The organism is Chelatococcus daeguensis (assembly GCF_001887265.1).
GTDB lineage: Bacteria > Pseudomonadota > Alphaproteobacteria > Rhizobiales > Beijerinckiaceae > Chelatococcus_A > Chelatococcus_A sambhunathii.
Genome location: NZ_CP018095.1, coordinates 338,112 through 393,849, shown reverse-complemented (window position 1 = coordinate 393,849; position 55,738 = coordinate 338,112). Strand labels below are relative to the sequence as shown.

The window sequence follows — 55,738 nt, the reverse complement described above, 5'->3', positions numbered from 1 at the left end:
CTCCGTCGCCGCTAGCGCGTCGACCTGATGGCCGTGGTAGCTCTCCGCCTCCGCGGGCGACATGCTGGTATCGGCGATATAGCCGTCGCCGCGCGGGCCGATGGCCCCGTTGATGACGATGGAGGTGCCGGCGGCCTCGAAACGCCGGCGCAGCTCCTCCGCAAGCGTGACGGAGGCCCGCTGCACCCGGGCGAGGTCGGCCATGGTATAGCCGAGGCGCGCACCCCAGTCAGGGCTGGCCCGCCACGTCGCCGTGTCGAGCACGAAGCCGACGCCGCGGGCGCGGGCGAGCTCGAGATAGGGCACGAAATAACGGCTCAGGCGCTCGCGGCCCTCCTCGTCGAGCACGAGAGGAAAGGCAGCAAAACAGGGCAGGTCGAGATTGTCGTGAAAGACGAGGGTGGTCTCCAGCCCGCCATCCGCCAGGAAGGGCTGACCGTCGAGCTGCGGCAGTCGCTGTCGGTAGAGTGCCATCGTCCGCTCCTTTCGGCGTGGAACGACCCATGAGGCGCGCTCGCGGCGCGCGCCGTCTGTGCCGCGGCGCACACGGCGCCCCGCAGGGAGCGGCTTTCTACCGGAGCGCAGGTCGCTACGCTTCCTCGATAGGCGTCTCGCCCACCTCGACGATCTCCACGCCGTGGTCGGCGCACAATTCGCGCAATGGGGCGGAGGTCAGCCGGTCGGTCACGAAGACATCGACCTCGCGCAGATCGGCAATGCGCACCGGTGCCGTGCGGTCGAGCTTGTGCGCATCGGCGACGAGGACAACGCGGCGCGCATTCTCGATGATGGCGCGCGCGACCCGCACTTCCCGGTAGTCGAAATCGAGCAGCGCCCCGTCCTCGTCGATGGCCGATGCGCCGATGACGGCATAATCCACCTTGAACTGGCGCACGAACTCGACCGCCGCCGAGCCGATGATGGCCCCGTCGGCCCGGCGCACCGGCCCGCCCGCAAGGATGACGTCGATGGCCGGATGGCGATAGAGCAGCGTCGCCACGTTGAGATTGTTCGTGATGACGAGCAAACCCTCGTGGTCGACGAGCGCGCGCGCCACCTCCTCCGTCGTCGTGCCAATGTTGATGAAGAGCGAGGCATTGTTCGGAACCAGCCGCGCCGCCGCCTCGCCGATGGCCCGCTTGCTGGTATGAGCGATGAGGCGGCGGGCCTCGTAGGACAGGTTCTCGACGCCCGAGACGACGATGGCGCCGCCGTGCACCCGTGTCATCAGCCGCCGGTCGCAGAGCTCGTTGAGATCCTTGCGGATGGTCTGCGGCGTCACCTCGAAGCGCCCGGCGAGGTCCTCGACATTGACCCGGCCCTGGACGCGCGCGATGGCCAGGATCTCCTGCTGGCGCGGTGTGATACTGTCGCTCATGGGGCCGCCCCTGCCGCTCGGGCCGATTCGGATCAGCGCGATTGTGGGGGCAGCCTGAGGCCGGAGGCAACGAGCTTGTCCCAGATTTCCTCGGCGCTCTCGGCGAACTCGAACAGGTCGAGGTCGTGCGGGGAAATGGTGCCCTCCTCCACCAGCGCATTGAAATTAATGATCGAGCGCCAGTAGCTCTCGTCATAGAGCACCACCGGCAGGCGCGGCGCCTTCTGCGTCTGCTGCAGGGTGAGGAGCTCGAACAGCTCGTCGAGTGTGCCGAAACCGCCGGGGAAGACAACGAGGGCATTGGCGCGCATGGCAAGATGCATCTTGCGCATCGCGAAATAATGGAAGCGGAAAGTGAGCTCGGGCGTCGAATAGGCGTTCGGCTCCTGCTCGTGCTGCAAGGTGATGTTGAAGCCGATGGAGGGCGCGCCGGCCTCGAAGGCGCCACGGTTTGCCGCCTCCATGATGCCAGGCCCACCGCCGGTGGCGATGACATTGTCACGCTGGCCATGGTCGTGCTCCATGGCCCCGCCGCGCTCGGAGGCGATGCGGCCGAAACGGCGCGCCTCCTCATACCAGCGGGCCCGGCGGGCGAGTTGCTTGCGCTCGCGGTCGCCAACCGTCTCGTCCGCGGTCATATCGTCGAGAGGCCGGGCCCGCGCGGTACCGAAGACAACGATTGTCGAGCGCACGCCCCAGTTTCGCAACGCTTCCTCGGCCTTGGCATATTCGAGCAGGAAGCGCACGCCGCGCATCGAATCCCCGAGCAGGAAGTCCTGGTCCAGCGCCGGCAGGCGGTAGGAGGGGGATTGCATCTGCTGTCGGTTGTCTTGGGTCGCCACCGCCTGCCTCGTTTGTTCAGAGTTATTTCAAACCCTTCCCGATTAGCAGGCCCGGTGGCTTTGTCGAGCCTGCGAGGTCAGCGCTGACGCAGCAACGCCTGCTCGCGCAGGAAGATGAAGAGGCCCGCCGCGATGATGATGGCCGCGCCGGCGAGCATGGCTGCGTCCGGGATGTCGCCGAAGACGAGATAGCCGAGGATGACTGCCCAGACGATCAGCATGTACTGGTAGGGAGCGAGCACCGAGGCGCTCGCGTGCTTGAGCGCGCGCGTCACGCAGATGTGCGCCGCGAGCGCCACGACGCCGAGGAGCGACAGCAGCGCGAAATCGCCCGTCGCCGGCGGCACCCAGCCGAACGGCGCAAGCGCGATGCCGAAGACAAGGGCGCCCAGTGTCTGCCAGAAGACGAGGGACGTGTCGCTCGTGCCGCGCAGGTGACGAGTCGTGATCATCAGGAGGGCGAAGAAGATGCTGCCGAGCAGCGCCACGAGCGCATAGACGTCCAGCGTCGCTGCCGAGGGGCGCAGCGCGATGAGAACGCCGACGAAGCCGACGAGCACAGCCGTCCAGCGCCGCCAGCCGACCTTCTCGCGCAGGAAAAGCGCCGACAGCGCTGTCACATAGATGGGGCCGGCCAGATAATAGGTGACCACATCGGCGAGCGGCAGGCCGATGACGGCCCAGTAGAAGAACACGACCTCGAAGGTGGCGAAGACGACGCGGGCGAGCTGCAGCCCGGGCTTCGGCAGCGTGAGGATGTTGCCGAGACCTTCGCGCCACACGAATGGCGCAAGGACGAGGAGCGCTGCGAAGCTGCGGATCAGCAGCACCTGCGCCACCGTGAAGGTGGCGACCAGCCACTTGCCGAGCACGTCGTTGACGGAAAACATGAAGATGCCGAGCATCATCAGGCTGATGCCCAGGACAGCGTTGCCCGGCGGCGACGCCTTGGCGGCGGCCGCGTCATCCTCGCGCGCCGGTGTTGCCGACATGCTGCACCTCCCCCGGCCGGATAAATGCCGACCTGCTCAACGTCTGTGCATCGCCCGGCACAGCGGGAAAGGCAAGCGCACCCAACGCATGGCTAGCCGGCAGCATTGCAGGACGCGCCCGGCGCCAGCGCGAGGCGCATCCCTTGATCGTCGGACGATCGGATGGGTGCGTACAAGCGTCGTGAGCCTCCATCCGGGCGGCAATCGGCCGACTCCGGCACGAACCGGAGCCGGCACGCGGCAGGTGAGCTTCAGAATTTCCAGCTCACGTTGCCATGAACGCCATGCGTCTCGGTCGACTTGCCGAACTGGCCCGAATAGGCGACGCCGACGGTCAGGTCCTTCGTAAAGGCGGCGTCGAGGCCCGTCTCCACGACGCCCACGTTCTTCGCCACCGGCACGCCATAGACCGTGAAGGGGCCGCTGCCGGCAAAGGCATGGACGGCGCTGAGCGTCGACTTGCCGAAGGCATGGCGCCAGCCGAGCATGCCGCGGGCGGTCAGCGCCATGTCGCCGAGGTCGAACTGGCGCTCGAGGCGCAGGCCCAGGGTGCCATAGAGCTTGTCCGAGGAATGGCCGGTGCCGGTCAGGGCGGCGACACCAACCTTTTCGCGATAGCCGTCCTCCTCGAGCCTGACATAGGCGAGGCCGCCGAAAGGCTCCAGCTTGAGCGCGTTCCAGTGAATCGCGTAGCCGAGATCGCCGTAGGCCTGCAGCGTGCTGGCGTCATAGCTCGAGGCCAGGCTCTCCGAGAAGCCGGGGAAGCGCACGTCGCGCGTGGTCGAGATGTCGTGCCAGGTGTAGCTGGCGCCGAGCTGCAGGCCGAGCCGGTTCCATTGCGCCCCCCCATAGAGGCCGATGTGGTAGTTGTCGCTCGATGCCTGCGAATGGCGCTCGTCGACACTGAACCGGGACTTGCTGTAGCCGCCGACGAGGCCGACGCGGAACCTCTCCACGACCGGCACATCCGCGCCGATGAGGAAGCCGCCCGTGCTGTGATCGAGCGAGGCGGCATTGCCATCGCCGTTGGTGCTGCTCCATGTGCCGAAGCCCTGCCCCCACAGGACGAGACCGTCCCCGATCCTGGGCGAGACCTGCCGCGGCATCGGGTCCTTGATGTTGCGGCTCGGCTCGTGCGTGGGCACCTCGCGGCCGAGACCGCCCAGGGCACTGCGCAGGCGGTTGCCCGTCGCCTCGCGGATGAAGCGGCTCTCCTCCAGCAGCGCGGCCTTGGTCGAGGCGTAGATCTCGCCCGAGATCTGGTCGAAGGCGTAGCGCGCCTCCTCATCGGTCTGCAGATAGGCGATGGCGCGGAAGAGCGCGTTGGTCGGGTAGTTGGTGGCGGGATCGCGCTGCCACTTGAGCTCCTGCGCCGCCGTCGCCGCGTTGATCTGGTTGACCGTGCGCCCGGCCTCCTGGAACAGACGATATTGCGCCACGTCGAGATAGACGTTGTTGGCGTCGTAATGGTCCTCCACCCGGTAGAAGGTCGACACCCACGTATCGCCGGTCAGCGTGTAGGTGCCGGTGCGGCCCCCGTCCGCCGTCAGCACCGTGTAGCGGTGCTCGAGCTCGTAGCGGGCCGGATCGATCTTGGTCACGTTGAGGACAGCGCCCGGATCGATCGTCGCCGTGCCGGTAACGTGGATCAGGTCGCTCTCGCCGGTCGAGCGCACCTCGGTCTGGTAGAAGGAGCCGGCCTCCTGGGTGACATTGCCGGCAATCGTGAGCGTGCCGATGGGTGTCCTGCCCGGATCGGTCGCGTTGCCCGGGGCGATGGTGCCGCCGGCATGCACGACGGTGGTACCTACCTGCCCGAGGCCTTCGAGCGTGCCGCCGGTTTTGACGTCGACCGTGCCGCCGAGGATGCCGTTGACGGAGAGCGTGCCGGCATCGACAAAGCTGCGGCCGGTGAAACCGGAGCTGTTGGCGGTGAGACGTGCCACGCCGGAGCCGATCTGCCTGATCGTGCCGGTACCGGTAATCTGACGGTCGAAGACCTTCACGTCGGAGCGGTTGAACGCGAGGGTGCCGTCGGCGCGGACGTCGACGCCGGAGGTGGCGTCGATGGAGCCGGTGGTGCCGCCGTCGCCCAGCTGCAGCGTGCCGCGGAAGATGGTGGTGGGGCCGGTATAGGTATTGGCGCCGGTCAGAATCGTCGTCCCGGTGCCGATCTGCTCGACGGCGCCCGTCCCGCTGATGACCTGGCCGTAGGTATAGGCGTTGGACCGGTTGAACTGCACGACGCCGTCATTGACGATGTCGTTGACGACGTGGCCGGTCTCGCCGGTGTCGTTCGGCCCCTCGTGGCCGATGCGCAGCGTGCCGCCCGAATGCACCGTGACGTTGCCGGCGAGCACGTTGTTGACGACCATGGTGCCGCCGTGGACGTGGGCCGGGCCGATGAAGCCGGACGAATCCCCGTCCAGCACCGTAAAGCCCTCGAAATGGTTGACGGTGCCGAGGCCGACGAAGCCGGCCTTGAAGCGGTAGTCGAGGGCCTCGTCGCCCGTATGCTTGAAATTGACCGTGCCGGCGCCCTCTCCGAAGCGGACGAAGGCGGCGTCGAGCGTGCCCGGCGCACGCGCATTCGCATCCGTGTCGGTGCCGCCGAGATAGGTCTTCACATCCGTGTGCAAGCCGTAGTCGACGCCCTGCGGCGACATGGCACCGATGTTGAGGATTCCGGTGGAGCCGGCTTTCTCGCCGATGACCAGCGTGCCCTCGCCGTCGGCGATGCGCACCGTGCCGCCGTCGTTGATGACGAGGACACCGGCGGTGTTGCTCTCCGAGGCGAGGGTGAGGGACTGGCGATTGTCCCACAGGCTGTCGGTGCCGGTCACGAGCGCATAGCCGCGCGCCCCCGGCTCCTTGGCGATGACGCCGATCCCATTGTTGACCTCGCCGCCCTGGTCGACGATCAGGTATCCTTCGCCACGCACGCCGACGTCGAGGCGTCCGCCGCCGCTCATGGTGCCCTGGCTCGTGATCGCGATGCCGACGCCGGTCGCGGTGGCTCCGAGTGCGATGTCTCCCGCCGTGGCCGTCGTCGCCGTCGCCCCGATGGTCCGGATATGGCCGTAGCCCGCCTCGCCGACGATGAGCCGGTCGCCGGTCGTCATCTGGCCCTCATTGACAATCAGGCCCGCGCCCGACGAATTCGTGCCGAGCGTCACCCGGCCGTTGGTGACGGCAGAGCTGCCGGATGCGATGAAAAGCGAGCCGGAGCCAGCTTCGCCGACGGTGAGGTTGCCGCCAGTGACGAGGCTGCCGCCACCGAGCAGGGTGATCGCCCCCGCGACCCCGCCGAGTTGGCCGATGACCGTGCTGCCGCCGACGGCGATCATGCCGCTGTTGCTGACGGAGCCCTGGCCCGCACTGCCGACGATCAGGCTGCCGCCCACCGTGGCGGTGCCGGAATTGTTGAAATGCCCGACGCCTGTCGAGCCGACGACCATCGAACTGGTGACCGAGAGCGTGCCCAGATTGGCGAGATTGCCCGCGCCGAAGCTGCCGCTGTTCGCTCTGCCGCCAGAAAAGCCGATGAAGAGGTTGCCGGCCGCCGCCGCACCCGAATTCTGAACCGTGTCGTGCTGAACCGGGCGCGGGCTGGCGCCGCTCTGATAGGTCGACAAGCCGATGTTCACGTCCTGCGTCGCCGTTGGCAGGCCTGCCGCCCAGTTGCCGGGCGTGCCCCACTGATTGTCGCCGGCCGTCGCACAAGTCGTGATCCCGCACGTGTAGTAGAATGAGCTCCCCCCTGTCCAGGAATTGGTCTGCGCCATGGCCGACGACGCGGTTACCATGAGCGCTGCCAAGGAACTGGTCAGCTCTAAGTATGTAGCCGGCTTCATAATATCCTCTACTCGGTTCTGAGCGCGGATTGATCGAGGGCAGGACGCGTTTTTTGGGCTGCCGGATCGTCTCGGCGCGATGCGGCGGATCTGGGTCGGACGCGATGCCGATGAGGCCGGCCGTCAAATTCCGGCACCGGGAAAGCGCCCCCGAAAAGCGCCCGCTCTACAAAAGCCGCCGTGACGCTCGGCGCCATGGCGCCTTACGGCTTACGAAACGCAATCTGTGCAAATTCACAGAATTACAAATACTTCAACTGTATACATCATTATCCGAAAAACATTCCTGCACTGGGAACGATCGCACTTGGCCTAAGCATCAACAATAATTGCGATCGGCAGCATTGATAAGATTTTATATTTCCATGCCGCCGCAGCGAGCCGTAGCGCCAGCCGCTCCCATGGCCGGCGACCGTCGAGCAGTGTAGCGCCGATTAACGGTGGCAAAACTCATCCGTCACGCAAAACGATTGCAAACGGCGCAGGGAGAAGGCGACGTGCCGCATCGGTCAGGCGCTGAGCAGGACCTGAGCGGCGGGCCGATCGAGTGGCGATCACGGCGCCTGCGCAGGCATCATCAGCGCCTTTGCGAAGCCGTTCTCCACGAAGCGGATGCTCCCGTCAGGCAGGCCGAGGATGCGGTCGAGGGCGATGCCGTGCATGCGCAGCCGCTCGTCGAGCGCCGCGGCCGCCGCCTCCCCCTCCAGCGTGTCGGCCGCATTGACGGCGCGGGCGACGGCATCGTGCGTGCTTGCACCCAGGGTGAGGATGATCTCGGCGACAGCCTGTACATCCGGCACGTCAAAGATGCCCTCCTCCTGCCCCTGCGCGATGATGCGGGCGAGCGCCGGCAGCGTCACGGCGCCGACGGCGGCGTTCAGCCGGTGGTAGAGCACCAGGTTGCCGGGCCGGAAGATGACGTAGAACATGGCCCGGATGGCCGGCGCCTGCTCCACCTTGAGACGGCGGGCGCGACCGAGGAAGGCGTTGAGCCGCGTGAGCGCATCGAGCCCCGGCTCGTCGAGAATCGCCTGCAGCTGGGCGAGGCTTTCACGCGCCATCGCCTCGGCGAGCGCCTCCAGCACATCCTCCTTCGATGCGAAGTGATGATAGAAGCCACCCTTGGACATGCCGGCCCGGGCGATGATGTCATTGACCGTGGTCGCTTCGTAGCCGCGCTCGAAGAACAGGTCCCGGGCGGCGTCGAGGAGCTCCTTGCGGCGCTCCTGCGGATGCTTGACGATGCGGGGCATGCCTCTTGCCTTAGCGCACTGCTTCTTGACGACCGACCGACGGTCTGTAATATGACCGACCGTCGGTCTGAAACATAGCGCCGGCACCGCCTCGGCCGCAACCTGCATTTTCCGCCGGCTGACGCAGCGCAAGGCGGAACGCGCCCCGCGCAGGTCATGATGAAGCACCGCGCGGGCAAAGGCCTCCCGCACCGGAGGCGTTCGGAGAAACGTCGTGAAGACTTCGCGCATCCTCGTCGTCATGGGGCTCGTCGCCGCCGGCGCAGCTGGCGTCTGGTCCTTCATGCGCCCGACGAGCGTCGAACTCGTCGCCCCGCGGCGCGGGGACGCCGCCGAGATCGTCTATGCGACTGGCGTCGTCGAGCCGCGCACCTGGGCCAAGGTCACACCGCTCATCCGCGAGCACATCGTGGAGCTGTGCAACTGCGAGGGTCAGGATGTCGAGGAAGGCGCCGTGCTCGCCCGCCTCGACAGTCGCCAGGCCGATGCGACCCTGGCCGAATTGCGGGCCCGCGAGCGCTTGGCTGCAACAGAGTACGAACGCCTGTCGGTGCTCATCGAGCGCAATGCGGCCAGCCAGCAGGCGCTCGATCGGGCACGCAGCGAGATCAACCAGGCGGAAGCGCTCATTTCCGGTCACAAGGCGCGGCTCGAGAACTACGTGCTGCGCGCACCGATGTCCGGGGTGGTGTTGCGGCAGGACGGCGAGGTGGGGGAGATCGCCGAGCCCGGCACCGTGCTGTTCTGGGTGGGCAAGCCCAAGCCCCTGCAGGTCGTCGCGGACGTGAACGAAGAGGATATCCCGCGCATCGCGGCGGGCCAACGCGTCCTTCTCCAGGCCGACGCCTTCCCCGGCCGACAGCTCGAGGCGAGCGTCGACCGGATCACGCCCAAGGGCGACCCGGTCGCCAAAACCTATCGGGTCTACCTCGCCCTGCCGGACGATACGCCGCTGATGATCGGCATGACAGTCGAAATCAACATCGTCATTCGGGTGGCGGACAACGCCCTGCTGGTGCCGGCCGAGGCGATCCGCGAGAATGCGGTCTTCACCGTCGCGGACGGTGTGGCGCGCCGCCACCCGGTCACGATCGGCATTCGCGGCCCGCGCGAGGTGGAGGTCCTGTCCGGCCTCGACGACGATCAGCGCATCATCTCGCCGGTGCCTGAGACGCTCGTCGACGGCGCGAAGGTCAGGCCCGCGGAGCAGTGAAGAAGTGAACCATGCGCCTCCTCCTCGAATTGGCCGTCACGCACATCCTCGGGCGGGGACGGCAGACGGTCGTCGCCATCGCCGGCGTCGCGCTCGGCGTCGGTTTCTCCATCGCCATGGCCTCGCTGATGCAGGGCGGCGAGGACGACTTCATGGCGCAGCTGGTCGACACCATGCCGCACGTGCAGATCACCGACGAGCGCCGCACCGCGCGCCGCCAGCCGGCCGAGGACGTCTTCGCGCTCGCCGCCATCGCCGGCCTGAGGCCGAAGGAAGACCGGCGCGGCATCCTCAACCCGGCCGAGGTCGGCGCCATGCTGCGCGCCTTCGTGCCCGGCCGCATCTCGATGAGCCTCAGGACGCAGGGCGTCGTGCGCTATGCCGGGCGCGATGTCGGCATCAGCATCATCGGCATCGACCCCGAGGAGGAGGCGGCCGTCTCCTCCGTCGCGGGTGACTTCCTCGAAGGCAGCTTCGCCTCGCTCGCCGGCGGCGGCAACAACATCATCGTCGGCGACCGGCTGGCAGAGCGGCTCGGCGCCCGGCTCGGCACCACCGTCACGGTCGTCTCATCGACGGGCCAGTCGCGGGGCTTCAAGATCGTCGGCCTGTTCCACACTGGCACCACCGCCCGCGACGAGGGCGAGGGCTACGTGCTGCTCAAGAATGCACAGATCCTGAGCGAGCGGCCCAACGCCATCAACGACATCCGCATCAAGCTGGATGACCCGTCCGCCGCACCGGCGGTCGCCCGGCGCGCGGAGGCGCAGACCGGCTACAAGACCGTGCCCTGGCAGGAGGCGAACGAATCCCTGCTCGAGGCGCTCGTGATCCGCAACGTCATCATGTACACGGTGGTCGGCGCCATCATGCTCGTCGCCGGCTTCGGCATCTTCAACATCATCTCGACCATCACCCACGAGAAGGCGCGCGACATCGCCATCCTGAAGTCGCTCGGCTTCACGCAAGGGGACATGCGCCGCCTGTTCCTCGTCGAGGGTCTCGCGCTCGGGCTCGGCGGCTCCGCCCTCGGCTGGGTCATGGGCTTTTCCCTGTGCTATGCCATGTCGCTCGTCCACTTCGAATTGTCGGGCGCGGCGGTGGGGCGCGAGATGACCCGCCTGCCGCTCGCCTGGAGCATCTGGCACTATGTCATCGCCGCGGGCTTCGCCCTCGCCTCGGCGGCCGTCGCAGGCTACCTGCCGGCGCGCCAGGCGGCGCGGCTCAACCCGGTCGACATCATCCGGGGGGCGTCATGAGCCCGCTCATCGAAGCCCGCGGGCTGACCCGCATCCTGCCCGCCACCGTGCCGGTCACCCTCGTGCGCGACGTGTCGCTGACCATCGGCGAGCGCGAGTTCATCGCCATCACCGGCCCCTCGGGCTCCGGCAAGTCCTCGCTGCTCTACCTGCTCGGACTGCTCGACGAGCCGACGAAGGGCACGCTCAGCCTCGCCGGGCACGCCACGTTGGGCCTCCACGACGAGGCACGGGCGAAGCTGCGGCTCGCCACCATCGGCTTCGTCTTCCAGTTCCATTTCCTGCTGCCGGAATTCACGGCGCGCGAGAATGTCGAGATCCCCATGCGCAAGCTCGGCCGGCTCTCGCCCGGCGAGATGAGTCGGCGCGCAACCGAGCTCCTCGCGGCCATCGGCCTCGCGGACCATCTCGACAAGCGGCCGGACCAGCTCTCCGGCGGGCAGCGCCAGCGCGTCGCGGTGGCGCGGGCGCTCGCCAACGACCCGCCACTCGTGCTTGCCGACGAGCCGACGGGCAGCCTCGATTCGACGAGTTCCGAGCAGGTCTTCCTCATCCTCGCCGACCTCGTGCGCCAGCGCGGCAAGACCGTCGTCGCCGTCACCCACGACCTCGACATTGCCAGTCGCGTCGACCGACGCATCCACCTCGTCGACGGCAAGGTGGTGAGCGACGACTGCAACAAAGACAAGAAGGCGGAGCCCGCTACGTCAGACGCTCGATGAGCGCCATCGCGGCCGCCGGATTGGCCACCTTGTGGCCGCTGATGACATAGAGGAAGACGTCCCGCCCCTGCGGCGCCGCGACATGGCGGGTGACAGTCTCGAGGTCCTCCGGCGCCCCGCCCGCCGCCCAGGCGCGGGCGCGCTCTGCCCAGGCGTCGAGCGCGGCGGGCGCGTAGCCGAGGTTCTCCCCCTCACTGGTGCCCATGATGCGGGCGTAGACAAAGGGCGCCGTCACGTCGGCGATCTGCGGATATTTGCTATCTCCGGCAACGACGAGCGCCACCTCGTGCTCGCGCAGGAGGGCGATGAAATCCGGCGAGCGGAAGCTGTCATGGCGCACTTCCACCCCATGGCGCAGGGCGCGCCCGTCGACGGATTTGGGCAACAGCGCCAGAAAGGCGGCGAAGTCGTCCGGGTCAAACTTCTTCGTCGGGGCGAACTGCCAGTTGATGGGGCCGAGCTTCTCCCTGAGCTCGATAAGGCCACCCGTGACGAAGCGTTCGATCGATTCGCCAGCCTCGGCCAGCACGCGCCGGTTGGTGGCGAAGCGCGGCCCCTTGAGGGCGAAGACGAAGCCCTCCGGCGTCTCCTCGCGCCATTTGGCGAAGCTCTCGGGCTTCTGCGAGCCGTAGAACGTGCCATTGATCTCGATGGAGGTGAGTTTGCGGCTCGCATATTCGAGCTCGCGCTTCTGGGCGAGGCCTTCGGGATAGAAGGTTCCCCGCCAGGGCTCGTAGGTCCAGCCGCCGATGCCGATGCGGATGCCGGGCGCTGCGTCTTGCGGCACGTTTCATCTCCCTGCTCGTTGCAGACGGGGCGGCTCCTGCCACGGCCGCAGGCCCTCGGCCACCCGTTTTGCGCGCGACGATAGCACCGCCGGCACTTCCCTGCAGCCGCGCGCATCCCCCGCGTCTCGCACGACGCCTTCGAGCGGCCGTGCATGTGCAGATCAAGAGCGCGGTGCTATCGCTGCGCCGAGCGCAGCGGCGGTCGCCTCGTCGGCGGGGAAAAAGGCCTCGATCGCGAGTTCCGCGAGGGTAATGTCGACCGGCGTGCCAAACACGGTGGTGGTGGAGAAGAAGGACAATGGGCCGCCCGGCATCGCCAGGCGCAGCGGCACGAGGACGCCGCCGAAATCCTCGATGCCCGCAAGGTGCTTGACCTCCTCGCCTTCCTCGGGCGCCGGAAAAGCCTTCAGTTCTTCCATCAACGCCATGAGGGCGGGATCGGCCGTCACCTCGATCTGATGACGCAGCCGGTCGAGGAGATGGGCCCGCCATTCGGCGAGGTTGAGGATGTGTGGCGCGAGCCCCGCCGGATGCAGGCTGAGGCGCAGCACGTTGACGGGTGGCTGCTTCAACGCCTCGTCTGCGACGAGGGCCATGAGCGGCGGCACAGCCGCATTGGCGGCCACCATGGTCCAATGCCGGTCGAGCGCCAGCGCAGGAAAGGGCGCATGGCCCTCGAGCACGAGGTCGATGGCCCGACGGGCCGGCGCAAGCGCCGGATCGTCGAGGCGCCGCTCGGGATAGACGGGCGCGTAGCCGGCGGCCAGGAGCATCAGGTTCCGCGCGCGCAGGGGCACGTCAAGGCGCTCGGCAAGCCGCAGGATCATCGCCCGACTCGGCACCGAGCGGCCGCTCTCGATGAAGCTCAGGTGCTTCTGGGAGATTTCGACGTCGAGAGCGAAGGCGAGCTGGCTGAGCCGGCGGTGCTGCCGCCATTCGCGGATGTGGTCGCCGACCGTGCGGGCGGTGGTGATGAAGGGCCTGGTCATGGCCCGACGATAATGCCCCGGCGCTGCTTGCCAATTACCTGCCGCTTAATTGGCACGCCGCCGAGCAAGCGAAATCCTCCTCAGCGTTCGACAACACGACGCCACGGAGAAACCCCATGACCACCAAGCGCCCCCTGTTCTTCCTGCGCCTTGCGCTTCTCGGCGATGCGGCGGCGAGCGCCGCGACCGGCCTTGCGATGGCCGCCGGAGCCGGACTCCTCGACGGGCTTCTCGGCCTGCCAGAGCCGCTGCTGCGCTATGCCGGGCTGTTCCTCGTGCCCTACGGGCTCTGCGTCGCCTTCGTCGGCACGCGCGAGCGCATCGCCCGCGGCGCCGTGCTCGCCATCGTCGCCATCAACGTCCTGTGGGTCATCGAGAGCCTTGCCATCCTCATCAGCGGCTGGGTGGCGCCAACCGCGCTGGGCACCGCCTTCGTGCTCCTCCAGGCCGCGGTCGTCGGCGGCTTCGCGGTGGCGCAATGGCTCGGCTTGCGCCGCGACATCGGCCTGTCGCCGGCCTGAACATCACGCCCCATCGGAGGAGAAAAACATGACAACATTTGCCATCGCCCATCTGCGCTCCGTCACCATGGGACCCGCCATCATCGCGTATCTCGAAAAGATCGATGCGACGATCGCGCCCTTTGGCGGCCGCTTCGTCCTGCACGGCGAGCCTGTGGAGCCGCTCGAAGGCGCCTTCGAGGGCGACCTTGTTATCATTGCCTTTCCCGACCGGGAGAGCGCCCGGGCATGGTACCGCTCGCCAGCCTACCAGGCCATCCTGCCGCTGCGCACGGAGCATGCGGACGGCGCCGCTTTCCTCGTCGATACGGTCGGCGACGACCATCGCGCCACCGACATCCTCAGGTGACGACGATTCCGAAGTGCCGGCGCAGGGCCTCCTCACCCTTGCGCGTGACGGCGACGGCGCGGCTGCCCTCGATGCGGCGGATCCAGCCCTCTGCGAAACAGTGGCTGCACAACGCCGCGCCAACGGCACCGGCCAGATGCGGGCGGCGCTCGCTCCAGTCGAGGCAGGGCCGGCAGAGAACGCGGGCGCGGCGCCCGGCCGTCCGGCCTGCGAGATCGATGCCGAGGCTCGCGAGCAGGTCGGCGCCGCTCGGCATCAGGGTGGCAGCCTCGGGCTCGATCTCGGCGTGTCCGGCCTCGACCAGCATATCGGCAAGGGCGACGCCGAGCCGGCCGGCGAGATGGTCGTAGCAGGTGCGGGCACGCCGCAGCGCCGCGTCGCGCGGCCCGACGGTCAGCCTGTGGCCGGGGACGGCCCGTGTCGCGGCAACCTGCATGATGCCCTCCATCATCTGCGCGACGGCGCGCGAGGCAAGGCGATGATAGCGGTGACGGCCCTGCTTTTCGACAGCGACAAGGCCGGCCTCGGTCAGTCGGGCGAGATGGCCGCTCGCCGTCTGCGGCGTCACGCCGCCGGCCCGGGCCAGCTCTCCCGCTGTCATCGCCCGCCCGTCCATCAGCGCTTGGAGCATCGCCGCCCGCGCAGGCTCCCCCGCAAGCGTCGCAATCTCGGCAAAGGCCGCCGTCGAAACCATCCGCGGTCTCCCTTCCTGCCGCACCAGCCTGCCAGATCCGGCTGCATCATGTTTCGGAGGTGACCGTAACATCGGTGCACCGGCGCCGCCCATGGTGGGGACCAGACGATGCATGAAGACAGGAGCCCCGCCATGACCGTCACCGTCTCCATCCGCTACTGGATCGATCCCTACAAGCGTGATGCCTTCGAAGCCTATGCCCGCAACTGGCTCGACATCATTCCCGTCTGCGGCGGCGATCTCGTCGGCTATTTCCTGCCGCATGAGGGCATCAACAACATCGCGTGGGGCCTCATCTCCTTCGAGAGCCTCGCCGCCTACGAGGCCTATCGGGCACGGCTCAGGGCCGACGCGGGCGGCGCGGCGAACTTTCGCATGGCCGAGGAGGGGCGGTTCATCCACGCGGAGGAGCGCACCTTCCTGCGACCCGTCACGCCCGGGCCGTAACTGGCGCGCCGCTCGAACCTCCGCACTCGAAGCCCTGCCAGAAGGGCGTCGCACATACTTGCCAGTCAACCTGGAATATGTAACATGTTAGCCCGTTCCCGCTTGGGCCGTCGGCCCGCTCTCTCGACCGAGGATCTTCGTCTTGTCCGCCACGCGCGACCGTTTCGGCCTGTCCGCCGCCATGACCCTGCCGTTCCATGCGGACGGCGCCATCGACCTGCCGCGCCTTGCCGCCCATGCCCAGTGGTGCCTCGCCAATGGCTGCAGCAGCGTCACGGTCTTCGGCACCACCGGTGAGGGTCCCTCCGTCGGGCTCGCCGGCCGGCAGCAGGTCCTCGGCGCATTGCTCGGTGCCGGCATCCCCGGGGACCGGATCGTCGGCGGGCTCGCCGCCACCTCGCTCCACGAGGCGCTCGACCAGGCGCGACTTGCCCTCGACGCCGGCTGCAAGGCCCTGCTCGTGCCACCGCCCTTCTACTTCAAGGGCGTGAGCGACGACGGACTCTTCGCCTGGTTCGCCGCCTTCTTCGGCAAGCTCGGCGCCGCAGCGCGCAACGTGATTCTCTACAATATCCCTTCGGTCACCGCGGTGCCCCTGTCGGTGGCGCTGATCGGCCGGCTGACGGCGGCCTTCCCGGGCGTCGTCATGGGCGTCAAGGACTCCTCCGGCGACTGGGCCTATACCGAGGCGCTCCTCGCGGCCCACAAGGATCTCGTCATCCTCATCGGCGACGAGCGCTACCTCGCCCGGGGCGTTGCGCTCGGCGGCCAGGGCGCCATCTCGGGCCTCGCCAACGTCTGCCCGGACAAGCTCGCCAGGCTGATCGACAAGGCGGAGCCGAACGAGGGCATCAACCAGCTCGTCGAGCTCGTGCTCAAATATCCGGTGACGCCGGCGGTGAAGGCGCTCGTCGCCCACCGCACGGGCGATGCGGCCTGGCTCAACGTGCGCCCTCCGCTCGTGCCGATCTCGGCCGGCGATGCGGCCGTCATCGGCGCCGGCTACGACGCCATCTTCAACCGGAAGGCCGCCTGAACTGCAGGCCCGGGCCGGCGAGCGCGACCACCGGCCCGCCGGCCGCCTCCGCATCCTCGGCGTCATGCGTGACGAGCAGGGCCGGCAGGCCACGCTCGCGCGCATGGGCGAAGACGAAGGCGCGGACATCCGCGCGCAGCGCGGCGTCGAGCTTGCCGAAGGGCTCGTCGAGCAACAGGGCGCGCGGCTCGGCCAGCAAGGTGCGCAGGAGGCTGACTCGCGCCTTCTGCCCTCCCGACAGCGTCGCGGGATCCCGATCCTCGAAGCCGCCGAGCCCGGCCTGTTCCAGGGCCTCCGAGACCCTCGCCCGCCGCTCGGCCCTGTGGCGCCAGCGCCCGCGCGGCAGGCCGAACAACAGGTTGCCGGCCACACTCAGATGCGGAAAGAGCACCGGGTCCTGAAACAGGATGCCGACATGCCGCGCCTCGGCCGGCAGGGTGTCGATCCGCTCGTGCCCGATCATCACCCGCCCCTCGGCCACGAAGGCCCGCCGGTCGATGAAACCCGCGACATAGGCGAGCAGCGTCGACTTGCCGATGCCGCTCGGCCCCATCACCGTCGCAACGGTGCCGGGCGTGACGGTGAGATCGAGGCGTTCGACCAGGTGCCGCCCATCGCGCGAGGCGATGGAGACACCCTCGAGCGCGAGCGCCCCGGCAGCCGCAGGCCCGCCGCTCATGCCATGCTACTGAAGCGGCGGAAGGCGAGGAACGGTATGGCCAGGGCCAGGCCGTAGGCCGCGAGCGGCAGGGCCGTCTGCAGCACGGCGACGAGGCCGAGAATGCGGCGGTCGCCGCCGGAGGAGAGCGTGACCGCTTCGGTCGTCAGCGTCGCCACCCGGCCGGCACCGGCAAAGAGCGTCGGCAGGTATTGCGCGATCGAGACGGCGAAGCCGACGGCCGCGGCCACGAGGATGGGCCGGGCGAGCAGCGGCAGCTTCACGACGAGAAAGATCCGCCACCGGCCGGCTCCCATGGCCGCCGCGGTCATGGCATAGCGCGGATCGAGCGCGCGGTAGGCATCGGCCAGCGACAGGAAGACGAAGGGCAGCACGAAGACGAGATGCGCCCAGACCACGGCGGCAGGCGTGCCGTCGAGGCCCGCGTGGATGAGCAGCACCTGCACCCCGAAGAGAAAGGCGATCTGGGGCACGATGAGCGGCAGATAGATCAGCCACAGCACCGCCACCCCCGGATGCAGCCCGTGGCGCTGCTCGTTCTCGAGGCAGGCCAGCGTCAGGACGAGGGCGATGGCGACGGCGGCAAGGCCGATGCCGGCGCTGGTGACGGCGAGCACGGCGGCTCCACCGGCCTCGCCCTGCCACACCGCGAGTTGCCAATGGTCCGGCAGGGCAGCCGGAAACCGCCACGAACCGGCGAAGGACCAGATCAGCATCGCAAGGAGCGACAGCAGCCCGAGCACGATCAGGAGGCCGGCGAGGGCGCCTGCGACCTCGGCCGCCGTGCCCGGCACGCGCGAGCGCGAGCCGCGGGCCAGCCACCGGCGGTTGAGGGCGGCGGCTGGCCTTTCGAGCGCGAGCCACAGGAGTATGGCGAGGACGACAAGCAGGAACTGCAGCGTCGCGGCCGCGGCCGCGGGATGATAGAGGGCGAGGTCGTAGCCTTGGAACCAGCGCGTGGCGAGGACCGCGAGCGGGGGCGGGTTGCCCGGCCCGACGATGATGGCGACGTCGACGACCGACATGGAAAAGGCGAGGACGGCGAAGATGGGCAGGCGCACCTGCCTGTAGAGCTGCGGGAAGACCACCGTCGCCCAGGCCGTCGCCGGGCCGCGGCCGAGCGCGCGGGCGGCCGCCGTCAGCCGCTCGACCGGCACCGTGGCGGAGGCGGCGAAGAGCATCAGGGCGAGATAGGGCACCTCCTTGAGGAGGAGGGCGGCGACGAGGCTGGCGCCAAGCGGATCGCCGACCGTCACGGGCTCCGCCGGCGGCACCTGCCAGCCCGTCGCCCAGGGCGAGAGGAGGCGCACCAGCCAGCCGCTCGGCATGGCGAGGAAGGCGAAGCCTAGCGCAACGCCGCTCGGCGGGCTGGCAAGGAGCGGCATGATGAGGCGCCGCAGCCGCGCCATGCCGGGCCGGTGCGCCGCGGCGGCACAGAGACCGGCGGCGAGGATCAGGGCCAAGAGCGTCGTTGCGAGTCCCGTCCCGAAGGTCAGCGCGAGCGCGCTGGCGAAGCCGGGGGCAGCGAAGAGCATGCGCCAGCCGTCGAGCGAGAAGGTCGCGCCGCCGAGAGCCGGCAGGAAGCCGAAGGCCGGCAGCAGCGTGAAGGCAAGCCCCAGCACGACCGGCCCAGCGAGAACGGCGAGCGTGGCGGCCGGGGCAAGGCGCAGCAGCATCGCCGCCTCAACGCGTATAACGCCGCTCCCACTCCGCGACGAGGCGCGTCATCCAGCTCGGATGTGGCTCGGGAAGCGGGGCGCCGAGTTCGGCATTGGTCGGCAGGCCGACTGCATCGGGCGGCGGCGCGAAGCGGGTGCGCTCGGCCTCGGAGAGGGCCGAGAGGTCGAGGACCGTGAAGGCGCCGATGGTGGCGGGATCCTGCGCCCGTGCCTGCACCTCGGGCGACATCAGGAGGTCCGCGAGCACCATCGCCGCCGCCCTGTGCGCCGCATTGAAGGGAATGGCGACGAAGCTCGTGTTCCCGATGGTGCCGCCGTCGAGCACGTAGACGCGCGCCGTTTCCGGCAAGGTGCCCTTCCTGATGCCGACGGCGGCGTCGGCCGGGTTGAAGGAGATGGCGAGGGCGATCTCGCCGTCGGCGAGCATCGCGAACTGCGCCGTGCCGGTTGCCGGAAAGTCCTCGCCACCGCGCCACAGGTGCGGGCGCAGGGCGTCGTACCAGGGCCAGAGCGGCGCCGTGACCGTAGCAAAGGTCGCGTCGCTCGCCGGCTGCTGCAACATGGCCGGATCGGCGGTGAGCTCGACGAGCGCCTGTTTGAGGAAAGTGGCGCCCAGGAAATCGCGCGGGTGGGGATGCGTCAGCCGGCCGGGATGGGCCTTCGCCCAGTCGAGTAAGGCCGGGATCGTCTTCGGCAGGGTCGCGAGCGGCGTGCGGGCCGAATCGTAGAGGAAGACGATCTGCGCCAGCCGCCAGGGCGCGGCGTAGCCTTCGACGGGGATTGTGAAATCCGTGAGGTTCGACGGCTTCGTCCTGTCGACATGGCGCCAGTTGGGCAGCGTCTCGGCGAAGGGGCCGAAGAGCAGACCCTTCTCCTTCATGGACAGGAAATTGGGACCGTTGATCCAGATGAGGTCGACGCTGCCACCCTTATCGCGGCCTGCCGCCTTTTCCGTCACGACGCGGGTCACGGCCTCAGCGGTGTCGGCGAGCTTCACGTGCCGGACATTGATGCCGTAGCGCTCCTTCGCGAGGTCGCCGACCCAGGCGATGAAGGCGTTGGTCTGCGGATCGCCCGCCCAGGCATTGAAGTGCACGGTTTCTCCGCGCGCGGCCGCCACCGTCTCCTGCCAGTCACGCTCGGCTTCCGCGCCGGCGGGCCGGGACAGGAAGGTGGCCGTCGCGGACAGGCCCGCTGCCACGGCAAGGGCGAACAAGCGATTCATGCGGACTGTCCCGATGGCGGAGGCGTTTCGAGCACTTCTTAGCCGAGATTGAACCACTTTGCCGCCTCTCGTCACCTTGCCGCCGAGCGCTCGGCAGCAGGCACCGTTCAATTTGAGTTGAAGCCCGGCGACACGCCTGCCGTCGGTCGGATTTGACCTGCCGCAAGGCGGGCGCTTGCCCAGCCGATAGTGATCGTACCAGAAAGCGGGTCAATGCACGGATTGCCAGTGGATACGCATGTCGAGATCGATTTTGACGGCATGGCATCGAGTCGCCCGATCCTGGCCGCCATCCTGCAGGAGATCGACCATCTGCAGCAGGCGATCGGCCTCCTCGCCACCTGCCGGATCGTCGTCCGGACGTCGGAAACAGGCGGTCATTACGGCCTGACGCTGCAACTCGCCCTCCCCCAGGGTATGGCCGTAACGATCCACACACCTGCGTCACCCGATGCGCGCTATGCAGATCCGCAATTCGCCGTCAGCGACAGCTTCCGGCATGCCCTCGCACGGCTGCGGACGCCATCGGAGCCGTGAGGCCGCGGCAGGGCCGCCTTCTCAGGCCGTCCACCGCAGCTTCTCGTAGCGGCGCAAGACACGCTCGCGCTTGAGGCGCGACAACCGGCTGATCCAGAACAGGCCGTCGAGCTGGTCGATCTCATGCTGCAGGCACACGGCCAGCAGACCGTCGGCCTCCTCGACCCCTTCCACCCCTTCGAGCGTCTGGAAACGCACGCGCACGCGCGCCGGACGCTCCACTTGTTCGCTCACGCCCGGCATCGAGACACTGCCCTCGGCGTGGCGCGCCGTCTCGGCCGAAGCCCATTCGACAAGCGGATTGACATAGAAGCGCGGCCCCGTGCCGCCGGGCAGTTCGATGACGACGACGCGCAGGAGAACGCCCACGTGCGGCGCCGCGATGCCGATGCCCGGCGCGGCCTGCATGGTCTGAAGGAGATCCTGCGCCAGCTGATGCAGCGCTTCGTCGAACGCGACGACGGGCGCGGCAGACTCGCGCAGGCGCCAATCCGGAAACATCACGATCGGCCTTGCCGTCACCCGCGCCTCCTGCGCTTCGCCTCCCCCCGCCTGGGGTTCCGGCTGTGCCATGCGGGCGCTGCAAAGTCATCCCGCACCGCCGCAACTGAAGAGCGCGAGCGCGACCCAAGCGAAACAAAAAACAGACCAGCTTGTACAAACAGGATTGACGGTTTCTTTCAAGCGATTCATCCTTGTGACCAAAAGGGGGAAGCATGAGCCAGCGCCGACAGCGACGGACCCAGCAGGAGCGCAGCGCCGACACGGTGGCGCGCCTGCTCGAGGCGACCATCGACCTCCTGCATGACCGCGGGCTCTACCGCATGTCGACGACCGACATCGCCGAGCGCGCTGGCGTGTCGCGCGGCGCGCTTACGCATCATTTCAGTTCCAAGGAAGAGATCATCGTCGCCGCCGTGGCGCACATGCTGCGTCAGAGCACGGCCTCGCTGCACGAGATGGCGGCGGACATCCGCCGGTCTGGCGGCTCGACGGACGAGATCGTCGACTTCCTCTGGCAGATAATGAACGACCGCCTGTTCTATGTGACGATGGAATACCTGCCGGAGGCCCGGCACAACGGCGATTTCCGCGCGGCCATCGTACCCGTCGTCAAGGAATTCCATGCCGGACTCAATGCCGTCTGGGCCGAGCTCGCCGGCCAGGTAGGCGTCGACGTCGACCATGCGCTCGTCCTCATGAACGCCTCGATGTGCCTCATCCGCGGCATGATCGCCCAGACACCGGTCAAGGATGATCCGGCCTATTTCCGCGAGCTGCTCGCCTTCTGGAAGCGCCAGGTCAAGCGTGAGTTCCGCCCCGGTGGCGAGACGGACCAGGCCGCGGAAGGCATCGCCGCAGTCGCATCTGAACGCGCGGGGACGACCCCGAAAAGCTGAGAACAGGAGGCACCGCCGAACCCGGCGGGCGCAGCCGCAGGCCAGGGAGCACCATGAGCATCACCATCTTCCAGAACGCCAGCATCGTCGACGGCGCGAGCGCCGTGCCGCGCGAGGGCGTCAACGTCCTGGTGGAGGACGGGCACATTCGCGAGGTCAGCGACGCGCCACTCCGGGCGAAGGACGCCCGGGTCATCGACCTCGCCGGCAAGGTGCTGATGCCGGGCCTGATCGATTGCCACGTCCACGTCATTGCCTCCGAGGCGAATCTCGGCCGCAACGCGCTCCTGCCCGACTCACTCGTTGCCGCCCATGCCTCCGTCATCATGCGCGGCATGCTGATGCGCGGCTTCACCACCGTGCGCGACGTCGGCGGCGCCGATTTCGGCCTGCAGCAGGCGGTGGAAGAAGGGCTCTTCGAGGGGCCGCGCCTCGTCATCTGCGGCAAGGCCCTGTCACAGACAGGCGGCCACTGCGACTTCCGCGGCCGCTACGACGTGCGCGACCGCCACGCCTTCGACCGCAAGCTCGGTTCCCTCGGCCGCATCTGCGACGGGTTGAGCGAAGTGCGCCTCGCCGCCCGCGAAGAGATCAAGGCCGGCGCACAGTTCATCAAGATCATGGCCAACGGTGGCGTCGCCTCGCCCACCGACCCCATCGCCTTCATGGGCTTCTCGCGCGAGGAGGTGACGGCCATCGTGGAGGAGGCGCAGAACGCCCAGACCTATGTCGCGGCCCATCTCTACACGGACGAGGCCATCCGCCGGGGCGTCGAATGCGGCGTGCACTCCGTCGAGCACGCCAACCTCGTCACGGCCGAGACGGCGAAGCTGATGGCCGAGAAGGGCGCCTTCGCCTGCCCGACGCTCGTCACCTACGAGGCACTGAAGAGCGAAGGCGCCAACTACGGCCTGCCCGAGAGTTCGGTCGCCAAGATCGACGACGTGCGGCTTGCAGGCCTGCGCTCGCTCGAGATTCTCCATTCGGCCGGCGTCACGATGGTCTATGGCTCCGACCTGCTCGGCGCCATGCACCGCCACCAGTCCGAGGAATTCGTCATCCGCGGCCGCGTGCTGCCGGCGATGGACGTCATCCGCTCGGCCACGCTGGATGCGGCGCGGCTCTGCGGCATGGACGGCAAGATCGGCTGCATCGCACCCGGGGCCTATGCGGATCTCATCGTCGTCGACGGCAACCCGCTCGACGACCTTGCCCTGCTGACGGGCCAGGGCCGGTCGATGCCCGCCATCATGAAGGAAGGGCGCTTCGTCAAGAACACGCTCGACGCATAACGCAAGAACCGAAGAATCCAGAGGACAAGCCATGAAGACGACCAGACGCGAATTTTTGGGCTCCGTCGCCGCCGGTGCGGCGCTTGTCGCCGCTCCTTCCATCGTCCGCGCCCAGGGCGCCGACGCGATCCGCATCGGTGCGCTCTGCCCCGTCACGGGTGTCGGCGGGCCCTACGGCTCCGGCATGCAGAAGATGATCGTCGCCGCCGCCGAGGCGGTGAACGCCGCCGGCGGCGCCGGCGGGCGCAAGATCGAGATCGTCGCCGAGGACACGCAGACCAACCCGCAGGCGGCCGTGCTCGCGGCCAAGAAGCTCATCGAGGTCAACAAGGTGCAGGCCATCCTGGGCACTTGGTCCTCGGGCGTGTCGCTCGCCGTCATCCCGTTGACGAACGATGCCGGCATTCCGCTGATGCACTGCTCGGGCGCGCCGGCGCTGTCCGTGCCGCCGGCCAATGCCAAGGGCCTCGGCTTCCGCTTCCAGGCCACCAACGACCGCTTCGGCCGCGCCTTCGCCGAGATCTGCGAGAAGGAAGGCTTCAAGCGCCCGGCCACCATGGCCTTCAACAACGCCTCCGGCATCGGCAATACGGAGGGCTTCACCAAGGCGTGGAAGGCCAAGGGCGGCGAGGTGGTCGAGAGCGTCGTCTACGAGCCGAACCAGGCGAGCTATCGCTCCGAGCTGATGAAGGTGCTGGCGGCGAACCCGGACGTCATCGTCACCGGCTCCTACATCGCCGACACCACCATCATCCTGCGCGAATGGTTCCAGACCGGCCAACCGGTCAAGTGGATCATCCCCGGCTGGGCGGCGAACCCGCAGCTCGTCGAGGCGCTCGGCGCCGAGGTGACGGAGGGCATCATCTCGGTCGATTCCGTCTCCAACGAGGGCGCCGAAGCGTTCAAGGCCTATGATGCGGCCTACCAGAAGGCGATGGGCCAGGCCGGCACCAACAACGTCTATGCCGCGATGACGTGGGACATGATGACGGTGCTGGCGCTCGCCATCGAGGCCGCCGGCACCTCCGACATGGCCGCGGTCGTCGCAAAGCTGCGCGAGGTCGGCAACCCGGACGGCAAGCAGGTCTCATCCTTCGCCGAGGGCAAGGAGGCGCTCAAGGCCGGCAAGATCAACTACGAGGGCGCCTCCTCGGTGCTCGACTTCGATCAGCACGGCGACGTCACGCCCGATTTCGGCGCCTATTTCATCGAGGGTGGCAAGCTCAACCGCCGCTACGTCGTCAAGATCTGAGGTGGTTCTCGGCGACGCTGCCTTCTTAGCGGCGTCATGGCCGGGCTTGTCCCGGCCATCCACGCCTTTGACGTTGCCTGACTGTCAAGGCGTGGATGCCCGCGACGAGCGCGGGCATGACGGCGGGGGTGGGCACGAGATTTGCTATCGGCGCCGCGGCCGGTTCAAGCCGGTCAGCGCCGTCGTTCAACCGGGCGGGATGGTCCCTTGTTCTACGCTCAACTTGCTGTCAACGGCCTCGTCCAGGGGCTCGTGGTCGGCCTCGGCGCACTGGCGCTCACCCTCGTCTTCGGCATCGCCCGCTTCCCCAATGCGGCGACGGGCGACACCATGACCTTCGGTGCCTACACGGCGCTCACGGTCCACAAGGCCAGCGGCTCGCTCGCGCTCGGCAGCATCGCAGCCGTTGGTGGTGCGGCGGTGCTGGCGCTTGTCGCCTATCTCACCGTCTTCAAGCGCCTTGCCGGGCGCTCGGTGGTGTCGCTGCTCGTTGCCTCCATCGGCATCGGCTTCATGATCAGGGCCGGGCTCGGCGTCGCCTTCGGCCACCAGCAGCAGGTGTTCAACGTGCCCCTGTCGCGGCCGATCCGCATCGCCGGGCTCGCCATCAACCCGCTCGACCTACAGCTGGCGACCGTCGCCGTCGTCGCGCTCGCCGCCGTCTTCGCCATCCTCTATCTCACGCCCATTGGCCGGCAGATGCGCGCCGTGGCGGACAACCGGGACCTCGCCCGCGTCTCCGGCATCCGCCCCGAGCGGGTAATGACGGCCATGTGGCTCATCGCCGGTGGCGTCTCGGCGGTCGGCGGCATGATGCTCGGAATCAAGACCATCGTCTCGCCGGAGGTCGGCTGGGAGATGCTGCTGCCGATCTTCGCCGCCACCATCCTCGGCGGCATCGGCAGCCCGGTTGGTGCGGTCGTCGCCGGGCTCGTCCTCGGCGTGGCGCAGGAGGTGTCGACGCCCTTCGTCGGCTTCACCTACAAGATCGCCTTGTCCTTCGTCGTCTTGCTCGCCGTGCTCCTGGTGCGGCCGCGCGGCCTCTTCGGACGCATCGAGGGAGTACGCTGATGGACGCCTATCTCGCGGCGATCGCGATCATCGCCCTCATCTACATGCTCCTGTCGCTGGGGCTGACCCTGCAATACGGGCTGACCGGCCTCATCAACTTCGGCCATGTGGGCTTCTTCGCCATCGGCGCCTACACCTCCGCCCTCCTGTCGCTGCAGGGCCTGCCGCTCGCGCTCACCATCCCCGCCGCGGCGGTGACGGCGGGCCTCGCGGCCTGGCCCATCGGCCTCATCTCGCTCAGGCTGCGCGACGACTATTTCGCCATCGTCACCCTCGGCTTCTCGGAAACGGTGCGCCTCGTCATCACCAGCGAGAAATGGCTCACCAACGGCGTGCAGGGCATCCCCGGCATTCCGCGTCTGTTCGAGACCATCTCGGTGGGCATCGGCGCGCAGCTCGCCGTCATGGGCCTCATCCTCGCCGTCACGCTCGCCGCGATCTACGCCATGCGCCGCATCGTCGCGAGCCCGTTCGGCCGCGTCATCGAGGCCATCCGCGACAACGAGGAGGCGCTGCAAGCGCTCGGCAAGGATCCGGCCGGCTTCAAGATCCAGGTGCTGATCCTCGGCTCGGCGCTGGCCGGCATCGCCGGGGCCTTCTACGCCCACTACATCACCTACATCGTGCCGGACCAGTTCATCCCGCTCGTCACCTTCTACGTGTGGATGGCCATCATCATCGGCGGCGTCGGGCGCGTTTCGGGCGCCATCGTCGGCACCGGCCTCCTGATGCTCTTCCTCGAAGGCTCGCGCTTCCTGCGCGACATCGTGCCGGGCGTCTCGGAAGTAGAGATGGCCTCGCTGCGCATCGGCGTCGTCGGGCTGCTCCTCGTCCTCTTCACCATCTACCGCCCGCAGGGCCTCATGGGGGATTTCACCAAGCGATGAGCCTCCAAGTCACCAATATCTCCAAGGCCTTCGGCGGCTTCAAGGTGCTCTCGGGCGTCTCGCTCGAGGTGCCCATGGGCGGCCTCGTCGGCCTCATCGGCCCGAACGGCGCCGGCAAGTCGACGCTCTTTTCGGTCATCTCCGGCTTCATGCCGCCGGACGAAGGCGCGATCGGGTTCGACGGCAGGAGCCTCGACGGGCTGAACCCCGCCGGGCGCGCCCGCACCGGCCTCGTGCGCACCTTCCAGGTGCCGCGCGAGTTCGCCCATCTCACCGTGCGCGAGAACATGATGGCAGCGGCACCCGGCCAGACCGGCGAGAGCCTCGTCGGCCTTTTCTTCCGCGCCGGCAAGGTGCGCGAGGAGGAAGAGAGGCTCGCCGAGGAGGTCCGCGAGGTCATCCGCTTTCTCCGGCTGGAGCGGGTCGCCGACGAGCCGGCGGGCAAGCTCTCGGGCGGACAGAAGAAGCTCGTCGAGCTCGGCCGGGCGCTCCTCGTCAAGCCGCGGCTCATCCTCCTCGACGAGCCCTTCGCCGGTGTCAATCCAGTGCTCATCGGCGAGATCATGGAGCGCATCCGCGAACTCAACGGGCGGGGCATCGGCTTCCTCGTTATCGAGCACGACCTCGAGGCGCTGACGCGGCTCGCCCCGCAGCTCTACGTCATGGACCAGGGCCGTATCCTCACCATGGGCGCGCCCGACGCCGTGCTCGCCGATGCGCGCGTGCGCGAAGCCTATCTCGGAGGCGCAGTGTGACCATCCTCGCCATCGACAACCTCAAGGGCGGCTATTCCGAGGTCGACATCCTCAACAGCATCGATCTTTCCCTCAGCGAGGGCGAGATCCTGACCGTGGCCGGCACCAACGGCGCCGGCAAGTCGACCCTCGCCAAGGCGATCGTCGGCCTCCTGCCGCGAGTCTCGGGCGCCGTGCGCATCGACGGGCGTGACATCCTCGGCCTGCCAGCGGAGGACCGCATCGGCCTCGGCATCGGCTACGTGCCGCAGGTCGCCAACATCTTCCCCTCGCTCAGCATTCTGGAAAACCTGCAGGTGGTGCAGGGCGTGAAGGACCATAAGGCGCGCATCGCGGAGCTGTTCGCGCTGTTTCCCCTGCTCGGGGAGCGGCGGCGCACGCGGGCCGGCAGCCTCTCGGGCGGCGAGCGCCAGCAGCTCGCCTTCGCCCGCGCGCTGATGCCGCGGCCCAGGCTGATGATCCTCGACGAACCGACGGCGGCGCTGTCGCCGGCGCGCGTGGCCGACGTCTTCTCGCTCATCGCCCGGCTGCCGTCGCTCGGCGTCACCGTGCTCATGGTCGAACAGCGCGCGCGCCAGGCGCTCGCCATCTCGGATCGCGGCTGCATCCTCGACGGCGGCAAGGTGGCGCTCGAGGGAGCGGCGACGACGCTGCTCGCCGACGAGCGGGCGGCCGAGCTCTACCTCGGCCGCGGCCGCACGGAAGGCTGACGCCCTCAGACGCGCTCGAAGGAAATCTCCTGCGCCCCCTCCCACAGCACCTTGGTGCCGAGCTCGGGCAGCTTGTCGAGGTTGCTGGTGATGGTCAGGAAGTGGTTGCCGGCGAGGGGGCCGGCCATGCTGGCGAAGGCGACGCGGCCGTAGGCGAGCAGGATCTCCGTCTCGCTCACGCCGCCGGGATAAAGCACGACCTCGCCCGGCGCCGGATAGCAGGTGGCGTTCTCGTAGCCGACGCCGAACTGGAGATCACCGAGCGGGATCCAGACCGCCTGGCCGCTCCAGCGCACGTGGATCGCCTTGTTGCGGAAGGGCAGATGCTTCAGGAAGGCCGCGCAGGTCGCCGGTGCCTTCTCGGTTTCGAGCCGCGCGTTGAAGCTGATGCCGGCCAGCGTGATGACGAGTTTCTCCACACCCATGCTCCCTGCCTGAGACGGGCGGCCGGGCGCCCTCGCGCACAGCCAACCGTCCGGTCGATCTCTCGCCGCGCTGTTCGACGGCTCGCCGTTTCTCGCCCGGCGCCGCGGCCCGGGCAAGCCCGTTCCGTCGACATTGGCGCCGGGCCTCGTGATTTGCACAAGGAGGGGGCGCGGTTGAGCCGCCACGCGAATGGCCCGGCGCGGGCCAGGCAAAATCCTCCAAATGGCCCCAATCGTCGTCCACTCAGGGCTCATGACCTACGGCGCGCGCAGACATTCGATTCGCTTCCTCCGGCTGACGCATGTCGTCACCCGGACCGGGAGCGCTGACGCCTGACGAGAAGGCGAGCGCCGCACCCGCTCCGGGACCCCCGCACACCGAACCATCGCTGTGTTGTGGCGCGCATCGGCGCGCATGGAGGTCGAGCCGTGACGACTGGTGCCCGGATATTGTTCTGTGATGCGTGCAGCCGCAGCGTGCCACGCGCGGCCGTGCGCTGCCCCTGGTGTTTCACGCCCGTTCATGCCGGCATCGCGGACGCGCGCGTTTCCGGCTGGCACGTCTATTTTCCGCGCCCCGACGCGGAAGGGCAGCCACGCCCCCGCAAGGACACCAGCGGCAAAGAGACACCATGACCCGTCGCGGGCCGAGGGTTATGCAGGAGGGCGGCCATTGATATGGTGCCGCCCGTCGACCATGGGCGCGGAACAATCATGACGGAACCCGAGCGGCGCACGGACGGCGCCGGCGACAGCACCGGCGAGACCGGCATCGACGAGGCGATGATCGAGCGGCTGGTACGGGCCTTCTATGCCAGGGTCCGCAATGACGACCTCATCGGGCCCGTCTTTGCCGCCCATATCGTCGACTGGGAGCCGCATCTTGCGCAGATCTGCGCCTTCTGGTCCTCGGTGACGCTGAAGAGCGGGCGCTACAGCGGCCGGCCGATGGCGAAGCACCTGCCGCTGCCGGTCGATGCGCGCCACTTCGACCGCTGGCTGGCGCTGTTCGAGGAGACGGCGCGCGACCTGTGCCCGCCCGCCGCGGCCGCACGCTTCACGGCCCATGCGAAGACGATCGCGGAGAGCCTCGAACTCGGCATCGCGACCCGCAACGGCCGACTTCTCATGCGCGGCGAGCGCTTCTGGAGGGGGAGCGACGGCTGAACGCCGGCCCCGGCCAGCGGGGCCGCCGCTATCGGCCGGGCGACGTTGACTTCCCGCCTTCTCCTATCCTGCGTTCAGCAGGTGTCCAAGGAAGGCATAGGCGAGGCTGAAGTAGATGAGTACGCCGAGCAAATCCATGACCGACGTGATCAGGGGCGAGCTCAACGTCGCGGGATCGGTGCCGATGCGGCGCGCGGCGAAGGGCAGCAGGGCGCCGATGAGGCCGCCCAGCACGGTGCAGATCGCCATGGACAGGCCGACGACCAGGAGGACATCGCCTCCCACACCCTTGCTGAAGAAGGCCAGCACGGCCTCGAGCGCCGCGATCACGACGCCCAGCGCCAGGGCGACCGGAATCTCGCGCCGGATCACGAACCACACGTCGCGCCAACGCAGCTTCACGTCGCCGATCGCCATGGCGCGGATGACGAGGGTAGCCGACTGGCTACCCGTATTTCCGCCCATGTCGACGATGGGGGCGATGAAGGCCGCGAGGATGATCACCCGATCGAGCATCTCCTCCTGCGCGGCGACAAAGGTGCTGGTGATGACGCCGAAGATGGTCAGCAGGACGAGCCAGAAGGCGCGCACCCGGAACATCTGCATGAAGCTCGAGGCCAGCAGATCGAGGTCGGGGCCGCCCCCCACCGCCGCGTTGCCGCCGAACTGGGCCACGCGCCGACCGCGCTGGGCCTCGGCCACGTCCATCGCATCGTCCACCGTGACGATGCCGACGAGCGCATCGCCGCCGTTGACGATCGGCAGGGCCAGCAGGTCATAGTCGGCGATCTTCCGCGCCACCTCGTCGCGCTTGTCCTGAACGTGGGCGAAGATCACGCCCTTGCGCATGATGTCGGCCACGCGCACCTCGTCGCGGGCAAGCAGGAGGTCGCGCAGGGAGAGGACGCCGACGAGGCGGCGGGCCCCATCGACCACGTAGGCCTCGTAGATCGTCTCCTTGTCCGGGGCTTCGTTGCGCAGCCGGTCGATCGCTTCGCGGGCGGTGAGATCGGGTGCCAGAACGGCATAGTCCGAGGTCATGAGCGAGCCGGCCGTGCCCTCGGGGTAGGCAGCAAGCCGGCGGATGTCCTCGCGCTCCGCGTGGGCGATGCCGGGCAGGAGCGCCTGCTGCTGCCTCGGCGTCAGGCGGTTGAACAGATCGGCACGCTCGTCGTGCGACATGGCGGTCACGAGCCGGGCGAGGTCGCTGCGGCTCAACTCGTCCGCAATGGCGACCTGCGTGGCCGGCGCGAAATAGCCAAAGACCTCGGCCGCCTGGCGCTCGGGCAGCAGAAGAAGGATCTTGGCGATGTCGCGGGGATCAAGCTCACCGGCAGCGGCAGCAATATCGGCGACATGGCGATCGGCAAGCGCCGCCTTGATCGCGGCGCGGTCGTCATGGGCGAGATGGCCGCGGAAATCGGCGGCGGTGATGATGGCGGTCATGTCTTAACTCCGTCGGCAGATGGGACGCCGCCGACGGGGGACCGGCCATCAGTGCGGTGGCAGGCGCGCGCGTCGGCGGGCTGTCGGGGTCGTCTTGCGGGGGAGGGCCACGAAGCTGGAGCGCCGCGTGGCCAAGCGACTAGATCCGTCTTCCATGTTCGGTCTCCTGAATGCCGTCAGGCCGCCGGACGGCAGCCGGCCTCGGGCCTGTGATGGGCCGCGCCGCGGATCGTGATCCGGACGTGCCGCCTGATACAACGACGGGTGTCGACGTCTGCTGCGTCCTCGTGCAGCGACCACCGGCCATCAAGCCGGCCAGTCGCCGTAGCGACGCACCAACTGCGAAACGGGCCGCGACTGGGCCGGCGCACGGGCACAAGGAAGCGGACCGGGCAGGCGCTCCCGGCGGCCGGCGAACCGCCGGTCCGGTGTCGGCCGGCGGGCATGCGAGAGGAAGATGATTGTCTCCATCGTTCACCTCCTGCGATCCCCCTCGGCGAGGGGGCGGGAGGTGAACGGGGCCGACCCTTAGGTCCGAATGCCGCCGCTCACCCGGCCCTGGCCGGGAGCGATCACCTCATTCCGCAATGGCGCCCGCCACCGGGCGCCACAACTAGGGTAACTGTCCATGACATTCTCTGCGGGAAGACATGTCTGCGGCCAAACGGCTGCAGACGCTCGCGCACTACGCCCTCGACGCGCGGGAATCAAGTGCAAAATCGGTTCTCAAACCGTCTGCCTGGCGTAACACTCGACAAAGTGGATTCCGAGCCGGCCGCAGGAGCGTTCTCGCGACAAACCGTCCGGCAAGTTGGCGCTTGGTGACGATGGCCAGCACGCCGGGCAGCATCGCACGCACAGGGCTCCCGGCAAGAGCGCGAGCAAGAGCACCAGCCACCACCAGGCGCGTAGAGAAAGGTGCCGGCGACATGGGATGCCCGGCAGGAAGGACGGATACGCCCCAGCCATGTTTGCCCGACGGCCCCGCACACGCCTCTTGGCTGCGGCGATCCTGGAAGACATGGCCGCCCGTCGCTATGCTGGCAGGACGACAACCTTCGTCTTGAGCGGCGTGCGCTCGTAGAGGTGGATCATGTCCTGGCTGAGCAGGCCGACACAGCCGCTCGTGACACCATTGCCGATCGATTCCGGGTCGCTGCTGGCGTAGATCGTATAGAGGGTATAGGCGCCGTTCTGATAGAGATAGAGCGTGCGAGCACCGAGCGGGTTATCGAGGCCGCCCGGCATGCCGCCGGCATACTTCGCCACTTCGGGCTGGCGCCGGATCATCTCCCTGGGCGGTGTCCAGGTCGGCCATTCGGCCTTGCGCCCGACATAGGCGTCGCCGCTCCACAGGAACCCCTGGCGGCCGACATTGGCGCCATAGCGGGTCGCTTGTCCGTCGCCCTCGATCCGGTAGACGTAATAGTTGCCGGGATCGACGATGATCGTGCCAGGCTCTTCCTGGGTCTCGTAACGAACGGTCCGACGGAAAAACTTGGGATCGACCTTGCTGACATCAACCGCCGGAATCGGAAACTTCTCGTCCGGCACCGGCCCATAGGCCAGCTTCGCCTCGGCCAGGCTCATGCCATCGGACGTCATGCAACCGGACAGCCCGAGCCCACCAAGGCCGACGGCGGAGCCGATCAAAAACGACCGGCGGTTGAGAAGCGCCGGCGAAAGCCCGGTCAAAGCCGTTTTCTTCATCGCGCCACCATCGGCAATCCCACCGTCCATGATCATGATGTCGGAGCCCCATGCCCGTTGCCCGGCGAGAGAGAATGGCCGTCGATTGCCCCGCCGAGCGTCTCTGCCACACCGAGACTGCCGCTGCACGCACCGATTGGCAAGCGCGGTCCTTCGCTGCGCAGCCTTCCATGAACAAAAGTCGCCCGGCCCGAATCCTACCCGGCTGGCCGACGGCGCCACCCGTCGCCCCGGCTAGAGAACGCTGCCCTGCGACTGGCGCCGTGCTCCGCTGCGGCAAAGTCGCTTGTCGGCCCGATGACCGGCGCCTAATCATTGGCGCGCGGACAGGGCCGTTCCGCGGAAGGGCCATCGAGGACACATGTCGCCCCAGGGACAGCGCGATGCGCCGGATTCCGCCTATTCCTGGCTGCGGCTGGCGCTGTCGCTCCTGCTCGGGACCATTGCCTGTGTCGGCACCTGGTCGGTCGTCGTGGTGCTGCCCGCCGTCCAGGCGGAGTTCGGTACGCTGCGGGCCGGCGCCTCGCTGCCCTATACCTGCGTCATGCTCGGCTTCGGCTTCGGCAATATCGTGATGGGCCGCATCGCCGATCGCTACGGCATCGTGGTGCCGATCGTGAGCGGGGCTGTCCTGCTCGGGACGGGCTATGTCCTGGCCGGACTATCGAGCACCCTCTGGCACTTCGCTCTGGCGCATGGTCTGCTGATCGGCATCGGCGGCGGCGCGGGATTTGCACCGCTCATCGCGGACCTGTCGCATTGGTTTCGTCGGCATCGCGGGCTTGCGGTCGTATTCGGCGCTTCCGGCAGCTATCTCGCCGGCGTGATCTGGCCGCAGGTGATCACCTGGGGCCTTCAAAGCCACGGCTGGCGCGCCACGCATATCGGCATCGGTGTCGTGGCGCTCGCCGTGATGCTGCCGCTCGCGCTGTTCTTCCGCCGGCGGCCCGCAGCCGAGACGCTGGCGGCCGCCGAGATATCGAGCGCCGGCGCGCGGGGCGATCTCGGGCTGTCGCCGAACCGGTTGCAGGGGCTGCTCGCGCTCGCCGGCTTCTGCTGCTGTGTCGCCATGGCGATGCCGCAGGTTCATATCGTCGCCTATTGCGGCGATCTGGGTTATGGCGTCGCGCGCGGCGCCGAAATGCTGTCGCTAATGCTCTTCCTCGGCATCATCAGCCGAATCGGGTCCGGCTTCGTCGCGGACCGAATCGGCGGCGCGGCGACCCTGGCGCTCGGCTCGCTGATGCAGGGGCTCGCGCTATTCCTCTATCTCTGGTTCGACGGGCTGCGTTCGCTCTACATCGTCACAGGCATCTTCGGCCTGTTCCAGGGTGGCATTGTGCCGATGTATGCCGTCATCATCCGCGACTACCTACCACCCAGGGAAGCCGGCATGCGCATCGGTATCGTCATGTCGGCGACCATCGCCGGCATGGCCTTTGGCGGCTATGTCTCGGGGCTGATCTTCGATGTCTTTGCATCCTACCGCATGGCTTTCCTGAACGGGCTCGCCTGGAACCTCATCAATCTCGCCATCGTCGGCTGGCTGATGCTGAAAGCGAAACCAAAACTGCAAGCCGCTTCCAACACTGCATTCTGAGGGGCGGGCCCGTTCGAAGCACGAGCCGTAATGGGCCGGGACGCCGCTGGGCGAAAGCGGGTCCATTGGCAGGTCAGGCCTTCCGCCGTGATTGTGATCGCTTTGGTTCGGGGAGCGAACCCGCTGTGCGGAAAGTCCGGTCGAGGTCGTTCACCGGCCGGCGGCGATGCCCGCACCGGGCGTCGTCCGACGGCGGTGCGGCACGAGGCGGCTGCGCCGTTTCGCTGGCACGAACGAGGGCAGCGAGCAAGGAACGCCCTTGCGAGCGTCTGGATTTCTGAGATGAACTGGAGCGGGCGAAGGGATTCGAACCCTCGACCCCAACCTTGGCAAGGTTGTGCTCTACCCCTGAGCTACACCCGCATCCATGTCCGGCAGCGATCAGCGCCATCGAGGTCGGCTACATGCCGCAAACTGCAGGACAATGCAAGGGGCAAATTCGGTATGCTCGACAAAAATGCGGCGCGCACCGCCATCCAGCCTGTGGATGACTTGGTCCCGACCGTCGCCAGCCAGCACGCGAGCCCGAGCGGCCGGGCGTCCTGCCTGCGGGGTGGCTGCACGGGCTTGGGATGACCCCGTTGGCCGCCGGGGCTCTCCTTCTTGCCGCATGCCGGGCCGGCCGGTACAACCGCGCCATGTCTGCCACGCCCGACGATCTCTTCGCCTTTCTCGCCAACCTCGGCATCACGGCGGTGACGACGACGCACCCGCCGCTCTTCACGGTCGCCGAGTCGCGGGCGCTGCGCGGCCTCATTCCCGGCGGGCACACCAAGAACCTGTTCCTCAAGGACAGGAAGGGGCGGCTCTTCCTCGTCGTCGCGCTCGAGGACGCCGCGATCGACCTCAAGGCGCTGCCGGCCGCGGTCGGCGCGAGCGGCAAGTTCTCCTTCGCCAGCGCCGAACTCCTGAAGCAGCATCTCGGCGTCGAGCCCGGCTCGGTCACGCCCTTCGGCGCCTTCAACGACCGGGAGGGCGCCGTCACCATCGTGCTCGACGCCGCCATGCTGGAGAACGAGCGCCTGAACTTCCACCCGCTCATCAACACGATGACGAGCACCATCGGCCGCGACGACCTTGTCGCCTTCCTGCGCGCCACGGGCCACGAGCCGCTCGTCGTGGCGGCATCGCGCCCCGAACCTGCCGGCGGGATGCGCCCGGACGATTGCCAGACGCGCATCGCCGCCCCATCTTGAACATGCCGCGGGCAGGAAGGCCCGATCCGCATTCGTCACAAACAGAGGTTTGAATGTTGAACGAACAGCCCACCGTGGCCGATGCCGGCACCATCAAGGACACGACGACCGCCGCCTTCCGGCAGGATGTCATTACCGAATCCATGCGCCAACCGGTGCTGGTGGATTTCTGGGCGCCTTGGTGCGGCCCGTGCAAACAGCTGACCCCCGTTCTCGAGAAGGTGGTGGCCGCAGCCAAGGGCAAGGTCAAGCTCGTCAAGCTCAACATCGACGAGCATCCGCAGATCCCCGGCCAGCTCGGCATCCAGTCGATTCCCGCCGTCATCGCCTTCCAGCGCGGCCAGCCGGTGGACGGCTTCATGGGCGCCCTGCCCGAGAGCCAGGTGAAGGGCTTCATCGAACGCCTCGTAGGCCCCGTCGGCCCGGCGGCGACGGATGTGATGCTCGAGGAAGCCGCGACGAAGCTTGCGGCCGGCGACGCCACTGGCGCGGCCGAGATCTATGCCGCCGTGCTGACGCAGGAGCCGGCCAACACCGTCGCCATCGGCGCCCTCGCCAGACTGCATGTCACCCTCGGCGATATCGATGGGGCAAAGCGCTTCCTCGCCATGGCGCCGGCAGACAAGGCGAACGACCCGGCGATTGCCGCCGGCCGGGCCGCCATCGAGCTTGCCGAGCAGACGGCCGAGCTCGGCGACCTCGCCGAGCTCGAGGCGCGCGTCGAGGCTGATCCGCGCGACCACCAGGCACGATTCGACCTCGCCCTCGCGCTCAACGCCCGCGGCCGGCGGGAGGCGGCGCTCGACCATCTGCTCGAGATCGTCCGCCGCGACCGCAACTGGAACGACGATGGCGCCCGCCGGCAGCTCGTGCAGCTCTTCGACGCCTGGGGACCGATGGACGAGATGACGATTGCGGGGCGCAGGCGGCTGTCCTCGCTCCTGTTCGCCTGACAGGAGCCGGCAGCCTGGCGGGAGACGACGGCATGGTGATGAACCCGACCTACCGCAGCCCGGCGGAGATGCCGGCCGTCATTCCGCTCTTTCCCCTTTCGGGTGTGCTGCTGCTGCCGCGCGGACAACTTCCGCTCAACATCTTCGAGCCGCGCTACCTCGCCATGGTCGACGATGCGCTGGCCGGCCGGCGCATCATCGGCATGATCCAGCCCGACGCCGAGGAAGCGGCGCAGACGAGCACGCCGCGGCTCTATGCGGTGGGCTGCGCCGGGCGCATCACCCAACTGGCCGAGACCGGCGACGGGCGCTACCTCATCACGCTGAGCGGCATCGCGCGCTTTCGCGTGCGCGAGGAGCTCACCGTCATGACGCCCTACCGCCAGGCGCGCGTCGACTACGACCCCTTCGCCATCGACTTCACGCCCCGCGCCGGGGAGGAGGCGGTGGACCGCGATGCCCTCATCCACGCGCTCCGGGACTTCGCCGCCGCCAACGATCTCAAGATTGACTGGAAGAGCATCGAGGGAGCGCCGAACGAGGCGCTCGTCAATGCCCTGTCCATGATGAGCCCCTTCGGCCCCAAGGAGAAGCAGGCGCTTCTCGAGGCGCCCGATCTCAAGGCGCGGGCGGAGACGCTGGTCGCCATCACAGAGATCGAGCTCGCACGCATCGCCGGCGGGTCCGAAACGACGTTGCAATAAGCCGCGCCGCATGCGATTCGCTCGGCCGTGACAGGCGTCGACACGAGGCAAAACGATGAGCGAAGGCCGGAACGAGGGGCAGAACCCGCAGCACAGCACGACACGCATGTCGAGCGGCGTCGATCCGAAGCTGCTCGAGATCCTCGTCTGCCCCTTGACCAAGACGACACTCGAATACGATGCGGCGCGGCAGGAGCTGATCAGCCGGCAGGCCAAGCTCGCCTATCCGATCCGCGACGGCATCCCGATCATGCTGCCGGAAGAGGCGCGGCCGCTGGACTGAGCCCCTAGAGTGCCTCGCCGCGCATCAGCCGCGGCACGGCACCGGTCAGTCCCGCCGCCTCGCGGATGAAGAAGCGCTTGGCCGCCGGCATCCGCTCGACGAGGCCGAGGCCGAGGTCGCGCAGGAGGCGCACGGGCAGAAGGTCGTTCGAGAACAGGCGGTTGAGCCCGTCCGTCGCAAGGCCCATGGTCACCGTGTCGAACCGCCGGGCGCGCTCATAGGCGAGGAGCGCCTCGTCATCACCGACGTCACGGCCGAGGCGGCAGGCATCGATGATCTTCTCCGCCAGAACGGCGACGTCGCGCAGGCCGATGTTGAGCCCCTGGCCGGCGATCGGGTGGACGACGTGGGCGGCGTCACCCACGAGGGCGAAGCGCCCGGCGACGAAGCGCCGGGCGATGCCGATCGACAGCGGGAAGGCACGGGCGGGCGACAACAGCGTGATCTCGCCGAGCTCGAGGCCGAAGCGGCGCTCCACCTCCTCGCGCAGGTCCTCGTCCGGCAATTGCAGCAGGTACTCGGCCGCATCGGCGCGCTCGGTCCAGACGATGGAGGAACGGTGCCGGCCGTCCCGCGTCGTAAGCGGCAGGATGGCGAAGGGGCCCGAGGGCAGGAAATGCTCGATGGCGCGCCCCTCGTGCGGGCGCTCGTGGCCGATGGTGGCGACGATGCCGACCTGACCGTAGCTGCGGCCGACCCAGCCGATGTCGGCCATGTCGCGCAGGCGGGAGCGGGCACCGTCCGCCGCCACGAGGAGGCCGGCCTCGATGGCGGCGCCGGAGGCGGACGTGACCAAGACGCGCTCCGGCACGGCCGCGAAGCGGGCAATGCCTTCGGCAGCGAGCGTGACCCCCGCCTCGCGGCAGGCGGCGGCGAGGGCGTTGACGAGATCGTCATTCTCGACCATGTGCGCGAAGGGCTCGCCGGGCGCCACCTCGCCCGCGAAGTTCAGGATCGAGGGGCGCACCGGGTCGGCGAGGCGGCTGTCGGTGATGACCATGTCGAGGATCGGCGCCGCGCGCTCCGCCACAGCGCCCCAGACGCCCAGGGTCTCGAGCATGCGCCGCGCACCCGCAGCGATGGCCGAGGCGCGGGACGCATCGCCGCCGGGCGCCGGGCGGGCGAGCGCCGGGTCGCAGACGGTGACGTCGAGCCCGCCGCCGCCCCCCCTGGCGAGCGATAGGGCGAGTGCGAGGCCAGCGAGCCCGCCGCCCGCGACGACGACGCGCCGGGAGGGCGGGACCGTCCGCGTGCCAGCACGCCGTCCCGCGCTGCCCTTGCGTCCGGTGCCTTTCGCTGCGGCCATGCCCTCTCTCCGACGATCTTGACGAACAGGCCCGGCAAGGGCCTCATGCATTCGATCCCCGCGCGCGGGGGCTTAGTATCATCGCAGGTGCTCGTGCACCTGCCCCGGAACGGACCATGAAGCACGCCATCTCCGATCTGCTCGAAATACTCGATCTCGAGGTGTTGGAACACAACCTGTTTCGTGGTCGCAGCCCGCAGGTGGGATGGCAGCGCGTCTTCGGCGGGCAGGTCATCGGCCAGGCGCTGGTGGCGGCCACGCGCACGGTCGAGCCGCAGCGCAACGTCCACTCCCTGCACGCCTATTTCCTGCTGCCGGGCGACCCGAAGGTGCCGATCGTCTACGAGGTGGACCGCATCCGCGACGGGCGCAGCTTCACGACGCGGCGCGTGGTCGCCATCCAGCACGGGCAGGCCATCTTCTCCATGTCCGCCTCGTTCCATGTGCACGAGCCCGGCCTCGTCCACCAGGTGCGCATGCCGGACGTATCGGGGCCGGAGGATCTGCCGAGCGACGAGGAGATCAAGGCGCGCGTGCTGCCGCTGATGCCGGACCCGGTCAGGGCCTATTTCGAGCGCGAGCGGCCGATCGAGCTGAAACCTGTGGAATTCCGCCGCTACATGTCGCGCGAGCCGATGGAGCCGCGCTTCAACGTTTGGATCCGTGCCACGGGCCGGCTGCCGGACGATCCGGCCATCCACCAGTGCGTCCTCGCCTATGCCTCCGACATGACGCTGCTCGACACCAGCCTCGTCGCGCATGGGCGCACGGTGTTCGAGCGCACGATCCAGGCCGCCAGCCTCGACCATGCCCTCTGGTTCCACCGCCCGTTCCGCGCGGACGAATGGCTGCTCTACTCCCAGGACAGCCCCTCGGCGGGTGATGCCCGCGGCTTCTCGCGCGGGCTGATCTTCTCGCGCCACGGAGAGCTCGTCGCCTCGGTCGCCCAGGAAGGCCTGATCCGTCCGCGGGACGACCTCGCTTGAAGCATTCTGCCTAGTATTTGGGCAGCACCCTGCTGCAGTGCGCCTGCCTAAAGTGCAGGCAGGGCGATTCGCGCCGTCCGAAGGATGGCAGCGGCGGGAATCCGCGGGTTGGCACGCGGCTTGTTTCGTCCCTCCCGGTACTTCACGGCGGGCCCGCACACGGGCTGCTCGGGGTCAAGGGGAAACGGGACATGAAAATCGTGATGGCGATCATCAAGCCGTTCAAGCTGGAGGAGGTGCGCGACGCGCTGACCGCCATCGGCGTGCACGGCCTTACCGTGACGGAGGTGAAGGGTTACGGCCGGCAGAAGGGGCACACCGAGATCTACCGCGGCGCCGAATATGCGGTGAGCTTCCTGCCCAAGCTGAAGATCGAGGTGGCCGTGCCCGCCGACCTTGCCGGCAAGGTGGTCGACACCATCGCCGACACCGCCCGCACCGGCCAGATCGGCGACGGCAAGATCTTCGTCTACAGCATCGAGAGGGCCGTGCGCATCCGCACCGGCGAGACCGACGGCGACGCCCTCTGAGCCCCGCAATCCAGGAGTTCGAACGATGACGTTCAAGCGCTATGCAGGGGCCGGAGCCGGCGCCCTCGCCCTTTCCCTTGTCCTTGCGCTGCCGGCGCTCGCCCAGACCGCCGCCCCCGCAGCGGGAGCCGAGACGCCTGCCGCAGCCGCGGACTTCGCCTCCGCCAAGGACACCGCCTTCATCTTCAATTCGCTGCTGTTCCTGATGGGCGGGTTCCTCGTCATGTGGATGGCCGCAGGCTTCGCCATGCTCGAGGCCGGCCTCGTGCGGACGAAGAACGTCTCGATGCAGTGCCTGAAGAACGTGGCGCTCTATGCCATCGCCGGCATCATGTATCTCCTCGTCGGCTACAACCTCATGTACACCAACGTCGATGGCGGCTTCTTCGGCTCCTTCGGCGTCTACGGCTGGCCGGCCGCCGGCACGGCCAACGAGGGCGACTATGCGGTCGCCTCGGACTGGTTCTTCCAGATGGTGTTCGTCGCCACCGCCGCCTCGATCGTGTCCGGCACGCTCGCCGAACGCATCAAGCTTTGGCCATTCCTTCTCTTCACCGTCATCCTGACGGGCTTCATGTATCCCATCACGGGATCGTGGAAGTGGGGCAAGGGCTGGCTCGACGTCATGGGCTTCTCGGATTTCGCCGGCTCGACCCTGGTCCACTCGGTCGGCGGCTGGGCAGCGCTCGCCGGTGCGCTCGTTCTCGGCGCCCGCAGGGGCAAGTACGGGCCTGACGGCGCGGTCCACCCGCTGCCGGGCTCGTCCATGCCGCTCGCCACGCTCGGCACCTTCATCCTCTGGCTCGGCTGGTTCGGCTTCAACGGCGCCTCGCAACTCGCCATGGGCACCAACGCCGACGTGTCGGACATCGCGCGCATCTTCGCCAACACGAATCTCGCCGCCTGCGGCGGTGTCGTTGCCGCCATCCTGCTGACGCAGGCGATCTACAAGAAGGTCGACATCACGATGGCGCTCAACGGCGCCCTTGCCGGCCTCGTCTCGATCACAGCCGAACCGCTGACACCGGCCCCCGTGGCGGCCATCATCATCGGCGCCATCGGCGGCATCATCGTCGTCTTGGCCGTGCCGATGCTCGACAAGCTGAAGATCGACGACGTCGTCGGCGCGATCCCCGTGCATCTCCTCGCCGGCATCTGGGGCACGCTCGCCGTGCCGCTGACCAACGACGAGACGAGCTTCGGCACGCAGATCATCGGCATCCTCGCCTATGGCGTGTTCACCTTCGGCATCAGCCTCGTCGTCTGGTTCGTCCTCAAGGCGACCATGGGCATCCGCGTCAGCGCCGAGGAAGAGGCGCTCGGCCTCGACAAGGCCGAGATCGGCGTCGAGGCCTATCCGGAGTTCAGCGGCAGCGGCATGCGCAGCTGAGCCACCCCTGATGTCCGAGAACAGGAGGCCGCGCCCCGCCAGGGCGCGGCCTTTCCCTGTCCACTGCCATCGCTGCCGCCGCACAAGGTTAACGGGGGTTTAACTCGCGGCCCGCTAGGGTAACGTATCGGTCGTCCCGGCCTCGCCGGGCGGCCGGGAGCGTCCATCCCAGCCCGGTTGCTACCATGCGAACGAGCCGCCACTCCCTTTCGCAAGCCGACGAACTGTCGGACGCCATGCGCCGCTTCTTTGCCCGTCGCGCAGCGGAGATCAGCGGACTTGGGCTCGTGGCGCTGGCCCTCGCCTTCGGTCTCGCCCTCGCCACCTGGTCGGTCGAGGACCCGAGCCTTACCCATGCCACCAACGGGCCGGTGAAGAACCTTCTCGGCCCGCTCGGCGCCGTCATCGCCGATCTCGGCATGCAGATCCTCGGCATGGGCGCCATCGTCTTCGTCGTGCCGGTGGTGATCTGGGGCATGCAGCTCATGGGGCGGCGGCGCCTCGAGCGGCTGGCACTGCGGATCGGGCTGTGGCTCGCTGGCACGGCCGCGGCGGCCGCCGTCGCCAGCGCCATGCCGGCCACCACCTCCTGGCCGCTGCCGAGCGGCCTCGGGGGCGTCGTCGGCGATGGTCTGCTTTTCGGACTGCGTAGCATCCTCGGCCTGACCAGCGGCCCCGGCGCCGCCATCATCACGCTCGTCTATGCCGGCATCGCCATCCTCGCGCTGACGGCCGCGTGCGGCTTCGGCTTCCCCGAGACGGCGGATGACGACGAGGAGGAACTCGCACCGCGTCGCGCCTCGCGCCGGGCGCAGGCGGATGATTTCGAGGACGAGGGTGCGGACGAACCCGGCTGGGGCATCGTGTCACTCGGCGCCGTCGTGCACGGCTTCATGACGCTGAAATCGGCCATTGTCCGCCGTCTCGCCGCACGGCGCCCGGCGCAGGCTCACGCCGGCTCCCCGGCCGCGCCGCAGGTCCCCTCCGCACCGCGCACTGCATCCCGGCGCGAGCCTCGCTTCGAACAGGCGCCCGCCGTCCATGACGTCTTCGACGGCGCGGCGGGTTTCGGCGGACACGATCCCGCCGAGGCGCCCTTCGCCGTCGAGGACGAGGCCTATGCGCCCCGGACGGCGGGGCCGGCCGTGTCGCGGGTGGTGCCGCCGCCGGCGGCGCCCAAGCCCGGCAAGCGCCTGGCGCGGGAGGCGCAGCCCTCCTTCCTCGACGACGGCGAGGACTACCAGCTGCCGCCGCTCGCCCTCCTCGCCGAGCCGAAGAAGAACAACGGCGCCGTGATCTCGCCCGAAGCGCTCGAGCAGAACGCGGCACTTTTGGAGAGCACGCTGGAGGATTTCGGCGTCAAGGGCGAGATCATCAATGCCCATCCCGGCCCGGTGGTGACGCTCTACGAGCTGGAGCCGGCGCCCGGCACCAAGTCCTCGCGGGTGATCTCGCTCGCCGACGACATCGCCCGCTCGATGAGCGCCGTCTCGGCCCGCGTCGCCGTCGTGCCCGGCCGCAACGCCATCGGCATCGAACTGCCCAACGCCAGGCGCGAGACCGTCTACCTGCGCGAGCTCCTCGCCTCCCAGGACTTCGAGCAGACGAGACTCAAGCTTGCCCTGTGCCTCGGCAAGACCATCGGCGGCGAGCCCGTCATCGCCGAACTCGCCCGCATGCCGCACCTGCTCGTCGCCGGCACCACCGGCTCGGGCAAGTCCGTCGCCATCAACACCATGATCCTGTCCCTCCTCTACCGCCTCAGGCCCGAGGAGTGCCGCCTCATCATGGTCGACCCGAAGATGCTGGAACTGTCCATCTACGACGGCATCCCGCACCTCCTCACCCCCGTCGTCACCGACCCCAAGAAGGCGGTCGTCGCCTTGAAGTGGGCCGTGCGCGAGATGGAGGAGCGCTACAAGAAGATGTCCAAGCTCGGCGTGCGCAACATCGACGGCTTCAACGCCCGCATCGCCGAGGCAAGGGCGAAGGGCGAGGTCATCACGCGCACGGTGCAGACCGGCTTCGACCGCGAGACCGGCGAGGCGGTCTACGAGGACGAGGTCATGGACCTCGCGCCGCTGCCCTACATCGTCGTCATCGTCGACGAGATGGCCGACCTGATGATGGTGGCGGGCAAGGAGATCGAGGGCACCATCCAGCGCCTCGCCCAGATGGCCCGCGCCGCCGGCATCCACGTCGTGCTCGCCACCCAGCGCCCGTCGGTCGATGTCATCACCGGCACCATCAAGGCCAACTTCCCGACGCGCATCTCCTTCCAGGTGACGTCCAAGATCGACAGCCGCACCATCCTCGGCGAGCAGGGGGCGGAGCAGCTGCTCGGCCAGGGCGACATGCTGTACATGGCCGGCGGCGGGCGCATCACGCGCGTGCACGGGCCGTTCGTGTCGGACGAGGAGGTGGAGAAGGTGGTGGCGCACCTCAAGGCGCAGGGGCGGCCGCAATATCTCGACGCCGTCACGGCCGACGAGGAGGGCGCGGCACCGGAGGCCGACGGCGCCGTCTTCGACAACACGTCGTTCGGCGCGCCGGGGGGAGACCTCTACGACCAAGCGGTGGCCATCGTGCTGCGCGACAAGAAGGCCTCGACCTCCTACATCCAGCGCCGCCTGCAGATCGGCTACAACCGCGCCGCCTCCCTCATGGAGCGCATGGAGAACGAAGGCATCGTCGGACCCGCAAACCACGCCGGAAAACGCGAGATCCTGATCGAGCCGCCAGCCGGCGGCGACGAATGAGGCGTCGCGCTTTCGCCACAGCGATGGCATACCTGACCTCACGCGCAGGCGCGGCGCGCCAGCGCGCCACCCCGGCCGGAACCGACGCCGCCGGCCGGCCGTTGGAAAGACGATGAAGACGCTACGTTTCGCAAGCCTCGTTTCGGGTCCGGTCCTTGCCCTTCCCGTCGCGGTCCTGGCCGCCACGCTCGCGGCGGCCCAGCCCCTGCAGATCCATCCACCCGCGGCGCAGCCGGCAAGGCCGGCGCCTCCGGCCCAACCCGCCGCGCCACGCGCGCCCGCGCCCGCTCCCACACCGGCCCCCCCGCCCAACGCCGCACCGCAGGCCTCCCTGCCCGCGTCCCACCCGCTGCCGCCGCGCCGGCCGGCCGACCTTCCAACGGGCGGCGCCTCCGCGCCGGCTGCAAGCACCGGCGAAACCGGCGCCCGGCCGGCCCCGGCCGCGCCGGCACCCGCCGCGCCGCCGCCCGCCGCGCCGCCGCCCGCCGCGGCGGTGCCGACCAATCCCCAGGCGGCGCTGGCGCGCGTCAACGCCTATCTCAACGGCATCGACACGCTCACCGCCAATTTCCTCCAATACAGTGGCGACGGACGACAGGCGACGGGCTCGCTCTATGTGAAGCGCCCGGGCCAGCTGCGCTTCCAGTACAACCCGCCGAGCACGCTGGAGATCGTCGCCGACGGGCGCTCCGTCGCCATCCGCGACAAGAAGCTCAGGACCCAGGACGTCTATTCCATCGGCCAGACGCCGCTGAAATTCCTGGTACAGGACCGGGTGGACCTCGCCCGCGACGTCAAGGTGCTCGACGTGCGTACCGCGCCGTCCGGCGTCGTCGAGGTGATCTTCGAGGACAGCTCGACGCTCGGCGGCACGTCGAAGGTGACGCTCGTCTACGACGCCAAGGCCAATGTCCTCAGGCAATGGATCGTCGTCGACCCGCAGGGCTACGAGACCTCCGTGGCCCTGCAGGACGTCAACATCGTGCCGCGGTAATCCCGGCCTGATTCGCATGGAGCGTGCGGCGCGCCATCCCTTGCAACGCGCCGCGTCAAGGGCCAAGTTCAGGGCCCCGTTTCCGTCCGGCCGAATCGCTTGCGGCCGATGAGGCCGAAAGCCGAGGCATGAAGCTCTCCGTCACCAGCTGGAACATCAATTCGGTGCGCCTGCGCATCGACCACCTCGCGCGCCACATCGCCGAGGTCCAACCGGACGTCATCTGCCTGCAGGAGACGAAGTGCCCGAACGACCGCTTTCCGCTGAAGGCGCTGAAGGCGCTCGGCTACGAGCACATCGCCTTCCACGGGCAGAAGGGCTATCACGGCGTCGCGACCCTCTCGCGCCTGCCCTTCTCGACGACCGAATCGATGAGCTTCTGCGGCAAGGACGACGCCCGCCACCTCGCCGTCACCTTCGGCCCCGGCGCCGGGGCGGCGAGCGGCATCACGGTGCATAACTACTACGTGCCGGCCGGCGGCGACATTCCCGACCCCGATCTCAACCCGCGCTTCGCCCACAAGCTCGCCTTCCTCGACGAGCTCATGCAGTGGAGCGACCGGGCGAAGCCCACGGCCGCGCCGAGCATCCTCGTCGGCGACCTCAACATCGCGCCCTACGAGAGCGACGTCTGGAACCACAAGGCGCTGCTGAACGTCGTCAGCCACACGCCCATCGAGACGACGCGCATGGAGGAATGGCGGCAGGCCGCCGGCTATGTCGACGCCATCCGCCACCTCACGCCGGTGCCGGAGCCCGTCTTCACCTGGTGGAGTTACCGCTCGCCCGACTGGGCCGCCGCCAACAAGGGCCGGCGGCTCGACCACGTGTGGCTCGCGCCCTCGCTCGTCCCGACGCTGAAGGAAGCGAGCATCGGCAAGGCCGCCCGCGGCTGGGAACGCCCGTCAGACCACGCACCGGTGACGGTGACGCTGGAGCTTTGACGATTGCGCAAGAGATATTGCTGGCGCGCCACGCTCCCTCCCCGCCGCAAGCGGAGGAGGGGAACAGCCTCGGCGCGGCCACCCGCTTCGGATCCTACCGCGTCTTCCGCCGCATGGCGTCGGCCAGCGCCGCCCCGAGGGCGCCCTGCTGGGCACCCTTCGCCGGGCCGTCGTCGCGCCGGGGGCGCGGCGCCTTGTCGGCATCCGATGGTTGACGCCGGGGCCGCGGCGCCGCGCTGCCGTCGTCCTTGCGCATGGACAGCGCGATGCGCTTGCGCTTCACGTCGACCTCGACGACACGCACCTTGACGACATCGCCCGCCTTGACAACCTCGTGCGGGTCCTTGACGAAGCGGTCGGCGAGCTGGGAGACGTGGACGAGGCCGTCCTGGTGGACGCCGATGTCGACGAAGGCACCGAAGGCGGCGACGTTCGTCACCGTGCCCTCCAGCATCATGCCGGGCTTCAGGTCCGACAGGTCCTCGACGCCCTCGGCGAAGCTCGCGGTCTTGAACTGCGGACGCGGGTCGCGGCCGGGCTTCTCGAGCTCCGCCAGGATGTCGCGCACGGTCGGCAGGCCGAAGCGCGCGTCGACGAAGGCCGACGGATCGAGGCCGCGCAGAACGGCGCTGTCGCCCATGAGCGTGCGCACGTCGCGCCCGCAGGCGGCCACGATGCGCTTCGCGAGGCCGTAGGCCTCGGGGTGCACCGAGGAGGCATCAAGCGGCTCGTCGCCGTCACGGATGCGCAGGAAGCCGGCGCTCAGCTCGAAGGTGCGCGGGCCGAGGCGCGCGACGGAGAGAAGGTCGCGGCGCGTGCGGAACGGGCCGTTGGCATTGCGGTGCGCGACGATGGCCTCGGCGAGCGAGGCCCCGAGTCCGGATACACGGGCAAGCAGCGGCGCAGAGGCCGTGTTGAGGTCGACGCCGACGGCATTGACCGCATCCTCCACCACCGCGTCGAGCGCGCGGGCGAGCTGGTGCTGGTCGACATCGTGCTGGTATTGCCCGACGCCGATGGACTTCGGCTCGATCTTCACGAGCTCGGCGAGCGGGTCCTGCAGGCGCCGGGCGATGGAAACGGCCCCACGAAGGGAGACGTCGAGCGAGGGCAGTTCGGCGGACGCGACCTCCGAGGCCGAGTAGACCGAGGCCCCCGCCTCGCTGACCACCACCTTGATCGGCCGCCTGTCCGCGGGCAGTTGCGCCAGGAGGTCGGCGACGAGCCGGTCGGTCTCGCGGCTCGCCGTGCCGTTGCCGATGGCGACGAGCTCGACCTTGTGGCGCGCGATAAGCGCGGCGAGCACGGCCTGGGCGCCGGAGACGTCGTTGCGCGGCTGGAAGGGATAGACGGTCGCCGTGTCCACAACCTTGCCGGTGCCGTCGACGACCGCGACCTTGACGCCGGTGCGGATGCCCGGGTCGAGCCCCATGGTGGCGCGCGAGCCGGCGGGAGCCGCGAGCAGCAGGTCCTTGAGATTGCGGGCGAAGACTCGGATCGCCTCCTCTTCGGCGCGCTCGCGCAGGGTCGACAGGAGGTCGACCGAAAGGTGCAGCGACAGCCTCACGCGCCAGCACCAGCGGGCCACCTCGGCGAGCCAGCGGTCGGCCGCACCGCCGTCCGGAGCGATGGCATAGGCCGCGCAGATCATGCGCTCGACCGGCTTCACGGGCGAGGCATCGTCCGCATCCACCTCGATGTCGACGGTGAGGATCTCCTCGTTGCGGCCGCGCAGCATGGCGAGTGCACGGTGGCTCGGCGTCGTCGCCCACCGCTCGGCATGGTCGAAATAGTCGGAGAACTTGGCGCCTGCCTCCTCCTTGCCGGCAATGACGCGGGCGCGCACCAAGGCCTTCTCGTGCATGTAGCGGCGCAGGCGGCCGACGAGGTCGGCGTTCTCAGCGAAGATCTCGGTGAGGATGTCGCGCGCGCCGTCGAGCGCGCTCTTCACGTCCGGCACCTCGGGCCCGAGGAAGCCCTCCGCCAGCGTCACCGGCACCACCGTGCGATCCGTGAGGATGCGCTCGGCGAGCGGGCCGAGGCCCTTCTCGCGGGCGATTTCGGCGCGGGTGCGGCGCTTCGGCTTGTAGGGAAGGTAGAGGTCCTCGAGCTCGGCCTTGGTGGCAGCGGCGGCGATGCGCCCGTCGAGCTCATCGGTGAGCTTGCCCTGCCGGCCGATTTCGTCGCGGATGGCGGCGCGCCGCGCCTCGAGCTCGCGAAGGTAGGTCAGCCGCTCCTCGAGCTTGCGCAGCTGCGCGTCGTCGAGGCTGCCCGTCGCCTCCTTGCGGTAGCGGGCGATGAAGGGAACGGTCGCGCCCTCGTCGATGAGCCGGATGGCGGCAAGGACCTGGGCCGGCCGCGCAGCGATGTCGGCTGCGATGACGGGGGCGATGCGTTCCAGAACGTCGGACATGCGGCTTCCAGGGTTATGTGGCGCAGGAAGGCGGGACAATAGAAAGCCGACGCCGCCGAGCCAACAGGACGCGCGGCCCCCCGCCCCGCGTCATCCACATGCGAAAGCCCTGAGGCCGTGTGTCAGGCGGCCGCCGGCGGCTCCGCGGCCGTTTCCGCTTCGGGTGCCTTGCGGGTCCACCATTCCTCGAGGCGTTGCAGCACCGTGAAGAAGGACGGGACGAAGAGCACGGCGAGGCAGGTCGAGGCCAGCATGCCGCTGAAGACAGCGATGCCGATCGACTTGCGGCCGTTGGCCCCGGCGCCCTCGGCGAGCACCAGCGGCACGACGCCGAGGATGAAGGCGAAGGAGGTCATCAGGATGGGCCGGAAGCGCCGGCGCGCCGCCTCTACCGCGGCATCCACGATCGCCATGCCCTCGGCCCGCTGCTCACGCGCGTATTCGACGATGAGGATGGCGTTCTTGCTCGACAGCGCGATGAGGAGGATGAGGCCGATCTGTGTGTAGAGATTGTTGGCGACGCCGAGGGCGGTGAGCGCGCCGACCGTGCCGAGCAGCGCCAGCGGCACGGCCAGGATCACCGACAGCGGCTGGATCCAGCTCTCGTACTGGCCGGCGAGCACGAAATAGACGAGCACGACGGCGAGGCCGAACACGAAGAAGATCTGGTTGCCCACGATCTTCTCCTGGAAGGACATGCCGGTCCATTCGTGGCCCAGGCCCGCCGGGAGGGTATGGGCGGAGATCTGCTCCATGAGCTGCATCACCTGCCCCGAACTGAAGGCGGGCGCCGGCATGCCGGTGATGGTCGCCGCCGGGTAGAGGTTGTAGAGCGAGACGATCGACGGCCCCTCCATGGGCGTGACGTCGACGAGCGTGCCGAGCGGCACCATCTCGCCGGTCTGGGTTCTGATCTTCAGCCCCTTGATCGTGTCGACCGTCTGGCGGAAGGAGCCCTCGGCCTGGGCATAGACCTGGAAGACCTGGCCGAAGCGGTTGAACTGCCCGACGTAGGTGGAGCCGATATAGCTCTCCAGCGCCTCGAACACCTGACCCACGGTGACGCCGAGCGTCTCGGCCTTGGTGCGGTTCACGCCGATATGGAACTGGGGCACCCTGGCGCGGAAGCTGGTGAAGGCATTGCTGACCGCCGACTGGGAGTTTGCCTTGGCGACGATCTCGTCGGTTGCGTTCTGCAGCTTGTCGAGATCGCCGCTGCCGTCCCTTAACTGGACGACGAAGCTGAAGCCGCCGGCATTGCCGATGCCCTGGATCGGCGGTGGCGGTATGACCATGGTGCGCGCATCGAGGATGTTATCCTCGAGGACGCGCGTCAGCGCCCGATAGAGGCCGAGCAGGCCCTGCGCCGGATCCGCCTCGCGCAGTGACCAATCCTTCAGCACCACGTAGACGGCGCCGGCGCTGGGCAGCGAGGCATTGTTGTCGAGGATCGAGATGCCGCTGATGGTGAAGACCTGGTCGACCCCGGGCACCTGCGAAACGACCTTCTGCACGTCGTCCAGCACCCTGTCGGTGCGCTCCAGCGAGGCGCCGTCGGGCAGCTGCACGTTGACCATCATGTAGCCCTGGTCCTCGAGCGGGATGAAGGCCGTGGGCACGCGCGACATGCCCCAGAAGGCAAGGCCGATGAGGCCGAGCGCCACGACCACCATCACGTAGCTCGCCTTCACCATGTGGTGGATGAGGCCGGCATACCAGCGCTCGCAGGCGTCATAAACGCGGTTGAAGCCGCGGTAGATGAAATTGCGCTTCTCCGGCGGCGTCGGCGGGCGCAACCAAAGGGCGCACTGCGTCGGCTTCAGCGTCATGGCGTTGACGGCGCTGATGAGGGCAGTGGCGGCGATGACGAGCGCGAACTGCTGGTACATCTGCCCGGTCAGGCCCGGCATGAAGGCGGCCGGCAGGAAGACCGACATGAGCACGAGCGTGATGCCGATCACCGGCCCCGTCAGCTCGTTCATGGCCTTCACCGCCGCCTCGCGGCCGGACAGGCCGCGCGACATGTGGTGGGCCACGCCCTCGACGATGACGATGGCGTCGTCGACGACGATGCCGATGGCTAGCACAATGGCGAAGAGTGTCGAGATGTTGACCGTGAAGCCGAGCGCCGCCATGGCCGCGAAGGCGCCGATGATGGTGACGGGCACCGTCGTCGCCGGCACGAGCATTGCCCGCCAGTCCTGCAAGAAGAGCATGATGACGAGGAGCACAAGGATGCCGGCCTCGATCAGCGTCTTGTAGACCTCGCTGATGGAGGCCTCGACGAAGGTCGTCGTATCGAAGGGTACGGAATAGGCAAGGCCGGGCGGGAAGCGCTGCGCCAGTTCGTCCATCTTGGCCCGCACCGCCGCGGCCACCTCGAGGGCATTTGCCTCGGGCAACTGGAAGATGCCGATGCCCGCCGCCGGCGCCCCCTGCAGGGAGAAGGCGTAGCTGTAGGTCTGGGCGCCGAGCTCGACGCGGCCCACGTCCCTGACGCGCGTGATGCGGCCGCCGTTCGCGCCGTCGACCTTGACGACGATGTTCTCGAAGTCCTCCGCCCTCTCGAAGCGGCCGGTGACGTTGAGCGTGTACTGGAAGTTCTGGCCCTGCGGCGTCGGGGGCATGCCAACGACGCCGGCCGCGACCTCCTGGCTCTGCTGCTGCACGGCCGAGATGACGTCGCTCGGCGTCAGGCTGAAGGCCTGCAGCCTGTCCGGGTCCAGCCACAGGCGCATGGCATATTCGCCCGCGCCGTAGATGCTGACGCTGCCGACGCCCGGCACGCGGGCGAGCTCGTTTTGCAGGTTGATGACGCCGTAATTGGCGAGGAAGAGGCTGTCGTAGCGCTTGTCGGGCGAGGTGAGCGCCACGAACATCAGCACGGCCGTCGACTTCTTCTGGACGTTGACGCCCTGCACCTGCACCGATTGCGGCAGCTGCGCGAGCGCGGCCGACACGCGGTTCTGCACCAGGATCTGCGCGAAGTCGGGGTCGGTGCCGATGGCGAAGGTGACGGTGAGATTGTAGGAGCCGTCGCTGCCGCTCGTCGATTGCATGTAGATCATGCCCTCGACGCCGTTCACCTGCTGCTCGATGGGCAGGGCGATGGTCTCCATCACCGTCTGGGCGCTGGCGCCGGGAAAGCGCGCCGTCACGGAGACGGTGGGAGGCGTGACGTTGGGATATTGCGAGACCGGCAGGCGCAGCAGGGCCACGGCGCCGATGAGGACCGTGACGAGCGCGATGACGTTCGACAGGACCGGCCGCTCGATGAAGAAGCGCGAAAACATGGGGTGCTGCCTCTGCGTTCGGGGACGGGCGCGCCGGCACGGGCGCCATGGGTTGGCGCGGGTTCAGGGCCTAGCGGCGGTAGAGCGCTTGCCGGCCATCTCGGTTGCCTCGGGCGCCACCTTGTTGCCCGGCACGGCCCGCTGGATGCCCGACACGACGACACGCTCGCCAGCCTCGAGGCCGCTCTCGACGACCCTGAGGCCATTGTCCTGCAAGGCGCCGGCGGTGATCGTGCGCTGCTCGACCACCTCGTCGTCGCCGACGACCAAGACGTAGCTGCCGAGTTGGCTCGATCCGATGGCGGTATCGGCGACGAGCAGCGCCTTGTCGATCTGCCGCATGGGGACGCGCACGCGCACGAACAGGCCCGGCAGAAGGGCGAAGTCCTTGTTCTCGAACAGGCCGCGCACCATCAGCGTGCCGGTGCCCGCATCGACCTGCGGCGCGATGTAGTCGATCACGCCCCTGTGCGGATAACCCGTCTCCGTCTGGAGGCCGATTTCCACCGGCACGTCCTTCAGCTCGCCAGGCTTGCGGCCCTCTGCCGCCAGCCCTTCCATGACGCGCAGCACCTGCTGCTCGTCGACGTTGAAGTAGACGTAGATCGGGTCCATCTGCACGATGGTTGCAAGCTTGGTCGGCCCGGCATAGCCGACGAGGGCACCGACATCGACGAGATGGTTGGTGACGATGCCGTCGAAGGGTGCCAGCACTTCCGTGTAGCCGAGGTTGATAGTGGCTAGCGCGACGTTCGCCTTGGCCGCCGCGACATCGGCCGTCGCCTGGTCGAGGTTGGTCTTGGCGTCCTCGACCCGCGCCTTGGAGGCGAAGTCCTGCTGGCCGAGCTGGGACTGGCGGTTGTACTCGTTCTGCGCGTTGAGCTGGCGGGCTATCGCGCCCTCGAGGTTCGCCTGCGCCTGGTCGAGCTGGGCCTGATAGGTGTCGCGCTGGATGGTGAAGAGGCGCTGCCCCTTCTTCACCGCCGTACCATCCTTGTAGTCGATGGCAGTCAGGAAGCCCTGCACCCGGGCCTCGAGATCGACCGCGTTGAAGGCCTGGGTGTTGCCCGTGAACGCCATGTAATTGGTCACCGCCTGCTCGACGGGCTTGGCCACCAGCACCTTGGGCGGCGGGGGCGGAACGTAGGTGTTTTCCTCGCTGCAGGCGGCGAGCCCCGCAGCAAACACGATGGCCGCCAGAACGCATCCGGCATGCCGGCGAATGCGACGGATCAACTTCGCGTCCATGACGTCCCCCCGAATACCGGCAACTGCCTGCGGGGCCGAAGCGAGGATCCGCCTGATTACCCTCGTCAGCGACAGTCGTGCTACGTCACTACAACACCAATGCAACGAACACGTTAACTGCCACCCCTCGGGCCGTCGAGCATATCGACGTTTGCCCGTGGACAGAGCGCGCACCTTCCGGCATGTAACCGCCGGTGGGGGGAAGAGAGAATGCAGGAAACTGTGCTCGTCGGTATCGACTGGGGGACGACCAACCTCAGGGCCTATGCCTTTGCGGCCGACGGCTCCCTGCGCGCCAAGACGGCGCGGCCGACCGGCATCACCCGCATGACTGTCCCGTATGGAGACCTCCTCGAGGAGCTTTGCGGCGAGTTCGGCGCCGGCGCGGATACGCCGGCCCTGCTCTGCGGCATGGTCGGCAGCCGCCAGGGCTGGATCGAGGCCCGCTACATCACGACCCCCTGCACGCTCGACGGCCTCGTTGACGGGCTGGTGAGCGCTCCACACGCGTCGCGCCGGGTCCTCGTCGTGCCCGGCCTCGATTCCCGGTCAGGCCGCGCGCCCGATGTCATGCGCGGGGAGGAGACCCAGCTGCTCGGCCTGATGGACGGCCTCGGTGATGCCGAGCGCCTTGTCTGCATGCCCGGCACCCATTGCAAATGGGTGCGGATCGCCGGCGGGCGCATCCTCGATTTCCGCTCATACATGACCGGCGAGGCCTTCGCCGCCTTGAAGGACCACACCATCCTCGGGCGCCAGATGAGCGCGGGCGCGGCGCACGACGCGGCGGCCTTCGAGACGGGAGTCGCCATGGCGCAGGAGGCCCGCCGTCGTGGGCCGGGCGCGCTGCTCAACCTCCTCTTTGGCGTGCGCACCCTGGGCCTGTTCGAACGCCTCAGCGCCGAGGCGGCGCCGAGCCTGATGTCGGGTCTCATGATTGGCGCCGAAATCGCCGATGCGCTCGGGCCCGAACCGCCGGCCGAGCCGGTCGTCGTCGTCGGCAGCGCCGGTCTCAGCGCGCGCTACCGCGACGCGGCGCGGGCCCTCGGCGTGCGCACGGCCATCGCTGATGAGGACATCGCCACACGAGGTCTGTGGGCAATCGCGCGGGCGGCAAAGCTGGCGAGCCGATAAACTTGGCCGCCACGGAGTTGATTCGCATGGGGCTCGGTGGCAGGAGTTGCGGGATGCAGACCTTCTTCGTCCAGATCAAGTGCAAGCTCGGCAAGACCTATGCGGTCGCCAGCGAGCTCGCCGACCGTGAGATCGCCTCGGAGATCTACTCGATCGCCGGCGACTACGACATCATCGCCAAGTTCCATGTCGACCGTGACGTCGACATCGGCCATTTCGTCGCCGAGAAGGTGCAGACCATCGACGACATCGCCGACACGCGCACCATCATCACCTTCAAGGCCTTCTGAAGTCAGGCCGCTGCCGCTGTTGCGCGCGAATCCATCGCGCCGAGCCGCGCCGCGATGACGGCGGCGAGATGCCGTTGCCGGCGCTGCGAGCAGCGATTCTGTGCTCGCACCACTGCCATTAGCTCGAGCGCGACCGCCGCATCGAGCTGGCGGATATGCTGCGCCGTCAGGCCGCTTTCGCGCATCAGCGCCACGAGCCGGCGGCTGACTGGCCGCTGTTCCTCCTCCGGCAGGTCCGCCAGAGAGATGATGATCAGCGCTCCGTGCAGGCGCACCAAGCTGTCGATATTCTGCGGATCCCGCGCCAGCCAGGCCCCGTAGGTGCTCCGCAACAGGTCGTAGATGACGGGGACGGCCCTCAGGATCGTGCGCAGTTCCCCGTCCCGCCCGGGAACGCGCAACTCGTCGTCGGACAGAGTCGGCAGCGACATCGGCGCACCCTCCTTCAAGACCCTGGAAGCGTGCGCCCCGATGGTTAACGAAAGGTTAAAGGCACGGCTGCGCAGCCGTGCCTGACGCTATTCGCTCATCCGTGCGCGAGGCTTGCGAGCGTGGCGCGGGCGCCGTCCCGGTAGAGTCCGACCAAGGCCTCGCCGACTGCGGTAACGAAGCGCGGCTCGGCCGGCAGATCGGTGCCGAACACCGCCTCGACCCCGGCGATCGCCTTGGCGAGCGCGGCGGGGTCGCCGCCCGCGGACCGCGCGATGGCGGCGAGATCCTGCGCCAGCGGGTCGCGCACGTCGATGGCGTCGCCCTTCTCGTCCGTGCCGGTGACGTAGCGCATCCAGGCCGCTACGGCGAGAGCGTGACGGGCAATGTCGGAGCCGGCGGCGAGCCGGTCGCGGATCGTGCCGAGCAGGCGCTGCGGCAGCTTCTGCGAGCCATCCATGGCAATCTGCCAGGTGCGATGCTTGAGCGCCGGATTGCGGAAACGCTCGCGCAGGGAACGCTTGTAGGCCTCGACATCGGCACCGGGCGGGATCGTCAGCGTCGCCGTCGTGTCGTCCATAAGTGCGGCGACATAGGAAGCGAGGTTCGCGTCCGCCATGGCCTCGGACACGGTCTGGTAGCCGGCAAGATAGCCGAGATAGGCGATGGCCGAGTGGCTGCCGTTGAGCAGGCGCAGCTTCATGGCCTCATAGG

The 55,738-nt window shown here is 68.5% G+C and carries 51 protein-coding genes and 1 tRNA gene (2 of these 52 only partly in view); 29 read left to right on the top strand and 23 right to left on the bottom strand.

Annotated features, from left to right (window positions below):
• The 6 genes from BOQ54_RS01815 to BOQ54_RS01790 form a co-directional block, all read right to left on the bottom strand.
• On the bottom strand, window positions 1–474 hold the start of the coding sequence (locus BOQ54_RS01815; protein ID WP_071923137.1) for a homocysteine S-methyltransferase family protein. Its footprint begins 474 nt before the window's first position; only the first 474 of its 948 coding nucleotides appear in the window; its start codon is at window positions 472–474; the stop codon falls past the left edge of the window.
• Between the two features lie 115 nt (window positions 475–589).
• Window positions 590–1,378: a DeoR/GlpR family DNA-binding transcription regulator gene (locus tag BOQ54_RS01810; protein ID WP_055459866.1), complete on the bottom strand. Its 789-nt coding sequence runs from the start codon at window positions 1,376–1,378 to the stop codon at window positions 590–592.
• Between the two features lie 32 nt (window positions 1,379–1,410).
• The gene (locus BOQ54_RS01805) at window positions 1,411–2,193 is read right to left on the bottom strand and encodes a TIGR00730 family Rossman fold protein (protein ID WP_071923136.1); all 783 of its coding nucleotides are present in this window, start codon (window positions 2,191–2,193) and stop codon (window positions 1,411–1,413) included.
• Between the two features lie 104 nt (window positions 2,194–2,297).
• Window positions 2,298–3,212, bottom strand: a complete 915-nt coding sequence (locus BOQ54_RS01800) for a DMT family transporter (RefSeq protein WP_071923135.1) — start codon at window positions 3,210–3,212, stop codon at window positions 2,298–2,300.
• Between the two features lie 251 nt (window positions 3,213–3,463).
• Window positions 3,464–7,018: an autotransporter domain-containing protein gene (locus BOQ54_RS01795; protein ID WP_186438014.1), complete on the bottom strand. Its 3,555-nt coding sequence runs from the start codon at window positions 7,016–7,018 to the stop codon at window positions 3,464–3,466.
• A gap of 602 nt (window positions 7,019–7,620) precedes the next feature.
• Window positions 7,621–8,319 carry a TetR/AcrR family transcriptional regulator gene (locus tag BOQ54_RS01790; RefSeq protein WP_071923133.1) on the bottom strand — a complete coding sequence of 233 codons (699 nt, stop codon included), beginning with the start codon at window positions 8,317–8,319 and terminating at the stop codon, window positions 7,621–7,623.
• Window positions 8,320–8,560: 241 nt separating this feature from the next.
• Here BOQ54_RS01790 and BOQ54_RS01785 point away from each other — a divergent pair, with 241 nt between their 5' ends.
• The 3 genes from BOQ54_RS01785 to BOQ54_RS01775 are packed head-to-tail and all read left to right on the top strand — an operon-like array spanning window position 8,561 to window position 11,513.
• Window positions 8,561–9,532 carry an efflux RND transporter periplasmic adaptor subunit gene (locus BOQ54_RS01785; RefSeq protein ID WP_071924361.1) on the top strand — a complete coding sequence of 324 codons (972 nt, stop codon included), beginning with the start codon at window positions 8,561–8,563 and terminating at the stop codon, window positions 9,530–9,532.
• Between the two features lie 11 nt (window positions 9,533–9,543).
• The gene (locus tag BOQ54_RS01780) at window positions 9,544–10,791 is read left to right on the top strand and encodes an ABC transporter permease (RefSeq protein WP_055459871.1); all 1,248 of its coding nucleotides are present in this window, start codon (window positions 9,544–9,546) and stop codon (window positions 10,789–10,791) included.
• Window positions 10,788–11,513, top strand: coding sequence for an ABC transporter ATP-binding protein (locus tag BOQ54_RS01775; protein WP_071923132.1), 726 nt, complete (start codon window positions 10,788–10,790; stop codon window positions 11,511–11,513). The genes BOQ54_RS01780 and BOQ54_RS01775 overlap by 4 nt, the downstream gene beginning before the upstream one ends.
• On the opposite strand, the gene BOQ54_RS01770 is transcribed toward BOQ54_RS01775, so the two are convergent.
• Both BOQ54_RS01770 and BOQ54_RS01765 read right to left on the bottom strand, forming a co-directional pair.
• A complete protein-coding gene (locus BOQ54_RS01770) occupies window positions 11,494–12,300 on the bottom strand; it encodes a DUF72 domain-containing protein (RefSeq protein WP_071923131.1) in 807 nt (268 codons plus the stop codon). The two genes, BOQ54_RS01775 and BOQ54_RS01770, sit on opposite strands and share 20 nt — an antisense overlap.
• A gap of 162 nt (window positions 12,301–12,462) precedes the next feature.
• Entirely contained in the window at window positions 12,463–13,290 is an 828-nt protein-coding gene (locus BOQ54_RS01765; RefSeq protein ID WP_055459874.1) for a helix-turn-helix domain-containing protein, read from the bottom strand.
• A 116-nt stretch (window positions 13,291–13,406) separates the two neighbouring features.
• Here BOQ54_RS01765 and BOQ54_RS01760 point away from each other — a divergent pair, with 116 nt between their 5' ends.
• Together BOQ54_RS01760 and BOQ54_RS01755 are read left to right on the top strand one after the other, a co-directional pair.
• A complete protein-coding gene (locus BOQ54_RS01760) occupies window positions 13,407–13,811 on the top strand; it encodes a hypothetical protein (protein WP_055459875.1) in 405 nt (134 codons plus the stop codon).
• Between the two features lie 28 nt (window positions 13,812–13,839).
• The gene (locus BOQ54_RS01755) at window positions 13,840–14,160 is read left to right on the top strand and encodes a DUF1330 domain-containing protein (protein ID WP_055459876.1); all 321 of its coding nucleotides are present in this window, start codon (window positions 13,840–13,842) and stop codon (window positions 14,158–14,160) included.
• Here the strand turns inward: BOQ54_RS01755 and BOQ54_RS01750 are convergent.
• Window positions 14,153–14,854 carry an ArsR/SmtB family transcription factor gene (locus BOQ54_RS01750; protein ID WP_071923130.1) on the bottom strand — a complete coding sequence of 234 codons (702 nt, stop codon included), beginning with the start codon at window positions 14,852–14,854 and terminating at the stop codon, window positions 14,153–14,155. The genes BOQ54_RS01755 and BOQ54_RS01750 overlap by 8 nt on opposite strands.
• A 132-nt stretch (window positions 14,855–14,986) precedes the next feature.
• Here BOQ54_RS01750 and BOQ54_RS01745 point away from each other — a divergent pair, with 132 nt between their 5' ends.
• The gene (locus BOQ54_RS01745) at window positions 14,987–15,301 is read left to right on the top strand and encodes an NIPSNAP family protein (RefSeq protein WP_055459878.1); all 315 of its coding nucleotides are present in this window, start codon (window positions 14,987–14,989) and stop codon (window positions 15,299–15,301) included.
• 142 nt (window positions 15,302–15,443) lie between these two features.
• Window positions 15,444–16,337 (top strand): dihydrodipicolinate synthase family protein, encoded by an 894-nt coding sequence (locus tag BOQ54_RS01740; RefSeq protein WP_145979704.1) that lies wholly within the window; start codon window positions 15,444–15,446, stop codon window positions 16,335–16,337.
• Here BOQ54_RS01740 and BOQ54_RS01735 read toward each other — a convergent pair.
• Genes BOQ54_RS01735 through BOQ54_RS01725 form a run of 3 tightly spaced genes read right to left on the bottom strand, consistent with a single transcriptional unit; the run spans window position 16,318 to window position 19,920 of the window.
• Window positions 16,318–17,016 (bottom strand): ATP-binding cassette domain-containing protein, encoded by a 699-nt coding sequence (locus tag BOQ54_RS01735; RefSeq protein ID WP_071923129.1) that lies wholly within the window; start codon window positions 17,014–17,016, stop codon window positions 16,318–16,320. The two genes, BOQ54_RS01740 and BOQ54_RS01735, sit on opposite strands and share 20 nt — an antisense overlap.
• The gene (locus BOQ54_RS01730) at window positions 17,013–18,692 is read right to left on the bottom strand and encodes an ABC transporter permease (protein ID WP_071923128.1); all 1,680 of its coding nucleotides are present in this window, start codon (window positions 18,690–18,692) and stop codon (window positions 17,013–17,015) included. Before BOQ54_RS01730 ends, BOQ54_RS01735 begins: the two co-directional genes overlap by 4 nt.
• Window positions 18,693–18,699: 7 nt before the next feature.
• On the bottom strand, window positions 18,700–19,920 hold the full coding sequence (locus tag BOQ54_RS01725) for an ABC transporter substrate-binding protein (protein WP_083585868.1): 1,221 nt from the start codon (window positions 19,918–19,920) through the stop codon (window positions 18,700–18,702).
• A gap of 261 nt (window positions 19,921–20,181) precedes the next feature.
• Here BOQ54_RS01725 and BOQ54_RS01720 point away from each other — a divergent pair, with 261 nt between their 5' ends.
• A complete protein-coding gene (locus tag BOQ54_RS01720) occupies window positions 20,182–20,457 on the top strand; it encodes a hypothetical protein (protein ID WP_210187187.1) in 276 nt (91 codons plus the stop codon).
• 21 nt (window positions 20,458–20,478) lie between these two features.
• On the opposite strand, the gene BOQ54_RS01715 is transcribed toward BOQ54_RS01720, so the two are convergent.
• On the bottom strand, window positions 20,479–20,979 hold the full coding sequence (locus BOQ54_RS01715) for a peptide deformylase (protein WP_055459936.1): 501 nt from the start codon (window positions 20,977–20,979) through the stop codon (window positions 20,479–20,481).
• Between the two features lie 194 nt (window positions 20,980–21,173).
• Here BOQ54_RS01715 and BOQ54_RS01710 point away from each other — a divergent pair, with 194 nt between their 5' ends.
• From BOQ54_RS01710 to BOQ54_RS01680, 7 genes are all read left to right on the top strand, one after another.
• Window positions 21,174–21,857 carry a TetR/AcrR family transcriptional regulator gene (locus BOQ54_RS01710; protein WP_245316263.1) on the top strand — a complete coding sequence of 228 codons (684 nt, stop codon included), beginning with the start codon at window positions 21,174–21,176 and terminating at the stop codon, window positions 21,855–21,857.
• Between the two features lie 53 nt (window positions 21,858–21,910).
• Entirely contained in the window at window positions 21,911–23,149 is a 1,239-nt protein-coding gene (locus tag BOQ54_RS01705) for a metal-dependent hydrolase family protein (RefSeq protein ID WP_055459883.1), read from the top strand.
• Window positions 23,150–23,180: 31 nt separating this feature from the next.
• Entirely contained in the window at window positions 23,181–24,401 is a 1,221-nt protein-coding gene (locus BOQ54_RS01700) for an ABC transporter substrate-binding protein (protein ID WP_055459884.1), read from the top strand.
• A gap of 207 nt (window positions 24,402–24,608) precedes the next feature.
• Entirely contained in the window at window positions 24,609–25,472 is an 864-nt protein-coding gene (locus tag BOQ54_RS01695) for a branched-chain amino acid ABC transporter permease (protein ID WP_055459885.1), read from the top strand.
• Entirely contained in the window at window positions 25,472–26,359 is an 888-nt protein-coding gene (locus BOQ54_RS01690) for a branched-chain amino acid ABC transporter permease (protein ID WP_055459886.1), read from the top strand. The genes BOQ54_RS01695 and BOQ54_RS01690 overlap by 1 nt, the downstream gene beginning before the upstream one ends.
• On the top strand, window positions 26,356–27,114 hold the full coding sequence (locus BOQ54_RS01685; RefSeq protein WP_071923126.1) for an ABC transporter ATP-binding protein: 759 nt from the start codon (window positions 26,356–26,358) through the stop codon (window positions 27,112–27,114). The genes BOQ54_RS01690 and BOQ54_RS01685 overlap by 4 nt, the downstream gene beginning before the upstream one ends.
• Complete coding sequence (locus tag BOQ54_RS01680; RefSeq protein ID WP_071923125.1) at window positions 27,111–27,824, top strand: ABC transporter ATP-binding protein; 714 nt, start codon at window positions 27,111–27,113, stop codon at window positions 27,822–27,824. The genes BOQ54_RS01685 and BOQ54_RS01680 overlap by 4 nt, the downstream gene beginning before the upstream one ends.
• A gap of 5 nt (window positions 27,825–27,829) precedes the next feature.
• On the opposite strand, the gene BOQ54_RS01675 is transcribed toward BOQ54_RS01680, so the two are convergent.
• The gene (locus BOQ54_RS01675) at window positions 27,830–28,249 is read right to left on the bottom strand and encodes a DUF3830 family protein (protein WP_071923124.1); all 420 of its coding nucleotides are present in this window, start codon (window positions 28,247–28,249) and stop codon (window positions 27,830–27,832) included.
• Between the two features lie 714 nt (window positions 28,250–28,963).
• Here BOQ54_RS01675 and BOQ54_RS01670 point away from each other — a divergent pair.
• The gene (locus BOQ54_RS01670) at window positions 28,964–29,416 is read left to right on the top strand and encodes a group III truncated hemoglobin (protein ID WP_063188012.1); all 453 of its coding nucleotides are present in this window, start codon (window positions 28,964–28,966) and stop codon (window positions 29,414–29,416) included.
• A 63-nt stretch (window positions 29,417–29,479) separates the two neighbouring features.
• On the opposite strand, the gene mgtE is transcribed toward BOQ54_RS01670, so the two are convergent.
• Both mgtE and BOQ54_RS01660 read right to left on the bottom strand, forming a co-directional pair.
• The gene (mgtE, locus tag BOQ54_RS01665) at window positions 29,480–30,862 is read right to left on the bottom strand and encodes a magnesium transporter (protein ID WP_055459891.1); all 1,383 of its coding nucleotides are present in this window, start codon (window positions 30,860–30,862) and stop codon (window positions 29,480–29,482) included.
• Between the two features lie 1,035 nt (window positions 30,863–31,897).
• Window positions 31,898–32,608 (bottom strand): L,D-transpeptidase, encoded by a 711-nt coding sequence (locus BOQ54_RS01660; RefSeq protein WP_055459892.1) that lies wholly within the window; start codon window positions 32,606–32,608, stop codon window positions 31,898–31,900.
• A 325-nt stretch (window positions 32,609–32,933) separates the two neighbouring features.
• Between BOQ54_RS01660 and BOQ54_RS01655 the strand changes: the two genes are divergently transcribed.
• The gene (locus BOQ54_RS01655) at window positions 32,934–34,172 is read left to right on the top strand and encodes an MFS transporter (protein WP_071923123.1); all 1,239 of its coding nucleotides are present in this window, start codon (window positions 32,934–32,936) and stop codon (window positions 34,170–34,172) included.
• Between the two features lie 288 nt (window positions 34,173–34,460).
• Here BOQ54_RS01655 and BOQ54_RS01650 read toward each other — a convergent pair.
• Window positions 34,461–34,535: transfer RNA gene (locus tag BOQ54_RS01650), tRNA-Gly, on the bottom strand.
• Window positions 34,536–34,810: 275 nt separating this feature from the next.
• On the opposite strand from BOQ54_RS01650, the gene BOQ54_RS01645 reads away from it, so the two are divergent.
• The 4 genes from BOQ54_RS01645 (at window position 34,811) to BOQ54_RS01630 (ending at window position 37,308) form a co-directional block, all read left to right on the top strand.
• The gene (locus BOQ54_RS01645; RefSeq protein ID WP_055459937.1) at window positions 34,811–35,368 is read left to right on the top strand and encodes a prolyl-tRNA synthetase associated domain-containing protein; all 558 of its coding nucleotides are present in this window, start codon (window positions 34,811–34,813) and stop codon (window positions 35,366–35,368) included.
• A gap of 53 nt (window positions 35,369–35,421) precedes the next feature.
• Entirely contained in the window at window positions 35,422–36,321 is a 900-nt protein-coding gene (gene trxA, locus BOQ54_RS01640) for a thioredoxin (protein WP_055459894.1), read from the top strand.
• Window positions 36,322–36,353: 32 nt separating this feature from the next.
• Window positions 36,354–37,025 (top strand): LON peptidase substrate-binding domain-containing protein, encoded by a 672-nt coding sequence (locus BOQ54_RS01635; RefSeq protein WP_055459895.1) that lies wholly within the window; start codon window positions 36,354–36,356, stop codon window positions 37,023–37,025.
• 106 nt (window positions 37,026–37,131) lie between these two features.
• Window positions 37,132–37,308: a Trm112 family protein gene (locus tag BOQ54_RS01630; protein ID WP_071924357.1), complete on the top strand. Its 177-nt coding sequence runs from the start codon at window positions 37,132–37,134 to the stop codon at window positions 37,306–37,308.
• A 4-nt stretch (window positions 37,309–37,312) separates the two neighbouring features.
• Here the strand turns inward: BOQ54_RS01630 and BOQ54_RS01625 are convergent, their stop codons facing one another.
• Entirely contained in the window at window positions 37,313–38,614 is a 1,302-nt protein-coding gene (locus BOQ54_RS01625; RefSeq protein ID WP_071923122.1) for a ubiquinone biosynthesis hydroxylase, read from the bottom strand.
• 116 nt (window positions 38,615–38,730) lie between these two features.
• On the opposite strand from BOQ54_RS01625, the gene tesB reads away from it, so the two are divergent.
• From tesB to xth, 6 genes are all read left to right on the top strand, one after another.
• The gene (gene tesB / locus BOQ54_RS01620; RefSeq protein ID WP_055461132.1) at window positions 38,731–39,600 is read left to right on the top strand and encodes an acyl-CoA thioesterase II; all 870 of its coding nucleotides are present in this window, start codon (window positions 38,731–38,733) and stop codon (window positions 39,598–39,600) included.
• A 191-nt stretch (window positions 39,601–39,791) separates the two neighbouring features.
• A complete protein-coding gene (locus tag BOQ54_RS01615) occupies window positions 39,792–40,130 on the top strand; it encodes a P-II family nitrogen regulator (protein ID WP_055461131.1) in 339 nt (112 codons plus the stop codon).
• 25 nt (window positions 40,131–40,155) lie between these two features.
• On the top strand, window positions 40,156–41,520 hold the full coding sequence (locus BOQ54_RS01610; RefSeq protein ID WP_055461130.1) for an ammonium transporter: 1,365 nt from the start codon (window positions 40,156–40,158) through the stop codon (window positions 41,518–41,520).
• Window positions 41,521–41,705: 185 nt separating this feature from the next.
• Window positions 41,706–44,279, top strand: a complete 2,574-nt coding sequence (locus BOQ54_RS01605; protein WP_071923121.1) for an FtsK/SpoIIIE family DNA translocase — start codon at window positions 41,706–41,708, stop codon at window positions 44,277–44,279.
• 112 nt (window positions 44,280–44,391) lie between these two features.
• On the top strand, window positions 44,392–45,273 hold the full coding sequence (locus BOQ54_RS01600; RefSeq protein ID WP_071923120.1) for a LolA family protein: 882 nt from the start codon (window positions 44,392–44,394) through the stop codon (window positions 45,271–45,273).
• A gap of 128 nt (window positions 45,274–45,401) precedes the next feature.
• Window positions 45,402–46,217, top strand: coding sequence for an exodeoxyribonuclease III (gene xth / locus BOQ54_RS01595; RefSeq protein WP_055459627.1), 816 nt, complete (start codon window positions 45,402–45,404; stop codon window positions 46,215–46,217).
• Between the two features lie 94 nt (window positions 46,218–46,311).
• On the opposite strand, the gene BOQ54_RS01590 is transcribed toward xth, so the two are convergent.
• The 3 genes from BOQ54_RS01590 to BOQ54_RS01580 form a co-directional block, all read right to left on the bottom strand.
• Window positions 46,312–48,630 carry a Tex family protein gene (locus BOQ54_RS01590; protein ID WP_071923119.1) on the bottom strand — a complete coding sequence of 773 codons (2,319 nt, stop codon included), beginning with the start codon at window positions 48,628–48,630 and terminating at the stop codon, window positions 46,312–46,314.
• 122 nt (window positions 48,631–48,752) lie between these two features.
• Window positions 48,753–51,923, bottom strand: coding sequence for an efflux RND transporter permease subunit (locus tag BOQ54_RS01585; RefSeq protein WP_071923118.1), 3,171 nt, complete (start codon window positions 51,921–51,923; stop codon window positions 48,753–48,755).
• Between the two features lie 63 nt (window positions 51,924–51,986).
• Complete coding sequence (locus BOQ54_RS01580; RefSeq protein ID WP_055459624.1) at window positions 51,987–53,171, bottom strand: efflux RND transporter periplasmic adaptor subunit; 1,185 nt, start codon at window positions 53,169–53,171, stop codon at window positions 51,987–51,989.
• A 210-nt stretch (window positions 53,172–53,381) separates the two neighbouring features.
• Here BOQ54_RS01580 and BOQ54_RS01575 point away from each other — a divergent pair, with 210 nt between their 5' ends.
• Together BOQ54_RS01575 and BOQ54_RS01570 are read left to right on the top strand one after the other, a co-directional pair.
• Window positions 53,382–54,305, top strand: coding sequence for a 2-dehydro-3-deoxygalactonokinase (locus tag BOQ54_RS01575; RefSeq protein WP_063186586.1), 924 nt, complete (start codon window positions 53,382–53,384; stop codon window positions 54,303–54,305).
• A 53-nt stretch (window positions 54,306–54,358) separates the two neighbouring features.
• Window positions 54,359–54,595, top strand: a complete 237-nt coding sequence (locus tag BOQ54_RS01570; RefSeq protein ID WP_053193522.1) for an Lrp/AsnC ligand binding domain-containing protein — start codon at window positions 54,359–54,361, stop codon at window positions 54,593–54,595.
• A 2-nt stretch (window positions 54,596–54,597) separates the two neighbouring features.
• Here the strand turns inward: BOQ54_RS01570 and BOQ54_RS01565 are convergent, their stop codons facing one another.
• On the bottom strand, window positions 54,598–55,026 hold the full coding sequence (locus BOQ54_RS01565) for a hypothetical protein (RefSeq protein WP_071923117.1): 429 nt from the start codon (window positions 55,024–55,026) through the stop codon (window positions 54,598–54,600).
• 95 nt (window positions 55,027–55,121) lie between these two features.
• Window positions 55,122–55,738 carry the 3' end of a mannitol dehydrogenase family protein gene (locus tag BOQ54_RS01560; RefSeq protein ID WP_071923116.1) on the bottom strand. 868 nt of this gene lie beyond the right edge of the window, so the window shows 617 of its 1,485 coding nt (coding positions 869–1,485); its start codon lies beyond the right edge, outside the window; its stop codon occupies window positions 55,122–55,124.

Bases quoted from the DNA above. Each gene is read 5' to 3' on its own strand.
- BOQ54_RS01810 (WP_055459866.1), bottom strand. From the start codon at position 1,378: ATGAGCGACAGTATCACACCGCGCCAGCAGGAGATCCTGGCCATCGCG.
- BOQ54_RS01805 (WP_071923136.1), bottom strand. From the start codon at position 2,193: ATGCAATCCCCCTCCTACCGCCTGCCGGCGCTGGACCAGGACTTCCTG.
- BOQ54_RS01800 (WP_071923135.1), bottom strand. From the start codon at position 3,212: ATGTCGGCAACACCGGCGCGCGAGGATGACGCGGCCGCCGCCAAGGCG.
- BOQ54_RS01795 (WP_186438014.1), bottom strand. From the start codon at position 7,018: ATGGTAACCGCGTCGTCGGCCATGGCGCAGACCAATTCCTGGACAGGG.
- BOQ54_RS01790 (WP_071923133.1), bottom strand. From the start codon at position 8,319: ATGCCCCGCATCGTCAAGCATCCGCAGGAGCGCCGCAAGGAGCTCCTC.
- BOQ54_RS01785 (WP_071924361.1), top strand. From the start codon at position 8,561: ATGGGGCTCGTCGCCGCCGGCGCAGCTGGCGTCTGGTCCTTCATGCGC.
- BOQ54_RS01780 (WP_055459871.1), top strand. From the start codon at position 9,544: ATGCGCCTCCTCCTCGAATTGGCCGTCACGCACATCCTCGGGCGGGGA.
- BOQ54_RS01775 (WP_071923132.1), top strand. From the start codon at position 10,788: ATGAGCCCGCTCATCGAAGCCCGCGGGCTGACCCGCATCCTGCCCGCC.
- BOQ54_RS01765 (WP_055459874.1), bottom strand. From the start codon at position 13,290: ATGACCAGGCCCTTCATCACCACCGCCCGCACGGTCGGCGACCACATC.
- BOQ54_RS01760 (WP_055459875.1), top strand. From the start codon at position 13,407: ATGACCACCAAGCGCCCCCTGTTCTTCCTGCGCCTTGCGCTTCTCGGC.
- BOQ54_RS01755 (WP_055459876.1), top strand. From the start codon at position 13,840: ATGACAACATTTGCCATCGCCCATCTGCGCTCCGTCACCATGGGACCC.
- BOQ54_RS01750 (WP_071923130.1), bottom strand. From the start codon at position 14,854: ATGGTTTCGACGGCGGCCTTTGCCGAGATTGCGACGCTTGCGGGGGAG.
- BOQ54_RS01745 (WP_055459878.1), top strand. From the start codon at position 14,987: ATGACCGTCACCGTCTCCATCCGCTACTGGATCGATCCCTACAAGCGT.
- BOQ54_RS01735 (WP_071923129.1), bottom strand. From the start codon at position 17,016: ATGAGCGGCGGGCCTGCGGCTGCCGGGGCGCTCGCGCTCGAGGGTGTC.
- BOQ54_RS01730 (WP_071923128.1), bottom strand. From the start codon at position 18,692: ATGCTGCTGCGCCTTGCCCCGGCCGCCACGCTCGCCGTTCTCGCTGGG.
- BOQ54_RS01725 (WP_083585868.1), bottom strand. From the start codon at position 19,920: ATGAATCGCTTGTTCGCCCTTGCCGTGGCAGCGGGCCTGTCCGCGACG.
- BOQ54_RS01720 (WP_210187187.1), top strand. From the start codon at position 20,182: ATGGCATCGAGTCGCCCGATCCTGGCCGCCATCCTGCAGGAGATCGAC.
- BOQ54_RS01710 (WP_245316263.1), top strand. From the start codon at position 21,174: ATGAGCCAGCGCCGACAGCGACGGACCCAGCAGGAGCGCAGCGCCGAC.
- BOQ54_RS01705 (WP_055459883.1), top strand. From the start codon at position 21,911: ATGAGCATCACCATCTTCCAGAACGCCAGCATCGTCGACGGCGCGAGC.
- BOQ54_RS01700 (WP_055459884.1), top strand. From the start codon at position 23,181: ATGAAGACGACCAGACGCGAATTTTTGGGCTCCGTCGCCGCCGGTGCG.
- BOQ54_RS01690 (WP_055459886.1), top strand. From the start codon at position 25,472: ATGGACGCCTATCTCGCGGCGATCGCGATCATCGCCCTCATCTACATG.
- BOQ54_RS01685 (WP_071923126.1), top strand. From the start codon at position 26,356: ATGAGCCTCCAAGTCACCAATATCTCCAAGGCCTTCGGCGGCTTCAAG.
- BOQ54_RS01675 (WP_071923124.1), bottom strand. From the start codon at position 28,249: ATGGGTGTGGAGAAACTCGTCATCACGCTGGCCGGCATCAGCTTCAAC.
- BOQ54_RS01670 (WP_063188012.1), top strand. From the start codon at position 28,964: ATGACGGAACCCGAGCGGCGCACGGACGGCGCCGGCGACAGCACCGGC.
- mgtE (WP_055459891.1), bottom strand. From the start codon at position 30,862: ATGACCGCCATCATCACCGCCGCCGATTTCCGCGGCCATCTCGCCCAT.
- BOQ54_RS01660 (WP_055459892.1), bottom strand. From the start codon at position 32,608: ATGATCATGGACGGTGGGATTGCCGATGGTGGCGCGATGAAGAAAACG.
- BOQ54_RS01655 (WP_071923123.1), top strand. From the start codon at position 32,934: ATGTCGCCCCAGGGACAGCGCGATGCGCCGGATTCCGCCTATTCCTGG.
- BOQ54_RS01645 (WP_055459937.1), top strand. From the start codon at position 34,811: ATGTCTGCCACGCCCGACGATCTCTTCGCCTTTCTCGCCAACCTCGGC.
- trxA (WP_055459894.1), top strand. From the start codon at position 35,422: ATGTTGAACGAACAGCCCACCGTGGCCGATGCCGGCACCATCAAGGAC.
- BOQ54_RS01635 (WP_055459895.1), top strand. From the start codon at position 36,354: ATGGTGATGAACCCGACCTACCGCAGCCCGGCGGAGATGCCGGCCGTC.
- BOQ54_RS01630 (WP_071924357.1), top strand. From the start codon at position 37,132: ATGTCGAGCGGCGTCGATCCGAAGCTGCTCGAGATCCTCGTCTGCCCC.
- BOQ54_RS01625 (WP_071923122.1), bottom strand. From the start codon at position 38,614: ATGGCCGCAGCGAAAGGCACCGGACGCAAGGGCAGCGCGGGACGGCGT.
- tesB (WP_055461132.1), top strand. From the start codon at position 38,731: ATGAAGCACGCCATCTCCGATCTGCTCGAAATACTCGATCTCGAGGTG.
- BOQ54_RS01615 (WP_055461131.1), top strand. From the start codon at position 39,792: ATGAAAATCGTGATGGCGATCATCAAGCCGTTCAAGCTGGAGGAGGTG.
- BOQ54_RS01610 (WP_055461130.1), top strand. From the start codon at position 40,156: ATGACGTTCAAGCGCTATGCAGGGGCCGGAGCCGGCGCCCTCGCCCTT.
- BOQ54_RS01605 (WP_071923121.1), top strand. From the start codon at position 41,706: ATGCGAACGAGCCGCCACTCCCTTTCGCAAGCCGACGAACTGTCGGAC.
- BOQ54_RS01600 (WP_071923120.1), top strand. From the start codon at position 44,392: ATGAAGACGCTACGTTTCGCAAGCCTCGTTTCGGGTCCGGTCCTTGCC.
- xth (WP_055459627.1), top strand. From the start codon at position 45,402: ATGAAGCTCTCCGTCACCAGCTGGAACATCAATTCGGTGCGCCTGCGC.
- BOQ54_RS01590 (WP_071923119.1), bottom strand. From the start codon at position 48,630: ATGTCCGACGTTCTGGAACGCATCGCCCCCGTCATCGCAGCCGACATC.
- BOQ54_RS01585 (WP_071923118.1), bottom strand. From the start codon at position 51,923: ATGTTTTCGCGCTTCTTCATCGAGCGGCCGGTCCTGTCGAACGTCATC.
- BOQ54_RS01580 (WP_055459624.1), bottom strand. From the start codon at position 53,171: ATGGACGCGAAGTTGATCCGTCGCATTCGCCGGCATGCCGGATGCGTT.
- BOQ54_RS01575 (WP_063186586.1), top strand. From the start codon at position 53,382: ATGCAGGAAACTGTGCTCGTCGGTATCGACTGGGGGACGACCAACCTC.
- BOQ54_RS01570 (WP_053193522.1), top strand. From the start codon at position 54,359: ATGCAGACCTTCTTCGTCCAGATCAAGTGCAAGCTCGGCAAGACCTAT.
- BOQ54_RS01565 (WP_071923117.1), bottom strand. From the start codon at position 55,026: ATGTCGCTGCCGACTCTGTCCGACGACGAGTTGCGCGTTCCCGGGCGG.